Below are 56,503 nucleotides of genomic sequence, written 5' to 3'. Positions count from 1 at the left end.
GGTCAAATTGTATAATTAGCTCATTTGCCCTTGTTTTCGCTTGCGAAGCGGATAGCCCATACAACCTGCCAATCATGATCAAGTTTTCTTCACACGTCAATACTTCGTCTACTGCGGCGAATTGGCCGGTAAGGCTGATGGCGCTTTTTACTGCATTACGTTCAGTCATAACGTTGCGGCCTGCCACAAGCGCAGTTCCGCTGTCTGGAACGACCAGTGTAGAAAGAATATTGATTAATGTCGTTTTTCCGGCCCCATTAGGACCGAGCAGAGCGAAGACGCCGCCTTTCGGCACAGTGAGATCGATTCCGCGAAGAACAGCTTGCCGGCCGAAGCTTTTGTGCAGGCCGGTAATTTGGATAGCTGGAGAGGTCATAGCATAACACCCTTTCTGCTGCATAAAGTAAACTGAAGATTTAATGAACAGTATATAACATAAACCGTATATTACATAAACAGTATATATCATAAACTATTATGAGTGCAATCCTTATTTTTTATTTCCGTTGAGAATAAAGCGGGAGTATGGCACAATGGAGGCTGCAACGCTACAATCTGGGGAAAAGAGGAATCAATACAATGAGTCAATTGCCTAGTTGCCCTTCCTGCAATTCGGCCTATACTTACGAGGATCGCCAAATGTTTGTTTGCCCGGAGTGCGGGCATGAGTGGACGGCAGGGTCCGGCTCAGATGCCGCTGGCAGCGAGGAGCGGATCATTAAAGACGCGAATGGGCAGCCTTTGAGCGATGGCGATACGGTGACGGTCATTAAAGATTTGAAAGTAAAGGGCAGTTCGTTAGTTGTGAAACAGGGGACAAAGGTGAAAAACATTCGTCTCATTGAGGGAGATCATGATATCGATTGTAAAATTGATGGGTTAGGCGCGATGAAGCTGAAGTCGGAGTTTGTGAAGAAAGTATAACGCGCCTGCAGAGGTTGTCCGCGGAATTTCTCTAATAAAAAAGCTGGAGCAAGATCAAGTCCTGCTCCAGCTTTGCTGTAGTAATTACTTCGTATAATTATCAAAATAGCCTTGAATGAACACGATTGGTGTCCCTTTGTCGCCGCTTCCGGAAGTGAGGTCGGACAGCGAGCCGATCAGGTCGGTAAGCTGCCGCGGCGTCGTTCCTTGCGCTTCCATGGCGCCAACCAGGTCAGCCTCTTTATTGTTAATATAATTGGAGATCGCTTGCTTCAGCTCTTCTCCGCGCAGGTTGGAAAAATTGTTATCCGCCAAATATTTGAGTTTGACTTCATTAGGCGTGCCGTCGAGGCCGGATGTATAAGCAGGCGAGACAACAGGGTCGGCCAGCTCCCAAATTTTTCCTACCGGATCTTTGAAGGCGCCGTCGCCGTAAATCATGACTTCAACTTGCTTGCCTGTTTTTTCTTGCAGCAGGCTTTGAATTTTGTCAACAACCGGCTGGCAATTGCGCGGGAACAGCTTTACGCTTTCCTCAGTCGATTTATTCGAGCCGAGCAGGCCATATGCTTCATTGTAGCCGCTGCCATTGACCTGGGAAGAAAGTACCTCGTCCAGGCTGTACACTTTTTCCCCGCCGTGTGCTTTCAAAATACGTTTCGTGCGGAAACGGGTATGCACATCGCAAGTGAGTACATTTTTTGTGTAATCCAGAATCGTTTTCGGATGGTTGGAGAAAATAACCTCGCACTCCACGCCATATTCCTCAACGAGCGACTTGTAGTAAGTAATATAATCGACACCAGTGAAGGTATGTTTATTGTAGCCGAATGCATTACGGAATTGCTCTTCTGTCAGCACATCAGTCCAAGGATTAATTCCTTTTTCATCGAGAATATCGATATCGACTAATTGATTGCCCACTTCATCGGACGGATAGCTGAGCATCAAAATAATTTTTTTGGCACGCTTTGCAATGCCGCGCAAGCAGATGGCAAACCGGTTGCGGCTCAAAATCGGAAAAATGACGCCAATGGTACCGTCGCCAAATTTATTGTGAATGTCTTCTGCAATATGATCAATGGTCGCATAGTTGCCTTGTGCGCGAGCGACTACAGATTCGGTTACTGTCACGATATCTTTATCTTGAATGGTGAAGCCTTCCACTTCTGCGGCTTTCAATACACTGTCAACTACGATTTCCTCGATGCAGTCCCCTTTATTGATGATCGGGCAGCGAAGACCTCTTACAACAGTTCCAACCACTCTTTCCACAATGATCGCTCCTTACAACTAATGAATAATGAACACCCTTAGTACTATACCTTAAAGACAGCTCATAAGTAAAATGAATATATTGAATAGAGGGTATTAGTTTAATTTATATGTATAAGTTGTGAAAAAATAATAAACTCATTTTTTAGCTGGATGATGTATAATACATCTTATGTATTGAAAACGACAACTGGGGTTATGACAATGAACGAGAAACAAGAACGATTTTCTTCTGCAGGATTTATTTTAGCGGCAATCGGCAGCTCTGTCGGGCTCGGTAATATGTGGAAGTTTCCTTATATTACGGGAGAGAACGGCGGCGCTGCATTCTTTTTGCTTTTCATAGCTTGCCTGCTTATTATCGGCTTGCCGCTATTGCTTGCGGAGCTGGCGATCGGCAGAAATGGCCGCGGCAGTGCGGCAACCGCTATAGTCCGTTCAGGAGGAGGCAAAGGCTGGAAGAGCATCGGGCTGCTGCAGGTTATTACGCCATTTTTAATTTTGACCTTCTATATTATTGTAGCTGGCTGGACATTGCATTATGCGGTTCAGGCTTTTACTGGGAATCTGTTACAGAATCATGATTTTGCCGGACAATTTTCAACTTTTGTAACTGGCGGCTTGCCGATTGTATGGCAGTTTGCCGCTTTGTTCATTACTGGCGCTATCGTTATTTTGGGCGTGGCCAACGGTATTGAGAAGTTTAATAAAATCGTTATTCCCAGTTTGATCGTATTATTAATCATTTTGATGGTGCGAGCGCTTACCCTGCCGGATGCGGAGCAGGGCGTAAGCTTTTTTCTGCGGCCGGACTTTTCGCAAATAACGGCCGAATCTGCACTCGCCGCATTGGGACATGCCTTCTTCTCCCTTTCATTAGGAATGGGCATACTGCTTACTTACGGCTCCTATGTGCATAAGGAGCAATCGCTTGGCATGGCTACTTTGGCTATCGGGGCTGGTGATCTAATTTATGCTTTCATTGCCGGTCTTATTATTTTTCCGACGACCTTTTCCTTCGGAATCGCACCGGATGAAGGGCCGTCTCTTGTCTTTATCGCATTGCCGGCCGCCTTCTCCGCCATGCCGTACGGCGCATTGTTCGCCGGGTTGTTTTTTGTGCTGCTTGCCTTCGCTGCGCTGACCTCTGCGGTATCTGTGCTGGAAGTACCGATCTCCTATGTGATGGAACGGTTTCGTATGAAGCGCAAGACAGCGGTGTATGTCATTTGCCTGATTATTTTCTTGCTAGGCCTACCTTCGGCTCTTTCATTTGGCGATTATCCCGCACTTACTTTTGGCGGCAAATCTTTTTTTGATTGGGTTGATTTTATTACGGCCAATATTATGCTGCCTGTCGCCGGAATAGGGGTTACGATCTTTGCCGGCTACTATTGGAAAGGGGCGGCGGAAGCTGTCGGCTTGCGGGCAGGCTGGTTTCGGATTTGGCTGTTTATGATTCGCTACATTGCGCCGATTCTTATTTTTCTTGTCTTTCTGTACACAACCGGAATACTCAAGTTCAATTAGCGGACGCCGTCAGGCGTCTTTTTTTGCAGACTGCCGCTCTTGCAGGTACGAAAGGCTGCACCCTATGATATACTGTTTCATAGAATGCTTAGAAACCTTTTCTATCCATAAAAAGAAGATGGAGGGCTAGTGATGACGATTTTGAAACCGATTACGCCAGCGGCGGTTCAAGCGCCGGGATCAACATTAGGCGAAGGCCCATGCTGGGATTCACGCACCAATCATATGTATTGGGTTGATATTGAAGGGGCTCGCATTCATCGCTATAGTCCGGCAACAGGGGAAACCGATACATATGAAGCGCCGGAAAAAATCAGCGCCTTGATCCCATGTGCGCAAGGGGGCTGGGTGGCGACTGCTTATCATGCCCTTTACCACTGGAACACCGGAGACGAGACGTTCGAAGAAATATTGCGCTTCAAGCTGCCGGACAATGTACGATTCAATGATGGCAAGGCAGGCCCGGACGGAGCTTTGTGGATTGGAACGATGGATATGTCAAGCGGCCAGCCGATCGGCAGTCTGTACCGGGTGGATGAGCAGCTGCAGGTCGAAGAAAAGGTAACTGGCATCTATTGCTCGAACGGGTTAGACTGGAGCCCGGACAATTCGGAGATGTATTATATCGATTCCGGTGTGAAAGAGGTACGTGCCTACGCCTTCGATCTTGCTACCGGTTCCCTTGGAGAAAGAAGAACTGCTGTCCAGCTCCCAGAGGAAGGCAGCGGTGTACCGGACGGCATGAGTCTCGATGAAGAGGGAATGATTTGGGTTGCCGAGTGGGGCGGCCATCGCGTCGCGCGCTGGAATCCGCACAATGGAGAACTGCTTGCTGCCGTTCAGCTGCCTGTGCCACAGCCATCGAGCTGCGCTTTTGGCGGCGAGCATTATAATATGCTGTTCATGACAAGCGCGGCGGCCGGATTGCCGGCAGAGCAGCGCAGCCGCTATCCGCTGTCCGGGGCTTTGTTTCAGGCAGTGGACGGGCTAAAGGTACACGGGCGTCCTCCATTCCAATACGCTTGGCGGAAGTAAATGCCCCTCCCCCCTGGAGATTTGAGGAGGTATTCCTCCTTAAGAGGGGGGATTTTTTGTCTCATAATGAATGGAGAGTACCATTTCCGAAATACTAATGGTATAGTAACCTAGGGCGCTGCCGCGGACTGCGACGGGCGCAGCGTGAAACAAAATGAAGGGTTCCCGGATGAGTTCCGGGCGCGGTTCGAAAACTCCCGCGTAACCAAAACTAGGAGGAAGAAAATGTTTAATTTTGGATGGGGCATTCTATTTGTCCTTGTGCACTTCATGCTTTTTTTGTTGTGCTACCGCAAGTTCGGCAAACACGGCTTATATGCCTGGATCGGTATTGCGACCGTTCTGGCCAATATTCAAGTGACGAAAACGATCGAAATGTTCGGTTTTGTCATGACGCTCGGCAATACGATGTATGGCACGATTTATTTGACGACTGACCTGCTCAACGAAAAATACGGCGAGAAGGAAGCGCGTAAAGCGGTCTGGTTTGGCTTTTTTACACTCATCATGTCGACGGTTATTATGCAGATGGCTCTTATTTTCCAGCCGCAGGCAGAAGATATTGCACAGGAGCATCTAGAAATCATTTTCGGATTAATGCCACGGCTGGTAGCGGCAAGCTTGCTCGCATATTTCACGAGCCAGTTTCTTGATGTCCGTTTGTTCGCGCTGCTGCGCAAGTGGTTCCCGAAGCCGAATCAGCTGTGGATTCGCAACAATGGAAGCACATGCGTCAGTCAGTTGATCGACACGTTAGTCTTTTGCACCGTCGCATTTGCCGGTGTGTACAGCTTTGATGTATGGTGGCAAATATTGCTGACGACATATTTAATTAAATTTGTTATTTCGGTCGCTTCTACGCCAGTCATCTACATTGCGAGAAGGTTTCAGTTTCCCGAAGATGACCGCAGAGCAAATGAAGCGGGTTAAATAAAAAAAGCCGCTGGAGCGCAGATCTCCAGCGGTTTTTTCATCAATAGAAGGCTTCCAGCTCGCGGACGACAGCGGCTAAAGAGCCGTCGATCCGGGTTTGGCGCTGTTCCTTCTCGAACAGGGCGGATATTTGGGGAGGGAACTCCTGCTTAATACCGACCAATTCAATCGCTTCATTAAACTTAGCCGGATGAGCGGTAGCCAAGGATACTGTAATGCTGCTTCCGTCGGCATATTTGTCTGCTGCCGCTACGCCGCAGGCCGAGTGCGGATCAAGCAAATATCCGGTTGCTTCTTTATAGTGCTTGATCGTATCGAGACATTGCTGACCTTGTACGCCATGTGCGCCAAAATCGGTCTGTACCTGAGCAAGCATGTCGCCGGACACTGTAATTTGTCCTTCAGCTTTGAATTGCTCCATCAGCTGCTGAACCTGATTTGCATCTTCGCCAAGCACATAGTATAAGTAACGCTCGAAGTTGCTCGCTACTTGAATGTCCATCGACGGGCTGTAGGTGATGCGGAAGTCGCCTGGCTTGTATATGCCTTCAAGCACAAAGCGCTCCAAAATGTTGTTTTCATTCGTTGCCAGAATGAGCTTGCCGATCGGAAGTCCCATTCGTTTGGCCAGATAGCCGGCAAAAATATCGCCAAAATTGCCTGTAGGAACGCTGAAGTTGACGACTGCCGCTCCAGTCTGCTTCACAATCTGGAAGTATGCATAGAAGTAATAAACCGTCTGCGCCATAATCCGTACAAAATTAATGGAATTGATCGCGGCCAGATGATGGCGGGATTTGAAATCAAGATCGGCGAACAATTCTTTGATCATGCGCTGGCAGTCGTCAAAGTTGCCGTCGACCGACAAATTCAGCACATTGTCTTCCTGAATGGTCGTCATTTGCAGCTCTTGCACTTTGCTTACTTTACCATGCGGGTGCAAAATGCAAATTTTGATGCCGTCTTTTCCTTTGACGCCTTCAATTGCCGATGCGCCCGTATCGCCAGAAGTGGCGCCGAGAATATGAATTTTTTTGTTGTATTTGGTGGCGACATAAGTATATAGTTGACCCATAAATTGCAGGGCGATATCTTTGAAGGCAAACGTTGGGCCGTGGAACAGCTCCAGCAAATACAAATCGTCCTTCAGCTTGCGGACGGGAGTGACTTCTGGATCGCGGAAGGTGCTGTAGCTTGCGGCAATAAGCTCGAGCAGCTCATTGTCTGGAATTTCGCCGTTCGTGTACAGGCTGAAAATTTCGAACACTAGCTCCTGATAGCCAAGCTGCTGCCATTCTTGCAGCTTCTCGGCCGACACCGCCGGTATTTGATGCGGCACAAGCAGGCCCCCGTCATTGGCCAGGCCCATCATGAATGCATCGATAAAACCAATTTTGCCTACATTTCCTCTTGTACTGATAAATTCCATCATTTCTCCTCCTGCAAAGCCCCAGTTATCGTCAAAGCGCACGATCCCGTCGACATCTTGATTGCCAAGTCCGCGATTAGCAGTCAGCCTTTGCCGCTGAATGCGATCAGATAGGCGGTTCGTACATCATTCGACGATGAGACGGGCGGTACAACGTATTATAACATGATTGTGTACGATTAAAAACAGCCGCTGAGACGCTGTCTGTTCGTTTCACAGCTAGTATCAGGCGGCCGCTTTCTCATTGGCGAGCGATTAATTGCGCAGCTGCCCCAGCTCGGAGACGAGCGCTTCAACCTCGCTAATGCTGAAGTTTTCCTTGCTGCTTACAATTTCGTAAATCTCTTTAATATCTTCGTACCGCGCAGTACTAAAATGCGAAGCTTGCATGGCTGCGGCGGTTGCCATACGAAGCTTGGATTTTATAGCTTCAATCATAAACTCGATATTTTCTGCTGTTGGCTCATTCAAATTAGTCACAGGATCAGTCCACCTTCCGTTTGGTGTAAGCTGTTCGTATTGTAACATGCCCAAGGCCGAGAAGCCACTGAATCCAAGGATTAGATTGAAGCTATGATGCAATTTCGGGTACAATTCAAAAGTAAGAGGGGAGATAGGCGGAAGGAAGCGGTAAATGTGTCAAGAAACCGGGCGAAGGCCCGCATGAAAATAGAAGAGCAGCCGGTGAGGCAGCGGGTGGATGGCGCCGGACTGCGGCATTATTTGCAGCGGCTCGCCAAGCTTTACCCGGAACGCTCACAGTTGACCATTGTCTGTGTCGGAACGGACTGCTCTACTGGGGACTCTTTGGGTCCCTGGCTCGGGACGATGCTCCGCTATCAAGGCTGGGAAAATGTTGTAGGAACGTTGTCGGAGCCATGTGACGCAGAGCGTTACCCGTCAGTTATTGAAACGCTGGATAAAGCATCGATCGTAATTGCAGTGGATGCCTGCTTGGGCAAACAGGACTCTGTCGGCGACTTTCTTGTAGCTGCCGAACCGCTCTACCCGGCACGGGTTACGGGTAAAAATTTGCAGCCTGTGGGACATTATAGTATTGCAGGCGTCGTTGGCCTGCATACGATCAAGCCGTATTGGAGCTTGCAGCGCGCCCCGCTGTCCATGGTCATCGCTATGGCCCGGCAAGCAGCCGATGCTTTTGAAGCGGCATGGCCGGGGCGGAAGAGAGGGCATGCCCAGACATCGCTTATACAGTATTTACTTGGAAAGGATGACCGTAAATGACGATAAAATCGCCTACATTGGCCACAAATAAAGCAGAGCTCGGCAACGGTACGGAAATCGCTTATTATGACTCTGCAAATGGCAGATCTGTACCCGGGGAGGCGGCAATCGTTCTGCTGCATGGATATTGCGGCAGCTCCGCCTATTGGGAAGCCGTCGTGCCGATGCTGCAGCAGGCAGGGCGTGTGATCGTGCCGGATTTGCGCGGTCACGGGGCGAGCTCCGCGCCGGCAGGCTCCGTTTACTCGATGGAGCAATTTGCCGAGGATGCGGCGCTGCTGCTGGATAAGCTGCAGCTAGAGCGGGTCTGGCTGTTCGGGCATTCGCTGGGCGGTTATGTGACGCTTGCATTCGCCGAGCGGTATGCCGAGCGGCTGCATGGCTATGGCCTTATTCATTCCACGGCATGGCCGGATGATGAGCAGGCAAAGCAGAACCGAGACAAGGCTGCAGAGACGATTCAAACAGCCGGCATTCAATCATTTGTGGACGGGCTGGTGCCAAAGCTGTTTGCTCCGGAGCATTTAAGGTCGATGCCGGAACGCGTGCAGCACATTGTGCAAGTCGGCTATGGAACGTCGGCTCAAGGGGCCGCTGCGACAGCGCGCGGTATGAAAGAAAGGGTGGACCGGAGACAAGTGCTGAATACAGCCGGCCTGCCGGTCTTGCTGGTAGCTGGCGGACAGGATGGCGTCATCGCCCCGCACAAAACGTTCGCTGCGGAAGGCGATCATATTACGCAAGCGCTGGTTGAGCATTGCGGCCATTTGAGCATGGTGGAAGCGCCGGAGGAATGCAGCAGGCACATAGCCGCTTTTCTTGATCGTTAGTTGTTACAATGCAGCCGGCAGCAAGGGAGAGGAGAAAGGACGAATGTTTCATCGGGATTATTTTATGCGGATGATTGAGCAGATGACGCAGGTTGTTGGCCAAGTGACAGGCTTGCGGCGCGAGCGCAAGCATGAAGAAGCTTTATATGCCATTGATGAACTGCTGGATCGGCAATTCCGCCTGAACGGCAAATTGATACGGTCCCTCTCGGACGAAGATTTAATACAGATGATGACGACGAACGGAGTTGTCGAATCGCCTAATATTTATGCAATTGCTGCATTATTAAAAGAAGAAGGCGATGTGTATGAGGAGATGGGAGAGGGAGACAAAAGCTACCAATCGCATCTCAAGGCGCTTCATCTTTTTATAAGATTGGCTATGCTGGACAATGCGCCTGTCATTAATAAGCCTTCGGAGGAGGCGCAAAAGCTGCTGAACAAGTTATCGGTCTACGAGCTGCCTTCGGCAACGAAGCTGCTGCAGCTGGATTGGCACGAGGCGGATGGGCAGTATGCGCTGGCGGAAAATGTGCTCTATGAGTTAATGGAGGACGGCGTATTAGGGCAAGAGGCGGCGGCGGAGTTTTACCGGCGTTTGCTGCAGGTGCCGGATGAGCAGCTGCTGGCAGGCGGACTGCCGCGCGAGGAAATTGAGGAAAGCCAGTCGCAGATGGCGAAGCTGCATTAACCTATAGGAGCGATTAATTAGAATGACAGAACAATGGCAGGACGAACTTAAACAATGGGTTGCCGAGGGCAAGCTGCTGCAGGCGACCTTCAGCCAGCTGCGGCGAAAGGATGGGGAGGAGCCCGGCAAGACGGCAATCAGACCCGTCGATCTGCGCGGTCAGCTTTTTTATCAATTCGAGTATCATTATCCTACTAAAGTAACGCATCATAATGTCTCGCAGACGGAAGCGGCCGGGCAGATGGCGCAATGGCTGGAAGCCCATTACCGCCAGGCGCTGTTCAAGACGGCGGAAGCCGATGTTCAGGTGCTGTTCAACAAAAAGGGCAAGGCAGCCGTGCTGCGCAAGCCGCCAACTGCCAAACAGGCGCAATTGGAAGGCGGTGTGCGCGCACATAATCGCCAAAAGCAGCGTATTTTGGAAGCGGGCGAGGTTGCGCCATTCTTAGTTGAGCTGGGCATTGTTACAAAAGAAGGGCATGTGGCCGCCAAAAAGCAGGATAAATACAAGCAGATTAATCGTTTTTTGGAAATGGTAACGGATATTTTGCCGAATTTGCCGGCAGACCGGGAAATCAAAATTGTTGATTTTGGCTGCGGCAAGTCTTACTTGACCTTCGCGCTGTATCATTTGCTTGCCGTTCAGCTTCAGCGGCCTGTATCGATTGTCGGGCTCGATTTAAAGGAAGAGGTCATTAACTTTTGTTCGGAGCTGGCTCGCAAGCTCGGGTACGAAAAGCTCGTTTTTCAAGTGGGCGACATCGCGCAATATGAGGAACAATCGGCTGTTGATATGGTAGTTACGCTGCATGCCTGCGATACGGCTACCGATGCGGCGCTCGCCAAGGCAGTCGAGTGGGGGGCAGGCGTCATCCTGTCTGTTCCATGCTGTCAGCACGAATTGTTCCGCCAGGTGGAAAATCAAGTGCTTGAGCCGTTGTTGTCGCATGGATTGCTGAAGGAGCGGTTTTCGGCTTTGGCAACGGATGCGGTGCGCGCACAATTGCTTGAGGTGTTGGGGTATAAGGTGCAAATGCTGGAGTTTATCGACCCGGAGCATACTCCGAAAAATATATTAATCCGCGCAACGAAAGGGGCAGGACATAAACGGGAAGATAAGTGGCAGGCATATGTCAGCTTTTGTGAGAGTTTGCATCTAAAGCCCTATTTGGAGCGGGCACTAGCCTCCAGGCTTCCCGCCAGGTAGCGCCATAGGTGCTGCGAAGCCCCCTGATGGTTGTGTCTTAAGGCTGGTTGGCGAGCTACTTCCGATGTGATAAAATAATAGAAAGTGATAAAAGTCCTGCATATTGGGACTAATTTCACATTGAGTAGAGAATTGTGTCGAATCGCTTGTAACGCATAAGTGATATTGTGAGCGCAACCATCAGCATACCGTTAAAGGCGGAGTAATGAATGAGAAAAGCGAATATAGCTTCTGTGAAACCCGGGGACAAGCTGGCTCGTCCGGTTTTTGGGGAAAACGGGAACGTGCTGCTCGGTGCTGGAGTGGAGTTGAATGAACGGTTTATCGCTAGGCTTAGGGCGCTTGGAATTGATATGCTCTATCTTGACGACCCGGCAACGGAAAATATTGAGCCGACTTCACCAGTACGGGATGAGACGAGACAGAAGGCGACTGAAGCGGTCTATCAGACGATGACCAAGCTGATGGATCAGCCCAGCACGAGAGGCAGAACGATTATCCCGGAGATGGGGCGTACATTTCGTTCAATCTTCGGCGAATTGATCCAGGATTTGATAACACGCGAGAATGTGCTCGTAAATTTAACAAGCATTCAAGTTATGGATGCATATTTGTTCCAGCATTCCGTTAATGTGGCGATTTTAGCCGGCATTATGGGGCTGGCAAAGGGCTATAACAAGCAGCAGCTCGAGGAACTGGGCATAGGCGCTTTGTTGTTCGATATTGGCATGACGCGTCTGCCCAAGGGATTGCTCGACAAGGCAGGGCCGCTAACAGCTGATGAGCGGATCATTATGGAGAAGCATACCGAGGAAGGGTTTAATATTTTGCGCGCGCAGCATGATATCTCGCTATTGTCGGCCCATTGCGCTTTTCAGCATCATGAGCGCTACGACGGGTCCGGCTACCCGAGAAAAATCAAGGCCGACGCTATGCATGAGTATGCCCAGATTGTCGCCCTGGCCGATGTTTATGACGCTTTAACATCGCCGCGCCCGCATCGGAGGCGTTACACCCCGACGGAGGCGATTGAATACTTGTTTGCTGCAGGCAATACATATTTTGATCTTGATTTAATTAAAACTTTCTGCCGGCATATTTCGATTTATCCGGTCTCAACGACGGTTCAATTAAGCTCCGGGCAGATTGGCGTTGTAGCTTCTAACGATCCGCTCGCGCTTCATCGCCCTGTCATTAGAATTTTAAGGGAGGCGGACGGCTCGAAGCCCGCTCAGCCTTATGAGATCGATTTAAAGGATTCGAACATTTTGCTCATCGTCAAGGAGTTGTAATATACAAGATGGCAAACTTGCCGAAAGGCAAGGACGCAAAGCTACAGGGTCTAATCACTCGCAGGAACGCAGGACGCCGATGCGGATGAATGACAGCCTAGCTGCCAAAACGTTGACACCCGGGGTCCGGGGCGGTGCAGGCGGCTTCTTCAATAAATAGGGAGCGGCTTATTTTTGCAGTTGTATTTAAAAGGGGCGAAGTTCAGGCTGCAGCAAGCCTGAACTTCGCCCCTTTGTGCAAATATAAGAAAGTATAAGTTTCACCCTATACACAGCTTATATTTCTAAGGGAAGAAACTTGCTTCGCGCCAAGGATGGCGTCAGCCGTTTCTTCTTGGCTCAGATGTCGCGCCGCAATGCGCTTAGCACATCGATGCGGGTCGCCCTCCGCGCCGGGCGCATGCCGGACAGGACAGCGACGCCCAGCGAGATCGCTACACTGACGAGCGTCAGCGACAGCGGAATGTAGGTGAAGGTAAAGCCTTTCGGTGTACGGCCCTCGAGGACCGAGCTAATAATAGGCGGCACGGCAGCGTTAATGACAATGCTTAAGCCGTAGGAGACTGCGATGCCGATAATGGCGCCGCACAGTCCGATACCGAAGCTTTCCATCATAAAAACGCTGCGGATCGTCTTGGGCGTTGCGCCGATCGCTTTCATTATGCCTATATCCTGCGCGCGCTCCGTAACCGCCATCGTCATCGTATTGTAAATCCCGATTGAAGCGATTAATACGGCGATTGTGCCGACAAAGATCAGGCCGATTTTCATGACAAGAAAGACGAGGTCCATTTCTTTGACTGAATCCGCTACAGAATAGATGCTGAAATTGCTGCTGCGCAGCGCTTTGGAGATCATCGTCACATTGCTGGCTTTGTCTGCGTAGACCTTGATGTTGGGCACAAGATCGGAGCCGTTAAAAAAGACCGCTTTCTCCCATGAATCATCAAGATATAGCGTTGAATCCTCCACCCATTCGCGAGCGGGCTTGTCAAGGATACCGACGATTGTAAGCTTGATCGGCGCAAGCATCTCTTTCTTTTTCGTCTCATGATTGAAGCCTTTAGCTTGAAAGGTTATGGTCTGGCCCAGCAACGGCTGGTCATAGCCATTCGTCGCGCCTTCCTTTCGGAGCTGCTCGGCAAAATGATAGCCGACAACCGTTTCTGTGTTTTTGGCCGGCAATTGCCCTTCGGAAAGCTTAAGGCCGGCCTTAACTTCCTGTTCAATATTGGTCACAATAGTATGGACGGTATTTTTATAGTCTTGCAGAGCGACATTTCCCTGCAGATTGAGCTGGGCGGTTACGGCTTTGACATGCTCCATCGCTTTGAAGCTTTCTGCATCGGTAAGTGTTGCGGGTACATAATTGTTGTCGGCTTCCTTCTTGCCATGAACCTGAATTTGCGTAACCGTCTGCCCCTGCAGCAAATTGTCCACCATGCTGCGCTGCAGCCCAAAGGCGACTGAAGCGATCATCATCAGAAAGGAGCAGCCCATCGCAGTGGCCAAAATCGTCATAAAGACACGGGATTTATTTTTGGCCATATTTTGCCGTACGAAGCGGATTTTATCGGATAATTTCACGTTGTGATTACCTCCAGTGCCCTGCCGGTAGTTTGCCCGGAGTGCGCCTCCAGCCGGCCGTCGGCAATGCGCATGATGCGATTGCCGATCGAAGCCACTTTGTCATCGTGGGTAATGATGAACATTGTAATGCCCTGCTCGCGGTTTAAAGACTGAAGCAGCTGCAAAAATTGCAGTTCATTTTCACTGTCAAGACTTCCTGTCGGTTCGTCGGCGAGCAGCACCGGCGGATCGAGAATAAGCGATCTCGCAATGGAAACGCGCTGCTGCTGGCCGCCTGACAGCTCGCTCGGATAATGCTCGGCATAGCCGGCGATGTCCAGCCGCTCCAGCAGCTCCATTGTGCGCTTGCGGCGGACGTCCAGCGGCGTGCCCTGCAGCACAAGCGGCAGCTCGGCATTTTCGAAGGCAGTCATGCTCGGGATCAGTTGAAAATTTTGAAAGACAAAGCCAATATATCGCCGGCGAAAGTCGGCCCATTGCGCCTCGTTATAATGCGTTACCTCTTGCCCGGCGATGCTGACGCTGCCTTTTGTCGGATGAATAAAGCCGGAGGCGACATGCAGCAAAGTGGATTTGCCGGAGCCGCTTCGGCCGATAAGGGTGACAATTTCCCCCTGGTTGATCGTCAGATCGATACCGCGCAGTACAGGAACATGACGTTCACTGCCTTTACGGCCCAGAGTGAAGGAATGCTCGATTTGGCACATTTCTATCATTTTAAGCTGAAATCTCCTTTCGGAAATTGGTTATATAGATCAATGTCTGCGTCCGGATCGCAGTAGCTTGCAATTCATGTTTATAACGACGGCTATTTAAAAAAAGTTTTGCAGCGTCGTCTAAATTTCGTCCCGGCTGCTCTGCTGTGATACAATCATCAGCGAGTCGATTATGAAGGAGGTGCCTGCATGCGGAGGGCGGTTTCAATCATGGCGGTGTGCGGGTGTACCTTTATGCTCGCATTTACGGCATACCGCTATGGGATGTTTTTTGATACCTCTTTTTATTTCTGGATCTGTCTGCTTGCTTTGGGCGGTGCTGCGTCATCTCTAGGCATGCTTGTTGCAGGGCGGAGGGCGAGCTTCGGCGGCTTCACCGCGGAGGATGATCCCGCTGTAAAGCTGCTCGCGGCCGGTGCGCTGGTCATTGCGCTGCTCTATATGCTTGCGTTATGCTTTGATCCTGCTTCCGTAAACGGAACGGTCGGGCAGGCGCTTCGCTGGATCGGATATTGCGGATGGCTGCTTCTGCTATGCAGTTTGCTGCAAATAACGGGTAGCCGCTCCTTTCTGATCGCTGCCCTGCATTTGTCGGGCATATTCGTTACATGGGGGGCGCTGCTAGGCTGGATCGGGTGGAGCGATTTCGCTGAAATCGTCATGGTTACAACAGATGAGCAATTGTCGGCTACAGGAGCGCGGCTCGCCGGCTTCTTCCAATATCCGAACATGCTGGGAGTGGTAACGGCGGCCTATTTGGGCTGGCAATGGACCCAGCTTGTCCATTCTTCTTCGCGGCTTGTCTTTTTGGCAGCGGCTGTACAGAGCGCTCCGCTGGCGGCTGTATTGCTGCTGACGGAATCGCGGGGGGCATGGCTTGCCTGCTGTGCCGGCTGGGCAATCGGCTGGTGGGCGGCCGGAACAGGAAAGCGGGCATTGTGGTTGTTATACAGCTGCTGGACGCTGTTTGCGGCCGTCTGGATCTATCGCCTCGCTATGCCTGCCGGCATGCGAAGCATGGAGGAGTCCGGCTGGAGCCTTGAGGCGGCTGGGGGTCTGCTGTTAGCCATATTGGCGGCCGCCCTCGGATTTTATATGCTGAATGCGGCGCGGCAGGGCAGATGGAAGGAGCGCAGGCTGCTGCACTGGCTGCTGCCGTCCATCGCGGCGGCAGCGGCGTTAGCAGCTGTGCTCTATTGTTTACCAGCAACGCTCTCCGGCCGGGTGAATGCCAATTATGCAACAGCTTCTTCCCGGACATTATTTTATCAAGATGCATTATCGATGTTTGCCGAAGCGCCGCTGCTTGGGCGAGGAGGAGATACCTGGCGCTCCTTGTTTACGCATTTTCAGTCAGAGCCTTATGTGGGGAGTGAAGTACACAGCGGCTATATCAGCCTGCTGCTCGATATCGGCCTAATTGGCTTCGCTTGCGTAGTGACAATGATTGGGGCGATACTGCTGTTCGTTGCCAGAAGAAATCGGGAAGGGCTCGTTCCATTAACGGTGCTGCTCATGCACGCTGCCGCGGATTTCGATATGACTTACGGCTTCTACTGGCTGCTGCTGTTTGCCTGGGCCGCACTTTATATAAAGCGGGATGAGGCAGCGGAAATTCGCTTGCATCCTCGCTCCCGTAAAAGGAGAGGGCTGCAGAGGGTGTTATGGTCTTGTGCCATTTTGCTCTTTATTGCCGCAATCGGTGCCGGTTGGCGACTGGACAGCGCCGCCCGTTATCGCGCAGCGGCTGTTCATGAGAGCGGCGGCGAGCAGGCGAGGCTGCTGCGGGCCGCGCTTGCCATGAACCCGTCATGGACCCAGGTTCGCCTGGAATTGGCCAAGCTTGTCCAGCCGGAGGAGCAGATGGGGCTGCTGACGGCCGGACTAAAGTATGAACGGCAATCGCCGCAATTGCTGTGGGCGCTCGGGGCGGGAGCGGCCGACCGCAACGATGTGCCGCAAGCTGTGCAGTTGCTGGAAGCTGCTGTAGAGTATGACCGCTTTGATCGCGACAAGCAGAGTGAGGCTGTGCTGCGATTGGCTCAGCTGGCCCAGCTTAATGAGGCTGCCAATCAACTGGGGGAGGCCCGTCTGGCGGCCCAGACGGGTGTAAGGATCTATGAAGAGTTTGAGCGTTTAAGCCGGCAGTCATATCGGAGAAACGACCGCCAATTTGCCGGAAGTGACGAGGCCGCTGCGGCGGCCGATGAATGCAAGAGGATTTTGCTGCGCCTGCCAAAACAATGATGACCGCTCAAGATTAGCGGGGGGTTAACCGCCGAATGCGGAACGAAAAGCAGCCCGCAGCTTATCCCGATCAACCTCCCATAATTGTGCGATTTCATCGCTTATATGTTCATCCCACCAGTCGGCCAGCAGCCGCCGATTGCTTTGGTGTTCCACGATCCAAGGCAAATTGAGAATGACTTTGTCAAAATAAGCTTTTTCCGCCAGCGCCATTTTTTCTTTTGGCACCCACAGGTGCAATCGTTTGGCTGTGCGATATAATTCATTATTGCAGGCGCGTTTAATTTTGCGGGCAGTGGGCAAGCTTTGCTGATGCTTTTGACCGGGAGCGGACTTCAAGCTGATCGCCTCCTTTCTCCCTTTATATGCGGCCGGCTTCATGGCGGTCACAGGAAAATGACAGTTTTTGCGCCTCAGCCTCGAAATAAGCAAATGGGCTATGGTGGGCATGTCTGTACTTGTGCTAGAATATGGTGGAATTAGAGAGACTTATACTTAGAAGGATAGGAGACGACACATGGACTGGATTCATTCGATTCTGGATGCATTGCTGCGTTGGGTAGAGAGCTTAGGGTATTTTGGTATTGTCATTGGTTTGGCGATTGAAGTCATTCCGAGTGAAATTGTGCTTTCATACGGCGGTTATTTGGTTTCAGACGCAGGCGGCAATCAAATTTCATTTGTTGGCGCTGTTATATTCGGAACGATCGGCGCTGTGATCCAGCAGTGGATCTTGTATGCAATAGGCCGTTTTGGCGGACGTCCTATTTTTGAAAAGTACGGAAAATATATTAAAATTAAACCGAAGCATCTTGATATTTCAGAACGCTGGTTCAAACAGTACGGTGCGGGAATTGTGTTCACAGCACGCTTCGTTCCGGTCATGAGACAGGCGATTTCCATTCCGGCGGGAATAGCCAAGATGAATTTCTGGCTGTTTACGCTGCTGACGCTACTGGCCTCCGTTCCGTGGTCGCTGCTGTTTGTGTACATAGGCTGGAAGCTGGGAGATCAATGGGAAAAATTCAACGAGCAGGCCGCTCCTTATGTTCAGCCGGCGATTTTGATTGCCATCGGTTTGCTGATCGTCTATGTTTTGTACAAAATGCTGCGCAAAAAAGGGAAATCGGTCTAATTTGTCGCAATGCTCCTATGTTTGATACAATAGAACAGATTAAAGGCTGGGGAGGGCAACGATTGTGAGCAAAAATGTCGCAAGCAAGCTAAATGGCGGGATTAGTCCGCAGCAATTTATCGACTCGCTTGAAAAAAATAAAGAAGCTTTTCTGGACTGGTACAACCGGTTCGAATGGAAGGAAGAGGACAAAGCGTTTTTTGAAGCGCTGAACAAGCGCAGCGATTTGCACTGTCTCATTCTGGCGGCAGAATGGTGCGGGGACGTGGTCCGCAGTGTACCGGTTATTTTTCATGTTCTTGCCGCCACCGGCATTCCGACTGAAGTGCTCATCATGGAAGAGCATCTCGAGACGATGGATCAATTTTTGACGATGGGCGGCCGTTCGATTCCGATTGTCATTTTTGCTGACAAGGCGGGTCAAGTGCTTGGTCAGTGGGGGCCTCGCACCCAATATATTCAAGAGCCGATGGTAGCCTTCAAGCAGGCTAACCTGGATCGTGAAGCGGCGGATTATCAAGAAAAGCTGGCGTCAACGCGTCAAGAAATTTTGCGCCGCTATGGCGAAGGCACCGGTTATCAGCACGAGGTCGTCTCCGAGCTTCGCCAGCTGCTGGCATCGGTGTAGCTATGATTAAAATCGAAACCTTCACCTTGGGACCGCTGCAGACGAATGCTTATTTACTGACGGAGGAGACAGGAAAGCGCGGCATCATCATCGATCCGGGAATGGGACCGAGGCGTCTGCTTGAGCGGATTAAAGAGATTCAGATCGAGGCGATTGTACTGACGCATGCGCATTTCGATCATATGGGCGGCGTCGAGGAAGTGCGCAAGGCGGCGGGTTGTCCTGTATATTTGCACGATCTCGAGGCGGACTGGCTTGCCGATGCCGGCAAAAACGGTTCCGCGCGCTGGCCGGATGTGACGAAGCCGCTCACGGCATCGCCGGCGGAATATGCATTGGACGAAGGCCAGCAATTGCAATTGATTGGTCATACGTTTCATGTTATGCATACGCCTGGGCATTCGCCGGGCAGCATTAGTCTGCTGTGCGGGGAGCATCTCATTAGCGGCGATGTTTTGTTCCGCATGTCGGTAGGACGGACGGATCTGCCCGGCGGCAAAGAGCGGGACTTGTACGACTCCATTCGCGGCAAACTATACAAATTGGATCCGAAGGTCCGCGTCTATCCGGGACATGGTCCGCAGACAACCATTGGCTTCGAAATGGCGAATAACCCTTATGTACCGGCTTGACCGGCCGCATAAGGGTTATCCTTACTTATTAGCGAAAAATGGAGGAATGACGGTTGACAGAAGTGAATGAATTGACAGTTGGAATAGAGCAGACCGCGGAAGAAAAGGCGGCTGAAGCTGAGCGTATAATGAAGCGGATTGCCGCGGAATTGAACCTGCCGTATAAAAAGGTGAGCAGCGCTGTCGGCCTGCTGGATGAAGGCAACACGATTCCTTTTATTGCCCGCTACCGGAAAGAAATGACGGGCGAACTGGATGAGAACGAGCTGCGCTTCATTGAGGAAAAGCTGCAATATATGCGCAATCTGGAGACGCGCAAGCGCGAGGTCATCAGGCTCATTGACGAACAAGGCAAGCTGACGGACGAGCTGCGTCAGGCGATTATTGCCGCTGTGAAATTACAGGAGGTCGAGGATCTCTATCGCCCATATCGCCAAAAGCGCAAGACGCGCGCCAGCGTAGCCAAGGAGAAGGGGCTGGAGCCGCTTGCGGAATGGCTGCTCTCGCAGCCGCGGCAAGGTATGCCGCTGCAGGAGGCGGCGCGCTATATCGATGCGGACAAAGGTGTGGAGAGCGCCGAAGAAGCGCTGCAGGGCGCGATGGATATTATCGCTGAGCAGATTGCCGACGATGCGAAGATTCGGGCATGGGTGCGCCAGTATACGTTTAATAACGGGATTTTGCGGACAGAGGCTAAAGATCAGGCGCAGGAATCGGTCTATGAGATGTATTATGCTTATCAGGAGCCGGTTAAGAAGCTGCCGCCGCATCGCACACTGGCTATCAATCGCGGTGAACGGGAAGAAGTGCTGCGCGTCGGGCTGGATGTAGAGGCGGCACGAGTGCATGATTATATCGACCGCCAGCTTATTCGCGGCGGAACGACGCAAGCGATCCGCGAAGTGCTGGTGCGGGCGCTTGAAGATGCTTACAAGCGGCTGATTGCCCCGTCGATCGAGCGTGAGGTGCGCGGCGAATTGACCGAGAAGGCCGAAGAGCATGCAATCCAAATTTTCTCGGCCAATTTGCGCAATTTGCTGCTGCAGCCTCCGGTGCGCGGCCATGTCGTGCTGGGTGTCGATCCGGCTTACCGGACAGGGTGCAAGCTGGCCGTCGTAGATGAAACGTCCAAAATGCTGGAGGTGGCGGTTTGCTACCCTACGCCGCCGAACAACAAGATCGCCGAAGCGGAGCAGCTTATTAATCGCTTAATCGACAAATATCAAGTCGAGCTGATTGTGATTGGCAATGGAACGGCTTCGCGCGAGACGGAACAGTTTATTGCCGGATTGATCAGCAAGCGGAAGGCAGCCGGGCAGGGAAAAGGGAGCGGGCTGAAATATATTATCGTCAATGAGGCCGGTGCGAGCGTCTATTCGGCGTCCAAGCTGGCAGCGGGTGAGTTTCCTTCTTTGGACGTTGCTGAACGGAGCGCAGTCTCTATTGCGAGAAGGCTGCAGGACCCGCTTGCCGAGCTGGTCAAAATCGAACCGAAGGCGATCGGAGTCGGTCAATATCAGCATGATGTCAGCCAGAAGCGGCTTGAGGAAAGTTTGGCGGGTGTCGTAGAGTCGGCGGTTAACCATGTCGGTGTCGACGTGAATACATCGTCACCTTCGCTGCTTGCTTATGTTGCGGGCATCAATGCGACAACCGCGAAAAATATTGTAAAATATCGCGACGAGAACGGGATCTTCCAGAATCGCAGCATGCTGAAAAAGGTGCCGCGGCTCGGCGCGAAGACGTATGAGCAATGCATCGGCTTTATCCGGGTGCTGGAAAGCGCCAATCCGCTGGATCGAACGCCGATCCATCCGGAGTCGTACGATGTCGTAGACAAGCTGTGCAAAGAAATCGGATTGTCGCTTACCGCGCTGGGCTCTGAATCGTTCAATGCTTCTCTGGCGGCTGTAGACGCCGAACAGACGGCTTCTCAGCTTGGGGTGGGCGTCCCGACCCTGCGGGACATCATCAGCAGTCTGCTGCGCCCTGGACGCGATCCGCGCGAGGAACTGCCGCCGCCGATCTTCCATACGGACGTGCTTGATATTGAAGATCTGCAGCCCGGCATGGAATTGCAGGGAACGGTGCGCAATGTCATCGATTTCGGCGCCTTTATCGATATTGGCATAAAAAATGACGGCTTGGTTCACATTTCGCAGCTTAGCGACAAATTTGTCAAGCATCCGATGGATGTCGTCTCGGTAGGTGATAATGTCACGGTCTGGGTGCTGAATGTAGATGTGAAAAAAGGCCGCGTCGGCTTAACGATGAGAAAGCCGGGTTAATGCCAAAGAAGACCTCCGGGCACATGGACAATAGCCATGAAAGCTCAGAGGTCTTCTTGTTGTTGCACGGAAAGTCGAGCTATAGAAGCGGACCATGCTGGAACGCGGCGCTCTTGTCATCCGGTTGCTGCTTGGTCCGATAAAAGTACCAGCAATCATTCAACAACCGGATTTGCCGCCGGTCTCTCTTCAAAAATGCCCGCATCAATTGGTTGCACAACCATTGCGGCATACGCATACCTCCTTATTCGACCATTTGTCTGTAATAACTAGGATATGGAGATAGGCGTCCATCCGTGCAGGTCCATTTCAAATTGAGCGGCATATTTGTTTAAACGTCCATTTCCTCCTCGTACCATTGTTCTAATTGAGCCTGCAGGGCACGAATTTCGGTCAGCAGTGAAATAAGCGGATATGATTTTTCTTGAATTGCTGAAAAATCCTGCTCCAATTGATTCATATAATCAATTCCGGAATGAATCGCGATCGATCTGTCATGGAGCTCCAAATTGTCGCATTCGGCGATCGCATTCGGCAGCTGCGGCACGTTGGCCGCCGTCAGCTTGTCCAGCTCTTTATGCAGGCGCAAATTGAGCGCGCTAAGCTGGTAAGCGTGCGAAGCAGGCATTTCAACGGCTTCGATGCCGCGCTCATCCTTTAAAATGACATAACGCATCTGTGGCATTATTCGGTTCTCTCCCCTCGGGCGGTGCTATACTACTTGACAGTGTAGCTTATTCATCATTTAAAATTCAAGTAGTGATTGCAACAAAGCGATAAGGAGAATTATAGCTATGATGTCAGATGAAAGATTGCAAGAATGGGTCGAGCGGATTTCGCTGCAGTTTTTTAATCTTCCCTTTCGTCATCGCGCTACTTTTAACCGTAGATTGACTTCGACAGGGGGACGGTATTTTACAAAAACGCATCATATTGAAATCAGCCCGCATCAGCTTGAAGCTTTTGGCGAAGCCGAAACGGAAAAAATAATTAAGCATGAGCTTTGTCATTATCATTTGCATTTATTAAAAAAAGGATACAGACATCGGGACGCGGATTTCAAACAGCTGCTTGCAAAAGTAGGGGGAGCGCGGTATTGCCAGGCGCTGCCGAGCCGCAAAAACCGCAGTAGAATGCCGTATAAATACAAGCTGACATGCCAAAAATGCGGACAGGAATACCTGCGAAAAAGATGGGTGGATCCTGCAAAATACGGGTGCGGAAAATGCCGAGGAAAATTATTGATAAAAATGCTTGACTTAGTTTCTGGGCCATGATATATTATTTCTTGTCACCGAAACACACAATGTTAAAACAACATAAATAAATAACATTCCCTGATAGCTCAGTTGGTAGAGCACTCGACTGTTAATCGAGTTGTCACAGGTTCGAGTCCTGTTCGGGGAGCCAATTATGGAGAGATACCCAAGTGGCTCAAGGGGACCCTCTGCTAAGGGGTTAGACTGCGTAAGTGGTGCGAGGGTTCGAATCCCTCTCTCTCCGCCATAATTGTTAAAGTGACGCAGGGCCGTTCAGGCGGCCCTTTTAGTTTGCCTTAAATAGATGAATTGATAGATTTATGGTGAACTTTTGCTTGAGTGTGACAATGAGATTTATTGAAAAAAGCTTGCACTTATGAAGTGAAAATGATACAATACTTCTTGTCGCTTGAAGAGAGCGGACACTGAGCGCATCATTGCGGCCCGTTGGTCAAGGGGTTAAGACACCTCCCTTTCACGGAGGTAACAGGGGTTCGAATCCCCTACGGGTCACCATCTTTCGAGAGCCATTAGCTCAGTTGGTAGAGCACCTGACTTTTAATCAGGGTGTCGTAGGTTCGAGTCCTACATGGCTCACCAGTTTTTACAATGTAAGATATGTTACGGCATATCCCATTTGCGGTCGTGGTGGAATGGCAGACACACCATCTTGAGGGGGTGGCGGGGAGACCCGTGCGAGTTCGACTCTCGCCGACCGCACCATACTTAACAATGACAGAAGCCTTGAAAGTTGAGGCTTCTTTTTTGATTTTAGAGAATTTATAAGTTTCACTCGATAAATTCTATAAAATTTTAGGGGAAGAAACTTGCCTCGCTCCAAGGATGGCGTCAGCCGTTTCTTCTCATTTATATAGTTTTGTGGCCAATGTGGGGCGGAATTGTTGTGTTCTATGCAACATTTTGCAGGGATTGTATCTTCATAATGTGTTATATTATAAGAATGTATTATGAAAATGAGAGTAAGCATCGTCGCTGAATCGATAACAGGCTGGGGTGACGGTGCTGGGAGTGTGAACGTGATGAAAATAACGGTGCTTGGCCCTTGGGGGGCCTATCCCAAAGCCGGAGAAGCGACTGCGGGATATTTGCTCGAATATAATAATCGCAATTTATTGATCGATTGCGGAAGCGGCGTATTAGCGCAATTGCAAAAAATAATACCTTTACATAAGCTCGACGGTGTGCTCATTTCACATCGCCATCATGATCATGTAGCCGATTTGGGCTGTCTGCAATATGCTTGCCTGATCGATACAGACCTCGGCAGACGGAAAGTGGAGCTTCCGCTTTATTTGGCTGAGGAGCGCGGACGCGAATTGCTGTACAAAACGCTGAAGGGGACGCGTGTCCGCCGGATAACGGCAGAGGATCGTTTGGCAGAAGGGGACCTTAAAGTGAGGTTTTTCCGCACTTATCATGAGGCGTATTGTGTTGGTATGATTTTTGATCATCAGGGAAAACGAGTGGTCTACACTGCAGATACATCGTATGATGATACGCTAATCAAAGCATGTCGTGACGCGGATGTACTCATTGCCGAAACCTCATTCTATGCGCAGATGAGCGATGCGAACAAATATGGGCATATGAATGCGCTTGAGGTGGGTAAGCTGGCCGCGGCAGCGGGTGTACGCAAAGTTGTGCTGACGCATTTGCCGCATTTTGGCGATATAGATCAGCTAGCGGAAGAAGTTCGAACCGTTTTCGACGGCGATATTGTTACTGCATATTGTGGCATGGTGGTTGAGGTGTAATCGCCAGCACAGCGGCTTGAGGCTTGTTCAAAAATGCCCAAAACTCGTCCGGGTAAAAACCTGCTGACGGTCTAACAGGATTTTATACAGTTAAATTCGAGCGAATTGCCGAATGGACTAACTAACTGTAATAATTCATTTGAAATGGATGATTTTCGGTGATAGCTCCCTTTTTGCACAAACACATTGCAGTTTCCCCCTTAGTTATTCCTTTTCCTCCCGATAGAAGCAAATTAGCTGCATGAAATCCATTTACCTTGAAGGCTGGACGCCCTTCAAGGTTTTTTTGTTGCCACATCAGGCTGTGCAGAAAAACAAATTCTTACGGAGCGGGTTTGCTGGGCAAACCTTTAGGTCGCTCATCCCCCGAAGGCCTTCGATAGAATTGGCGGATGAACGAAAGCTAACGGAAGTCACGGCCGCTATTTTCGAAAATTTGACCGATTTGAAATTGTAACGGAACTGTGCGCCGCTATTTGATGTTCAGGAGCACGATTCCGCAAGAAAACGTCCATTTAAGGTCGCCCACATCCGTTAGATTTCAAAAAGGGGTGATATTGGCGAAATAACGCCCGCAGCTTCCGTTAGATGAAACCACTGTGCAGGTTACCCTCCTTAAGAGCTTTAGCCCGCTGATCTCCGCGTATTAGAAGAAAAACTTGGCGATAGTACTAAGGACTCCGTCAGGCGTTATTATCATAAGTTTGCAAAATGTGCGGAAAAAAATTGCTGCATCACCTTGAAAACTTTACAACGATACGTTTCTATGATAAAGTACCAATTAACCAAACATCCTACGTTTAAATGAGCAGGATGTTGATTCATGAACGTGAGGAGTGTAACTATGCTGCAAAAGACAACAAGATTAACGCTGGTTGAACAAGCGGCCATGCAAATGGAGAGCTTGATCGAGACAGGACATTGGGCGGTCGGGACGCGTATTCCGGCAGAACCGGAATTGATGGCTGAATTGAATGTTAGCCGCAACACGTTAAGGGAAGCGATTAAAGCATTGACGCATGCCGGCTTGCTGAAGACAAGGCAAGGGGACGGCACATATGTATGCTCAGCGAGCGTGCTTGGCGTTGCGCTGCAGCGGCGAATCCAGCAGTCAAGCACGCTGAGAACGTTGGAGGTGCGGCATGCGCTCGAGCGGGAAGCCGCTTGTTTGGCGGCGACCCGCCGTACAGATGATGAGGCTGCGCTGCTGCAGACGCTGCTTGAGACGTGTGCGAGTGCGATGGTGAAAGATGACCTGCAGGCTTATATTGCTGCGGACATAGCGCTTCACCAAGCAATTGTCGAAGCTTCGCATAATGATATTTTGATTGAGCTGTATGGACATATTATGGAAGTAATGCAGGCATCGATCGAATTGCTCGCTGACCGCGAGAAATATAGCTGCCACATGGAGCTGCACCGCAATTTGGTTGAAGCGATCGTAGCGCAGCATACGGAAAAAGCGGTCATCGCTGTCCACAGTTATATTGAAGCTGCAAAAGAGTCTTTCAATGAGGATTGGGGAGAGAGCAATGAATAAGCAACTAAAACAGCAGCCGGCTGCTGCTGTTTCGATAAAGGTGCCTCGCCCTCGTCCGACCGGGGTAGCAACCGCTCAAACGATATTGCTTGTGCTGGGAATTGTTTTAATTGCGCTAAATTTAAGGGCGCCATTAACAGCGGTAGGGCCGTTGATCGGCTCCATCCGCGAAGCGATCGGCCTTTCCAATGCGGTTGCCGGCACATTGACGACGGTACCGCTGCTTGCTTTTGCCTTGTTGTCGCCATTTGCCCCGGCGTTGGCTCGCAAGCTTGGAGTGGAACGTCTTATTATGTACGCGCTATGCTTATTGACACTTGGCATCGTTGTCCGCTCCATGACCGGAGCTGCTCCGTTATTTGGCGGCACTGTACTGCTCGGATTGGGAATTGCGGTCTGCAACGTAATGCTTCCGAGCATTGTTAAGCGTGACTTTCCGCAGCATGTTGGAATTATGACCGGGGTCTATGCTGTAGCGATGAACTTGTGCGGCGCTGCGGCTTCCGGACTAAGTGTTCCCATCGCGCGGGATTGGGGGCTGGAATGGAATGGCGCGTTAGGCTTTTGGTGCGTGCCTGCTGTTATTGCCGTTATTTGCTGGCTGCCGCAGCTGCGCAGAACCGGCCTGGCCGGCCAAGCAGCACAAGCCGCGCAGCAAGCCGGGGAGCAAGCCCGGCAGCAAACCGCAAGCATGCATATTTCGGGGCAGGCGGCAGGCCAGAAGCCGCGCAAGCTGTGGCGTTCTCCGCTAGCCTGGCAGGTTACGCTTGCGATGGGCTTGCAATCTTTTATTTTTTATATCGTAATCGCCTGGTTTCCGCAAATTTTGATCGATCGGGGAATGGATACCGAGGCGGCCGGCTGGACGATTTCCATTATGCAATTCGCCTTGCTGCCGATTACGTTTATCGTGCCGATCGTAGCGGCAAAGATGAAAAATCAGCATTTGCTTGTTGTGCTGACCGGGCTGTTTTATATTGCCGGCATTGGCGGCTTTTTTATGGAAAGCAACGATTGGGTACTGCTCTGGGCCATATTGCTCGGTATCGCGGGGGGCTGCTCTTTCAGTTTATCGATGATGTTTTTCAGCTTGCGGACGCGTACAGCCGGCGAAGCCGCGCGGTTGTCAGGAATGGCGCAGGCGGTGGGTTATCTGCTGGCGGCAGGCGGCCCGATGCTGTTCGGGGTGCTGCATGATTCGTCGGGAGGCTGGCGCACGCCATTGATTGTGCTGCTTGCGGCAAGCATTGCCTTTATGCTGAGCGGCTTTGCTGCGGGACGGAATCGCACGATTTAAGCAGCAGAAGGATCAAGCGCATGCGGATGACGCAAGCACTTGATCCTTTTTGCTTATTTGAAAAATAAAAAATGAGTTGGCAGCGACCGCAATTTGCCGTCAGACGGCGTGTTAATGACTTGGCCGCCGAAGACGAGCGACGAGGAGCCGCCGCCATCCAAATTGTAGCCGTCAACGGCTTGATAGCGTGAAAGTAAAATTTGCATTTCGCGCAGAGTAGCGCCGGAACTGCCCTTCTCGTCATAGCCATTCGTCACCAGAAACAGCAGCTGGTTGTCGCGATAATTGGCGACCACTGTGCGCGGAGCGCGTTTGGGGCTGGTTTGCCATTTCTGGGGTATCGGCAGCGCAACTTTATTTTTCATCAGAATCGGCACGAAAGAGGCGCCGAATTGTGGTTTTAAAGCGTCGAGCTGCTGCTTGCTGCTGAAATTGCCGCCGATTAGCTTCATATCCTCATCCATTCCCACAAAAAACAAATCCTTCATAGTAGGCTGAAAACCGGCGACATAGTCACCGTTAAGCATCGTTGTGCTCAGCGGATAACGTTTCTTTCCCTTATCGGCAAAACCGCCGGCATTGACGCCGGCAATCGCTTTATAGCGTTTGACAGCGGATAAGGTCGTTTCGGCGCCGCCCCATTCATCTTTCCCCAGAACCATCTTCATAGCGTCCGGCGATTTCAGCTTGATTTTCAAGGCGTAGCCTGTAAAATAGGCAGCTTTGATCGGGAAGAGACTTGCCGTTATTTTACTGGATTGGATCGTCTGGATCGGCATACCCAGCTTACTTGTAATCCGCTTGTCATAAATCATCGCCGGTCTGGTTGCTTGAGCGATGGCGGTTTTGGCAATCTGATTCATTTCAGCATTTGTTTTATTGTATAAGGACACCGTTTTTTTGATGGAGGCGGCGGTAATGTTGGCCGTTTCCTTGGCTTGCCCGAGCGCGGCTTGCAGCTTGTCCATCTCTTGCGCGGCTGCGGGCGGTCTTTCAGATGCTATGTAAGGGAATGACTCTTCAGGCAAGTCTATCGTAAAATGCGATAAAACCATCCATAAAAGAATACCGAGGAATGGGGCGCAGACAAGCAGGCTAAAGCGGTTGAGCTGTTTGACTGTTAGCGTCATTTTAACACATCCAGGCTTTTCTTTAGTTCATTGAGTTGTGCCTTTACTTCCCTCAACTGGGTAAATAATTTGTTGCTGTTGTCCGTCTTATCGTTAATATTTTCTTTGGAAAATTCGAGCAGCTCATTGAGCGCGTCGACCTTGCCCTGCAGCGTATCGACATTGTTTTTCATTTGTGTCTCGAGCTGTGTGAGCTGCTGCTCATAGCTGATTTGCATTTTGGCAATTTGCTGAGCAGTCTGCTGGGCGACCTCATCGGTAATCATCTGTTTCATTTTGCCGCTATACCAAATCGCTCCGAGAATGCCGGAGCCGATCAGCACGATCCAGACAAACAAAAAAACGAGTAACGACGGGCCGGATTTTTTGCGAGTCTTTCGTTGCTGCATGGTGTGGGCAGTCGTTTGATATTCTGTATTCACCTTTCTCTCTCTCCTCCTATACTTATATATAGACGCCATGAAACGAAACTTGTTGCGCTTAAAATGAAGAAAGCTGCAGATATTCCGATTAAGTACAACCGGCGACTAGGATTTATTCCATCATATATGATATCATCAAACTAATTATATTTTGCAGTCAGGATATGATAATCATATGGAGCAAACGATCCGAAGAGCCGCGCTATTGGCAGGCGGGAACGGTGTTCACACTTTATTTTCCCTTGGCGAGCAGGAGCTGCCGCTATGCGTTGAAAGCATAGGCTATAATACAAATCAGGAGACATTGCGCCGCCCGGAGGGGTATCCCTACTTCCATTGGCTCCAGACATTGGAAGGTGAAGGGGAGTTTGAATTAAGCGGAAGAAGGTTTACATTGCCTGCTGGAACCGGTTCATTATTGTTTCCCGGCGTACCGCATACGTATGGACCAATAGGGGGAGTGCGCTGGTCGACACTTTATGTCACCTTTAGCGGCTCGCTTGCCGAAGTATTGCTGGCCTCCCTTGGCATCCGCCATACCGATTGGTTTGACTGGGGCGCAGATGCGCCGATAACCGATCATTTGCTCATGATGACTGAACATGCCCACCAGCAGAATGACCGCTCCGGCTTGCAGGCATCGGTGCAATTATATCATTTTATCACATTATTGAAGACGTATGGACAGACCGGAGGACGATCTTCATTGTTTCAACAGCTGAAGCAGCTGAATCCGCTTCTCCAATGGCTGGATGAGCATTATGGCGATCCGGAGATCGGGCTTAACGATATGGCGGAATTGCTCAGTATGACACCCCGCTATTTAAATTCGCTATTTCGCCAGGCTTTTGGCATGACAGCATATGCTTATTTGATTCAATTGCGGATTCGCAAGGCGAAGGAGCTAATGAGCCGCGGCGAACGGAAATCGGTCAAGGAGATTGCGATTTTGTCCGGTTATCGGGATACCAGCCATTTCATTGCGGCCTTTGGCAAGACGGAAGGCATGACGCCCGAGCAGTTTAGACGGCTGCACGAAATAACTCCACCATAATACGAGTATAAGGATGCACTGCTGAGCCGATTTCTTTTCATTGGCTCTTGCCAGCAATGATCGGAGCGAATGCATGTGACAAAAGACGAGAAACAATGTGCGGCTTGCGGCGAAATAAAATCTGTCTCGTCCTTTACGAAACGGTCCGGACGCAATAGCCGCCGCGGCACCTGCCGGCAATGTTTGCGCCGCAGGCAGCGCAGGGAGCTTCGTACAGCAAAAGGGGCGGAGGTTGCCGCAGCTGAGCTGGCAGCGACCGCTGCCGGCCCCATCGAATCGGCGCCGCGTAAGCGCAGAAGGCGCAGAAGGAGAAAGCAGAAAGGGCGAGAAGTAAAGATTGGCAAAGCCAATGCAAGCCTCAATAATAACATTAGCCTGACAGTGGAGAAGGCTGAGCTGCCGCCGCAAAAGCCGCCATTTAAAAAACTGAAACCTATGACGGGCCCTTTTACGTTTAATACCAAAATATTGAATGACCGGGGAACCGGGCTGATCCGTCTGCGAGGCAGGCGGGAAACCGGAAAACGCTGGTCGACAGAGATACCTTATGAGATGGCCGTGCAAATGGTGGATGAAGGGGCGGCCGGGATATTGCATGCAAGGCTGATCCACAAGCTGTATACGAAGGCGGATTTTCGTATATTTATTTTGCAGCGGGACAACTACCAATGCCGGTATTGCGGGTGCTTTGGCGATACGATCGATCATGTCATTCCCAAATCAAAAGGCGGGTTAACCTCGCCTGTGAACTGTGTTTGCGCTTGTGCAGAATGCAACTTGAAAAAAGCGGATCATCTCGATTTTGTTTTTGACGATTTTTAATAGAAAATAAAGCAGGAGTCGTACCGGTCTTTAAGACGGCTAGCGGCTTCTGCTTTATTTTGTAAAGATTAAACTTTTTTAACACTTGTCCGGCCGCCGGGAGAGCGTGTAAGTACATGCCCAGTATTTATGCGGGAGGAGAGCGTTCATTTTATTTTAATGAAGGAACTGATGAAGGGAGTTTGGCAGATTTTGCGTCATGCATGATGAAAGTTCGCTGTGTTAACATGGGTTGCGTCGGGGGACTGACCAATACACGTGAACTGAAAGGAGTTTTATCCATTATGAAAAAAGTTTTGCGTATCGGTGTAACAGCAGCAATTGCAGCGGGAATGATCATGACAGGTTCTGGCGCGTTCGGTTCTAAAGCTGAGGCAGCAGCTGGCAATCCGATCTCCGTTCTTTATAAAGCTGATGCAGGCACAAAGGGTGATCTGGCTAATAAACTGGGCTCGCAACTTGGCATTGACCTTTCGCAGCTTGATCTTTCGCAGCTGCTTGGCGGAAAACTGTCTGGCGGACAATGGTGCAACCAAATGCCGCAAATGCCGCAAAAGCCATCAGTGCCATCGGTGCCGACAACACCGTCGAAACCGGCGCCGGCTCCAACAACACCGTCGAAACCAGCGCCAGAGACAGGTAATGGTAATAACAATGGCGGTGAAGTAGCTCAGAGCGAATTTGCTGCTCAAGTCGTCAAGCTGGTTAATGCAGAGCGGGCGAAAGCCGGCCTGTCAGCATTGACTACGGATGCGCTGCTTACAAAAGTCGCTTACGACAAAGCAAAAGATATGTATGACAACAATTATTTTGACCATAACTCGCCAACCTACGGTTCTCCTTTTGATATGATGAACGCTTATGGCGTGCAATATAACGCTGCCGGCGAGAATATTGCCAAAGGCCAACGTTCTCCGGAAGAGGTAATGAATGCCTGGATGAACAGTGACGGCCACCGCAAAAACATTATGAACTCTATGTTCAACAAAATTGGCGTTGCTTATTACAACGGCGAATGGGTTCAAGAATTTACTTCTTAATTTAGAAACCGGCAAATAAACGAAAAATTTGGAAGCTCCTTCGCTTTTAACGGGTGAAAGGAGCTTCTTTCATTATAATGGTGATCATCTGCAAAAATGGTGATTTACCGCATCTAGAGTCCATCCCTATAATGATTTATAATTGAGAGCGCTGCCACAAGCTAGTGGAGCGCTTTATTAATGTTCAGCAACAAAGGGAGGGTCAGCCAGCATGTTACAAATAAAAAAGGGCAGCGTATTTTATCGGCGACTGGTCATCGCATTTCTGTTCATCGTACTCATCTATACATTGGGTGTCATTGGCGTGTTCTTTTATAAAAATCATGAAATTACGACTTTGGAGCAGCATAGCCAACAGGTCAAGTTCGTTGAACAAGCAAGAGATCAGATCGATACGAGACTGAAGGTCGGGATCAACTTGCTCAATCAATTGAAAATGAATGAATATATCGTTCAGCATGCCCTTGCAGCTAAGGACGATTATTACACGATTACGAAAGTGCTGTTCGAGCTGCGCAAATATATTAATGGCTTCACGGATTTTGGTTACCGGATTGATATTGTGAATCCGGATAGCGAGCTGGTCATTACACCGTTCGCGACATTAGATCCAGCGCGTTACTTTGCCGAGCTTGGTATTTCACAGAAGCGTATTGAAGCGATTGACAGCCGGTTCGGCGGGACGGAATTTTTGACGACATTTTCCATCAAAAACAATGAGTTCATTACAATGGTTCGCAAGGTGAACTATCAGAACGGTAAGAAGCTATACTTCATTTTGTCGCTGGTGGAAGAAAATCTGTTCCCCGCATTCAGTCCGGATAAAGAAGAAGGGATCGTCATCATCGATGATCAGGGCGTCATTACGAGCCGAACCTCGCTGCCTGCAGAAAAGCTGGAGCAATTATTTGATCCAAATGCCGTGCGCCGCTTTTTTGATTCAAATGAAAGCTACATCCAATACACGGCACAAAACCAAAATCGCAATTTGCACGTCATTGCCTCAAGGCAAAAAGCGGATTGGAAGGTTGTCTATATTGCGCCGCGCAGCGAACTGCCTGCCCAAATGCGCACCATGCTGCTGCAGACCGTTCCATTATATGGCCTGCTTATGATCGCGGGACTGCTGCTTGTCATTATTATGGCGAATCGCACATACCGGCCCATTCATAAAGTGGTTGCCGCCTTTCGCGGCTATAACCAGGATACGGATCAGATGATCAGCGACCGGGACGAGCTTACATATATTCAGGAAACGACCGTGAAAATCCGTACAGACAATGAGAAGCTTGCCCGCAAGTTGAAAGATTTTGAAGTGCCGTTAAAGGTCAAGCTGCTGCGCGAGCTGCTTTCCGGCTTGACGTTAGCGAAGCCGCTTGCTGAGATTCCCGATTATGAACGGGCTAATCTGCCGCAATTGTATTGTGTTGTCATTATGGAATACGGCAATTATACGGCGCTGGAGGAAGCATTGTCGCAGGAGCTGCTGCATGAGCTGAAACGCAATGTATTTGTGACGGTCAATGATGATTCTGCAAGCCAGTCAAGCGGTCGAAGTGCTAGAAATGTCATATAAACGGCTGGTAGCCATCATTCAACCGGGCGAAGTACCGGAGCTGAAGGAAAGATTGCATGGAACGATCAATGAAATTCATGTGCGATTCAAGGTGAATATGATGGTGGCCATTGGCAAGCCTGTCGGCTCCATGCGCGAAATCGGGGAATCCTACCGGGATGCCGGCCGGTTGCTGGAAGAAAGACTGGGGCTGGATCGCCGGGCAATTGTGTCTTATGACGATCCGGAAGCGGGCTATCCGCGGCAATTTTATTATCCGCTCGACCTGGAGCGGGACTTGATGAACCGGCTTATGATGGGCAAAGAAGAGGAGGCCAAGGCGCTGCTGGAGACGATTCTGGAAGCCAATTTACAGGGGCAGCTTCCAGATCGCGATGCGGTCGGCCAATTTTTAGTTGCTATCGTCTCGACGATTAACCGTTTGCTGCAAGCGTTAAAAATGACCGCTGCCGAGGTGTTCGGAGAAGGAACTTCATTATATAACGATTTGAAGGGATGCGAGAGCGAGGAGCAATTGACCGCGCAAATTAGCGCCTATTTTTCCCGCTTGCTCGCCTGCGTCCGGCAAAAAAACAGTGAGCAGGATCATTCGATTGCCGATCAAATGATTGCCTATATCCATACTCATTACGACAAAGATTTGTCGCTGACGGATATGTCCAGCAGGTTCAATTTGTCCTCAGGCTATGTCAGTCAATTGTTTAAAAGCTATATCGGGGAAAATTTCAAAGATTATTTGAACATCTATCGCGTACGTAAGGCGAAAGAGATGATGCAGGTGCAAACGGATCTCCGCATTCAAGATGTCGCACTGCGCGTCGGGTGCAATCATCCTAACACCTTTATTCGTATATTTAAAAAATATGAAGGCGTCTCTCCCGGCCAATATATGAAGGAAAAGGCGCTGCAATCCGCTATTCGCCGCGATATTGGCGATTTTGATGATCAGTGACAGAAATGGTGAAGCCACAGTTTGTGGTTTTGGTATGCGATCTGCATTTTTAGCGATATACAAGCCGGAGAGGCCGAGGCTATGATGCCGATATGAGCGCTTTCAAGCAGAGATGATGCGCAAGGCTTGCATGGGCTCGACAATGACGATAATGGGGAGGAAACAACATGAAACAGACAAAAAAGCTGCTCATTCCTTTATTGCTGGCTTCGCTTGCTATGGGCGCCGCAGGCTGCGCCGGCGGCACCAGCGGAAAAGCGAATGGCGGAAGCGACAACACTCCAAAAGGCAATGACATTAGCGGAGGGAAAAACGGAGAAGCAGCGGCAGAGGCGTCGTTTGATTTGACGATTCATATGCATTACTGGGATTATGTTGCGTTCGATGACAATTGGCCGGTATTTAAAGAAGCGGCCAAAAAAACGAATATTAATTTGAAAGGAACAGCTTCGAAGACGGCTACGGACAGCTATGAGATTTTCAATCTGATGCTGACATCCGGCAAGCTAGCCGACATTGTTGTTGGAACGAAACCGCAATTCCATCAATTTGGAGTAGAAGGGGCATTTATTCCGCTGGGGGAGCTGATCGAGAAACATGCCCCCAATCTAAACCGCTATTTGCAGGAACATCCGGAAGTGGCGAAATCAATTAAGGCGCCGGACGGGCAAATTTACTATATTCCGTTTTTGCCTGACGGCAAGGCAGCCCAAGGCTGGTTTATTCGCAAGGATTGGCTGGAAGCATTGAAGCTGGATGTGCCGAATTCGGTAGAGGATCTCTACAATGTGCTGACTGCCTTTAAAACGATGAATCCGAACGGCGATGCGGCCAAGCAGGAAGTTCCTTATTTTACCCGAAACGGCACTGTTGCCGATATGGTTGTACTGTGGGGGGCAAGACCTAGCTGGATGGTCGAAAACAACAAGGTCGTATGGGGACCGACCCAACCGGCATTCAAGACCGCGGTCGTTAATTTAGCCAAATGGTACAAAGAAGGCTTAATTGATAAAGAAGTGTTTACAAGAGGCGGCAAAGCGCGGGAAATTTTGCTTGGCGATAACTTAGGCGGCGTGACGCATGACTGGTTTGCCAGCACCGCGCTATATAACGAGTCGGTCAAGGAGCAGGTGCCAGGCATTCAATTTGTGCCGATGGCTCCGCCAGCGGATAGTAACGGAGAACGGATCGAGCTTTCCAGCCGGGATGAAGTTGCATTAAGCGGCTGGGCCATTTCCTCCGATAATAAACATCCGATTGAAACCATTCGCTATTTTGACTACTGGTTTACTGAGGAAGGCCGGAGATTGGCTAACTTTGGCGTTGAAGGCATTACTTACGATCTGGTAGACGGCCAACCGGTGTTCAAGGACGAAATTCTCCATTCCGGCGGGTCGGTCGTCTCGAAATTAAATGAGTACGGCGCGCAATTGGAATTTGGGTTCAAACAGGATTTTGAATATGAAAAGCAGTGGATGAATGAGCTGGCCTTGCAGGGTGCAGAGATGTATATGGACAACAATTATTTTGCCGAGAAGTTTCCGGCATTGACGTTTACGCTGGAAGAACAGAAGCAGTTGGACCAAATCCAGGCGGCGGTTGACAGTTATTTTGCGGAAAGCTTGCAAAAATGGGTTCTTGGCGTGGAAGATGTCGAGCAGACCTTTGAGCGTTATTTGACCACATTAGATTCGATGGGCATGGGTAAGTTGACGAAAATATATCAGGATGCTTTTGACCGTTACAATCAATAACCGGCATAAAGAGCAAGAACGACGGAAGTGGTGAGCAATGTTGAATTATCGGTCTACGGTCATTACACGCTTGTTAAAAGATAAGACGCTGTACTTCATGCTGATCCCCTTTGTGCTGTGGTACTTGGTCTTCCTCTATAAGCCAATGTACGGGCTGCTGATCGCCTTTCAGGATTACAGCCCCTATAAAGGGATGAGCGGCAGTAGTTGGGTCGGCTTCGACAACTTTATGACTTTCTTTCAAAGTGAATATTTTGGCAGAACGATTCGCAATACGATTTTGATCAGCCTGTATAACCTTTTATTTGCTTTCCCGGCACCGATTGTTTTGGCGTTATTGCTCAATGAAGTGCGCCATTTGTTTTTCAAAAAAACGATTCAAACCTTAACGTATTTGCCGCATTTTATTTCGGTCGTTGTCGTTGCGGGGATTGTTACTAATTTTTTGGCTCCTTCAAGCGGGATCGTCAATTTGCTGATCGAAAAGCTGGGCGGGGAAAAAATTTATTTCCTGGTTAATCCAGACTATTTCCGGACGATCTTGATTGCCACTATGGACATCTGGAAGGAGATCGGCTTTGGCGCCATTATTTATATTGCCGCATTGGCAGGGGTCAATCCCCATCTGTATGAAGCGGCTGTAATGGATGGAGCGGGAAAATGGCGGCAGCTGTGGAGCATTACGCTGCCGAGCATTTTGCCGACAATTGTTATTATGCTTATTTTGCGAATTGGTAATTTTATGGAAGTTGGCTATGAAGCGATTATTTTGTTATACCAGCCTGCCACTTATGAGACGGCGGATGTGATCAGCACTTATGTATACCGGGCAGGCTTGCAGCAAGGGCGATATGACATCGCTACAGCCGTCGGTTTGTTCAATTCGCTTATTGGCCTGTTCCTCGTCGTAAGCGCCAACAAGCTAAGCAAAAAATTAACCGAGAACGGGTTATGGTAGGCAGGTGAGCAGGATGAAACGAACAGCGGGCGAAACGCTCTTTATGTGGATCAACTATATCATTTTGGCGCTGCTGGGCCTTCTGACGCTATACCCTTTTTTATATGTGCTGTCTGCCTCACTCAGTTCCCCGCAAGCAGTTGTGTCAGGAAAAGTGTTGCTCTGGCCGCAGGATGTTACCTGGCATGCTTACGAGCGGGTACTGACTGAGCCAGGCATCTGGCTGGCTTATGCCAATACGGTTTACTATGCGGTGGCAGGGACGGCTGTCAGCCTGCTGCTGACCGTGCTCGGTGCATATCCGCTATCGAAAAAGCGGGTGATGGGCAGAACGGTTATCAGCTTTATGATTGCGTTTACAATGTGGTTTAATGCCGGGATGATTCCGTTTTATTTGAATATGCGCGATTTGCAGCTGCTGGACTCGCGTACCGGCATCATTATCGGCTTTGCGATTACGACATTTTTAGTGTTCATCATGCGCACCTTTTTTCAGTCCATCCCCGAGGAATTGGAAGAATCGGCAAAGGTGGACGGCGCATCGGACTGGACGACGTTATGGCGAATCTACATGCCGCTCTCCAAGCCGGCGCTCGCTACAGTCGGCCTGTTCTATCTTGTTTCCCGCTGGAACGGATATTTCTGGGCGATGATTTTGCTTCGCGACAGCGATAAAATTCCGCTGCAGGTTTTATTGAAAAAGCTTATTGTCGAAATGAATTTAAGCGAAACGATGATTAGTTCGGCAGATATTTCCGGCTCCTTCACACAGGAAACGATTATTTATGCCACCATTGTCGTTGCGATTGTGCCGATGGTGCTCGTCTATCCTTTCATTCAGCGTTTCTTTACGAAAGGGGCATTGATCGGTTCGGTAAAAGGATAGTTTGTCTGTCTGGCTTGTCTGATGCCCCTTGCGAAAAGGGGCTAAGGACAATGAAAATATGATAGCGTTCTCAATAGTGGAAGGGGACATCGAAGACAATGCGTATTGGACGACAATTTGCACAACTGGCAGTTCTTGCGGCCTTGCTGCTTGCGTTGCTTCCGCAAGGTACGATCTTTGCGGAGCGGGGGGCGGATCCACCTGTAAATCTGATCGCGAACGGCAGCTTTGAGCAGAGCGAAAATGGCAAACCGGCCGGCTGGAATTTATGGAGCGCAGCCGGAACGACGGCAGCGGTAGCGGCAGTGGAGGAACAATATGCGGTAGATCAGTCGCGTTCGCTAAGATTGACCGGAGCGGAAAGTAATACCCGCTCTGCGATGGGGCAGGTCGTCGAAGGAATTCGCGGGGATACGTTATATGAAATCCGCGCGTGGGTAAAGACGGAGAACGTTGTGCCGCTAACAGCCGGAAGCCCGGCCGGCACATTGCGCCTGCAATCGATTATTAACCGTGATGGCCAATATGAATATACCGGCACGATTATGGTTGGCAAGCAGTCCGGAACGACGGACTGGACCTTGCTCAAGCAGCAATTTACGACGCCGCCCGAGGCATCTGCGCTGCAGGTTCAGCTGTTTCTGTGGGAAGCAAGCGGGGCGGTCTGGTTTGATCAGGTGGAGCTTGTAAGAGTGAAGGAACAGGAACAGCCAGGCGGCGACGGTCTTCCTGCAGGAGCTGATATCGTTGAGAGATTGAAGCTGAACCACCCGAATAAAAGCCATCCGCGGCTCCTGGCAAGTGAAGACGACTTTGTCAAAATGCGCAGTCATGTATTATCAGATCCTTACATGAAGCATTGGCATCAAGTGCTGCAAAATGAAGTGCATAATTCCTTCAGCCAGCCGCTGCCTGCATATGTGCTGCCTGACGGTTATCGTCTGTTGGAAACGAGCAGAAGGGTACTTAATGATATACAGCGGCTGGCGATTTTGTACAAAATTGATGAAGATAAGCGCTGCTTGGAGCGGATGTGGGCGATTTTGGAGGCGGCGGGAAGCTTTCCCGATTGGAATCCGCAGCATTTTCTAGATGTGGCGGAAATGACGAATGCCTTTGCTCTCGCCTACGATTGGTTCTATGACGACTGGACGGAGGAGCAAAGAAATTTTTTGCGCGAAGCGATTGTGACCAAAGGCTTGCAGCCGGCAGCAGCTGTATACCGGGGCGAGATTCAAGGTGATTTTGGCCGCAGCGGCTGGCTTACAGCGGAGAATAACTGGAATACTGTCGTCAATTCGGGAATGGCTATGGGCGCATTAGCGGTAGCGGATGAAAGCGAACAGCTGGAAAAGCTGACCGCTGAGGTGCTTGAGGGAGGGCTTCGCTCAATCCAGCTTGTCTTGCCGCTGTTTCAGCCGGATGGCGCCGGTGAGGAAGGAATTGCTTATTGGGAATACAATGCCCGCTACCTTGTATACTATATGGCTTCCCTGCAATCGGCGCTCGGTACAGATTACGGAATGTCAGAGTCGCCGGGGATTGAGCAAACCGCTTATTTTCCGATTTATTTAGGCGGTCCGGGCGGTTCCTTCAATTACGGCAACAATAATGCAGATTTGATCCGTTCGCCGATTCTGTTCTGGTTTGCCAAGCGGTACAACGACCCGGATTTGGCCTGGTACCAGCGGACATTGGCGGAAAAGAGCGGCGGGGCTTTCAATATGCTGTGGTATGATCCGGAGCATGTAAGCGAAGCTGCGGATGTCCATATGGGCCTGGATCGCTTGTTCCGCAAAGTGGAAGCAGGCAGCATGCGCAGCTCATGGGACGACCCGAAAGCGTTTTATGTCGGTTTCAAGGGCGGCAACAATACATTCAATCATAATCATCTAGACGTGGGCTCATTCGTACTTGACGCGCTTGGCGTACGCTGGGCGGGCGAGTTGGGGCCGGACGATTACAATTTGCCTGATTATTTTGGACTCGGCGGCCATGATTACTATCGGATTCGAACGGAAGGCCAGAATACGCTTGTCTTAAATCCGGGCAGGCATCCGGGACAGGAGCCGTCGGCGGCCGCGGCGATTGTGGATCACCGCTTTTCAGCGGAACAGGCCTATATGATTGCCGATCTGACTGCCGCTTATCAGAAAGATGCCAATGAGGTTCGCCGCGGCATTGCATTGCTTGAAGAACGGCGCATGATTTTGCTGCAGGATGAAGTAAAGATGAAGCAGCCGGATGGCGAATTGTTGTGGTTTATGCATACGAAGGCTGATGTAGAAATAATGCCGGACGGACAATCCGCAATGTTAAGCCGAAATGGCGAGCGGCTGTGGGCGCATATTATCGACGCTTCGCAACCTGTATCGTTTCAAGTTCGCGATGCCAAACCACTGCCAACTTCACCAGCCCCCGGCAGGCAAGCGGTCAATGAAGGGGTGAAACTGGCCATTCAAGCCAAAGGCATAGAAGAGCTGCAATTAGCTGTGCTGTTCGTTCCGCTGCACCCTTGGGAGAACATTCCGGCCGAGCTTCCGCCAGTGACAGCGTTGGCAGAGTGGGGAAGCAGTCAAACCGCCACGCCTGCGCGCGTTCGGCAGATTCAGATAAACGGGGCAGAGTTGACTGGCTTTAAGCCGGATCAATATACGTATCATGTGCAAATTGACACGCTTGAGACAGCAAGCGCTGTTCCGCAAGTGGAAGCGGTTGCCGCGGACAGCATTGAGACAGAAGTAATCCCGGCGGACGTTCTTCCGGGGACGACAGTTATTCGCGCATTTACCGCCGACGGTTCACTGGCGGAGACGAAGTATTATATACATTGGGAAGGCGGAAGCGAGCTGATTGTAACAGCCAGCGATCATGACGGGAACGAACCGATCAATACGCTGGACGGTGATTGGGGAACACGCTGGTCGGCGCAAGGCGAAGGACAGTGGATCCAATACAAGCTCGATCAAGAAAGAATGATCGATCATGTCAAGATCGCTTTTTTCAGCGGCGCTGTCCGTTCGACCTTGTTTGACATTTTGCTGTCACAGGATGGCGTGAACTGGAAGCAGGTTTATTCCGGGCAAAGCAGCGGGCAAACGACAGCGTTTGAACGGTTTTCTTTTCCGGCAGAGAAGGCGCGATATGTACGAATTGTCGGGAAGGGGAATACAGTCAACAATTGGAACAGCATCACTGAAGCCGAGATCGAAGGGGTTCCGCGGGCGGTTAAGGCGGACCGTCTAGGCGAGATTACGCTTCAGGCAAGTAATCAGGTGCTTAAGATTGGCGATTCTGCCGTCTTGCAAGTGAAGGCTTCGCTGAGCAGTGGCACCCCGTTGGATATTAATCAAGTGAAATTGGACTTTGTCAGCAGCAATCCGGCAGTTGCTGCAGTTGGTGATGACGGCGTCATCCGAGCAGTAGAGGCCGGGACAGCAACCATCATAGCCCAAGCCCTGCACGAGCATTATTGGAAGTGGGCAGCCGTTGATGTAAGTGTCGATGACGGCGGTATACGCATCGCAGCTTCAGCAGATACGTATGTGCAGGGCGGCAAAGCGGCGGCAACCAACTTTGGTTCCAGCGCTGAACTGATCGTCAAGGGAGATCTTAATCCTGACTATCGGCGCGAAGCACTGATCCGTTTTCCGCTCGGGCAAATAGAGGGGACGATTGAGCAAGCAAAGTTGTATATTTATGCGCTTGTACAAGATACAGCAGGAGATGAAACGGACTTATATTTGTTTGGAGCAGATTCAAACTGGGAAGAAAAGGACGTAACATGGGATACCAAGCCGGAAGTTCGGGAGCAACTGGGCTCGGTGCCAGTCGATCGGCATTATGAATGGCGGGAAGCCGATGTGACCGAGTATGTCAAACAGTGCCAGCAAGCTGGAGCCGATGTTAATATTGCGCTTCTTCAAGGAGTGAATGGGGAAGGAGCGCGCAATGTTACTTTGCGCAGCAAGGAAAGCGCAGGCTATGGCCCTTACCTTAAGGTGTATACGGCATGCCTCCAATAGTGAAAGCGCGCTCAAACCCAGTAACGACGCGGATCATTAAAAATTTTTCATGCAGATTAGGAAAATATCTATTTATTTTTCGTGAAGAGATATGATATTCTCATACCCGAGCCGAAACGAAAAGTGCGGGGGAATGAATAACAGTGTCAAATAGACATTGTTATCCCGATAAGCCTCTCTCGGTCATGGCAGCAGACCAGGGCGGGCAATCGGAATCTGCGTTAATGTGACACACACACATTGCGCTTTGGGGTGAATCACAAATTTCATGCAGCAGTCGCCGGCTAAGTGAATTTGTGTAGGGTTGACTCCTCGACCCGAATCCGACAGCTAACCTCGTAGGCCACATGTTGAAAGGATCAAAAGCAGTTCGCAGTCCGATCCATTCACGATGACGGCACTTGCCAGCTTCCCTGCGCGAGTGACCGTAAACGAAGGAGGAAGACCAGTTTGTTCAAGACAGCATGGAAGAAAAGCATGGCAGCCGTAGTGATTGGTGTTGCGATAATGACACAAGCGGGGATTGCAAGCGCGGCTACGGTTCATAAAGCAAGTGATGACGATACTTTCTGGAAGCTATCGAGCGAGTATGGGGTATCTGTCGATGCATTAGTTCAAGCAAATTCGGAAATCGATCCATTGAACATTTATGAAGGGCTGGATATTGTTATTCCGGATGAGAATAACGAGCCCGATACAGAAGCGAACGCAGCTGCAGCGCTCAAGACCGTAGCTACATTGAATGCGGCAAAAGCAGAAAGTGCCAAAACCGCCAAAACCGCTGCCAGCAATGCAGTAGCGGCAGCAGCAAGCAAGAAGTCATCGACACTTAATCTGGGTGGACGAAGCTTTAACTATTCGAACGTACTGCAGATGAAGGCCAGCGCCTACACAGCAGATCCCTCGGAAAATGGGGGATGGGGAGCTGTAGACTACTTAGGCAACCCCTTGAAACTTGGAACGATCGCTGTTGATCCTAACGTGATCCCGCTAGGCAGCAAGGTATATGTGACCGGCTACAGCCATGATGGATTGCCGCAAGGCGGAATGATTATGACGGCATCGGATAAGGGTGGAGCCATTAAAGGGAATAAGATCGATATCTTTCTTCCACAATCCCAACAAAAAGCGAGAACATTCGGAATTCAATATGTAAAAGTATATATTTTGGAATAGAGGAAGGACGGCGCACTTTGAGAAAAGTGTGCCGCTTTTTTGATTTTATAGAATTTATATGTTTTAGCTGATAAATTCTATAAAATTTCAGGGGAAGAAACTTGCCTCGCGCCAAGGACGGCATCAGCCGTTTCTTCTCACATCCAAAAGCTGCTTGTCATCGGACTTTGCGGTCGACTGAGCGATTAAGCAGCTCAGGCAGCGGCACGATCTCGTAGCCGTTATCTTGCAGCATTTCAATAAGCTTGGGAAGTGCTTTAATTGTACCGGACAAGTCCTCGCTGCCGCCTGCATGCTGTAAAATGATTGAACCTGGCTGCAAAGTCCTCTGTATATTGCGCAGCACCCTATTACTGCCGATCCCCTTCCAATCCTCTGAATCTACATCCCAGTTGACAATAATGTAGCCGTTTTTTTTCGCCCATTCCACTTGCTCTGCGGTAATTTCACCGTATGGAGGACGAATAAACCGTGGACTGTAACCGATTAGCGGGCGCAGTATTTCATCTGTCCGCGATATTTGCTGTTGAAATTGCCGCTTACTAATGCGCGGGAATGACGGATGGTTATAGGAATGATTTCCGACCATATGCCCTTCCTGGCGGATGCGCGACACGACAGAAGGGTATCTAGCAGCCCTCGTGCCCATAACAAAAAAGGTAGCCGGCACCCTATGCTTAGATAAAATATCCAAAACTTGCGGCGTATATTTAAGATCAGGCACGTCGTCGAATGTAAGAGCTACTTTTTTTGAATTACGCGATCCGCCGTAGAAAAAGACACCCGGATACATCTTGTGCAGCTCCGTCCATGTCAAAGTTTTTCTTTTGCGCTTACGTTGGTTGGCCGATGCTTTTATAGCTGCGTCGTCTGTCGGAGGCTTATTAATAAGCTGCGAATCGGCAAACGGCTTTGATTGTTTGAGGTGAGCACCATAAAGCTGGGGAAGGGTTCCGAATAGAGAAGCTGGAATAGCGATAGCAACAAGCAGGATGGTGATCCGGCGGCAGATAAGGTATGTTTTATGCATGATTTCAGCAAGCCTCCTTTTCGAATGCCGATCGGCCTTTAGATCAATTGAACGTCAATACAGTTTCCCACAGAACAGCCAGGTTATACATACGGATAAATATTCTCTTTACAGATTTTCCGAACGGGAAAGCCGACTCCTTTAGGTGTGGGATGAAAGTGAGGTCGGATACGAAGTACCACTAAAACCAGAAGGTTTTTGGTACTTCAAGTATCCGAAAATTTCACTCTTTTTTATTGTAAATCCGTTGCAGTTTATTAATAAAATTGATACTATGAATATATGAACGAATACAGACGAACAAACACAACGGTCTCCTTGATTAACTATCATTTCGTTTTTTGCCCTCGATATCGAAGAAAAATATTCCTTCGCACGGATGTAGAGGAACGATTTAAGCAGTTGGTACAAGAAATAGGTGAGGAATTAAGCATTGTTATTGTTGCTTTAGAATGCGACAAAGACCATACCCATATGTTTTTGAATACGGTACCAACACTTAGCCCAGCTGATATTATGGCAAAAATCAAAGGAGTGACGTCTAAAAAGTTGAGAGAAGAATTTCCTCATCTTCAGCACTTGCCAAGCCTATGGACACGTTCTTATTTTGTATCTACCGCAGGAAATGTATCGAGTGAAACGATTAAACGATATGTCGAACAACAAAAAACAAGGGGGTGAAACGGATGTCGCAAACCATAACCATTAAAATCAAACTGCTTCCAACAAGAGAACAGGCCTCTATTTTGCGTGAGATGAGTCAAACGTACATCTCCACCATCAATACGCTTGTTTCTGAAATGGTTGCTGAAAAGAAAAGTACAAAGAAATCCAGTAAGGATATTTCGGCCTCTTTGCCAAGTGCGGTCAAAAATCAAGCCATCAAGGATGCAAAAAGTGTATTCAAGAAAGCAAAGAAAAGCAAATTCACTGTCGTTCCCGTACTTAAGAAACCAGTCTGCATCTGGAATAATCAAAACTATTCTTTTGATCTCGCTCATCTTTCAATGCCGATTATGGTGAATGGAAAAGCGGCTAAAACACCTATTCGTGCTTTATTAATCGATAAAGACAATCGAAATTTTGATTTGCTGAAACACAAATTAGGTACACTTCGCATCACGCAAAAATCGAATAAATGGATTGCGCAAATTTCCATCACCGTCCCAACAAGCGAAAAAACAGGCACAAAGATTATGGGTGTAGATTTAGGTTTGAAAGTTCCCGCCGTCGCTGTAACAGACGATGGTCAAACCTGTTTTTTTGGTAATGGAAGACAAAATAAATATGTCAGACGTAGATTTCAATCCAAACGAAAGAAGCTGGGTCAACGAAAGAAATTGAACGCGATTCGCAAGCTCGATGATAAAGAACAGCGATATATGAAAGACCAAGACCACAAGATTAGTCGTGCTATCGTGCAATTTGCGGTAGAACATGAGATTTCTGTCATTCGCTTAGAGCAATTAGCGAACATAAGACAGACGGCAAGAACGAGCCGTAAAAACGAAAAGAATTTGCATACTTGGTCATTCTATCGCCTATCTCAATTTGTGGAATACAAAGCGAATTTAGCGGGTATAAAAGTGGAGTATGTGAATCCTGCTCACACGAGTCAAACGTGTCCAAAGTGTTCGGAAAAGAACAAAGCACAAGATCGAAAATATAAATGTCCATGTGGGTTTGAAACCCATCGAGATCGAGTTGGTGCGATGAATATTCGATATGCACCTGTGATTGATGGTAACAGTCAATTAGCCTAAGATGCTAGATGCACTGTCTTAGGAGGGGCAATGAGATGCCCTCATCTTGAAGACTGTTCAAAACAGAAATGGACTGAGAACGTTTAGTCATTCAAGAATCCCACTGATATTAGTCAGCTTGCGGCTTTAGCCGTGGGAGTCTCAAATCAACAAAAAGAAGCATTAACATGATGGAGAATACTTGAAATAAAGGAGAATTACGATGCCATTATTAGATATGCCACTGGATCAATTGCAAACGTATACAGGGATTAATCCTCGACCGGCCGATTTCGATGAATATTGGGAGCGGGCATTAGCCGAAATGCGTGCGGTTGATCCGCAAATTGAAATGGTGCCAAGTGATTTTCAGACACCGACTGCGGAATGCTTCGATTTATATTTTACCGGCGTGCGCGGAGCGCGCATCCATGTAAAGTATGCCCGCCCTCGCAATAGCAGCGGACCGCACCCGGCTGTCGTACAGTTTCATGGCTATACCGGTCACGCTGGCGACTGGTATGAGCGTCTTGCATTCGTATCGTTAGGCTTTTCCGTGTTTGCAATGGATTGCCGCGGGCAGGGCGGCTCCTCGGAGGATGCAGGCGGTGTGAAGGGCAACACGCATCATGGACATATTATCCGCGGCCTCGATGCAGGGGCGGATCACTTGCTGTTCCGGCATATTTTCCTGGATACGGCTCAGCTTGCCGGCATTGCAATAGATATGCCGGAAGTGGACGGCGAGCGTGTCTACGCCTATGGCGGCTCACAAGGCGGGGCATTGACGCTGGCATGTGCAGCGCTTGAACCGCGGATTCGCAAGGCTGCGGCCCTGTATCCGTTTCTGAGCGATTACAGACGGGTATGGGAGATGGATCTGGCCAAAGATGCATATACGGAATTGCGTACATATTTCCGCTTTTTTGATCCGCAGCATCAGCGGGAGGATGAAATATTTACAACGTTGGGCTACATCGATATCCAGCATCTCGCTAACCGGATTCGCGGGGAGGTTGTGATGGCAGTAGGCTTGATGGACACTGTTTGTCCGCCATCGACTCAGTTTGCTGCCTATAATAAAATTCAATCGGCAAAACGTTTGGAAATTTATCCGGATTTCGGCCATGAAGGCTTACCGGCCTTCAGCGACAAGGTTGTCCAATTTTTCCTGCAGGATTAATAAAATAGAGGACGTCTCGGAGCAGATGAGCGGATTAGCCGCTGCCGCCGAGGCGTCCTTTTGACTTTCTGATAACAAGTTACAGCTTCACGACAGCCCGGCCTTTATGGGTACCGGCCAGCAGCTCGCGGCTAACCTCAGGCACTTGCTCCAGCGAAATTTCATAGCAGCCTTGCGACAGCTGGGCCGGCTTCCATACGGCAGCCAGGCGCTCCCATAAAAGCTCGCGCAGCGGCGCCGGGCAATAGACAGAATCAATGCCTAGCACGTTCGCGCCGCGCAGGATAAACGGGAAGACGGTGGAGGAGAAGGAAGCTCCGCCAGTAAGTCCGCTTACTGCAACAGATGCACCGTATTGCAAGCTGCTGACGATAGCGGCTAGAGCCGGGCCGCCAACAGGGTCGATAGCGCCGGCCCAGCGCTGCTTGCCTAGCGCTGGAGGAGAGGCTGAGCTTGAGCCAAGCAGCTCAGCGCGGTCAATGACTTGCCGGGCGCCAAGACGGGCCAGCCGGTCATGGGCGTCCGCCTTGCCGGTGACAGCCGTTACTGTATATCCGGCACGTGCAAGGATGCCGATGGCAAGCGTGCCTACCCCGCCGCTTGCTCCCGTTACGAGAACCTGCCCTCCCTGAACTGCGGTAAGGCCATTGAGCTCAAGCTGGTAGAGCGACAGCGCTGCAGTAAGGCCTGCCGTCCCCAGCATCATCGCTTCTTGTAACGTCAAAGCGGCTGGCAAGCGCGTGACCCAGTCTGCCGGCACTCTGGCCAGCTCGCTGAATCCGCCGGAATGGCTCGTCCCAAGACCGTAGCCCGTAACAATAACCTTATCGCCGTTGGTAAAACGCGGATCTTCTGAAGCGAGCACAATGCCGGCCAGATCGATGCCGGGAACAAGCGGATATTGTTTCACGACGGCATTATTGGGCGATATGGCCAGTGCATCCTTGTAATTCACACTGGAATAATGTACCCGAATCGTAACTTCACCAGGAGATAACTCAGCTAGCGACAGCTGCTGGAGTGCGGTCTGAATCTCTCCCGTTTCGGGTGAAGAAGCGACAAGCGCTTGAAAGGAAAGCTGGGGATTGATTGTCACAATATAACCTCCTGATCGTGAAGAGATAAAAAAGCTCCAGTAATCTGGCTGCCGCACAGACGAAAGGAGCTAAAGGGTTATGTAACAATTAGTATAGCAGAGCAAGCTGCCGTAATGCTACACCTTAAAAATAGAGATGGTGCGCTGCAGCTGCATGACAACCTGCTGCATGCGTTCAGTCTCGCTGCCGACAGCTTGTACTGAGGAAATCTGTTCGTTCATTGAAGCGGATACTTGCTCAGTGCCGGCCGCGGATTGCTGGGTTATAGCGGATATATTTTGGATAGCTCCGGAGATTTTGCGGGCGCTGTCCAGCATAGCGTCGCTTTCATTGGAAAATTGATAGATCTGGTCTGTAATAAATTGCACGCTGGCGACGATCTCCGCAAAAATCTGCTCGGATTGCTGCAGCATCGCAGCTTGATGCTTAACGACCTCTTCGTTTACTTGAATATGCTCGATAGCCTGTTTAACCCCTTGATCTATACTGCGAACGAGATTGAAAACCTCCTTGGTCGAGGCGGTCGCCTCTTCGGCCAGCTTGCGGACCTCCTGGGCAACTACAGCGAAGCCTCTCCCATGGTCACCTGCACGCGCAGCCTCAATCGAGGCATTGAGCGACAGCAGATTCGTCTGCTCGGCAATTTCAGAAATGGTGCGCGTAATAGCGGAAATTCCTTCTGCTTGGCGTGCCAGATCCTCGATTGCGTCCGACACTTGCTGCGTCGCTTCCACATTTCGCTGCATTCCTACAGATTGGCTGTCTACTGCTTGGCGGCCCTTATCGACCAGTGAAAGCGTCTGTTCGGAGCGCTCGTTCATTTCCTTGGTGGAAAGGGCGTAAGCCCCCACTTTATCCTCGATATCGCGAATGGAATCGGCCATATCGCTTACATCTTCCGAAATTGTATTGGCGCCTGTAGCAAGTTCCCCGGCTGATAAGGCTACCTGCTCCATTACTTTGCGCAATTCATTGTTTTTATCGAAGATGCTGTAGCTGGTGTCATTGACAATTCGGGATATGTTGGAGGTTTCTTTCAAAATATCGCGCAGCTTGTCAATCATGCTATTGAAGGAATGACCCAGTTCGCCAAGCGATGCCGAGGAAGAAACGTCAACCCTCTGCGTAAAGTCGCCCTTCGAAATGCTGAATGCAATGGATGTCATTTCTTCTATCGAAGATGAAAGCGCTCTCTCTACAATCCCTACAATAGGGAAAGCAGCGATCGCGGAAATGGCAACGATAATAAGTCCTACAACCAAAGACTCTCCCGCGATTGCTAAGCCGGCAAGAAGCAACACCGAGAAGAGAGTGACAATGGCGTAGCATCCTACTAATAGCTTATTACGAATTGATAATGAATGGTACCATTGCATGAGACAACTCTCCTTATATTGGAATAATCTTATTATATCATCAGTAGGACATTTGTCCAGAATTGTCTAGTTCACCGGATTTAAGTCGAAAAAAGAGGGAAAACCCGCAATAATAGGCAGAAATACCGCTGTAGAAGTCGAACTTGTAAGGATTTTGTAAATAACTATTGATAGAATGGTTCATATGTCCTATAATGAGTCTTAAGACTTATTTATGGAAAGATAAAGTAAATTAGGAACTGATGGGGTGAATATTATGAATCTGGATAACATGCCATTGGCAAGACAAATTGATTTTGTTTTCCGCCAGCTGGAGGAAGAACTGCTTCATTCGGTAGCAGGTACAGTCATCGTACATATTCGCAACAACAAAGTAGGGAAATATGGCGTGAGACATAATCCGATTGAGAGCCGGGACGGCCGACTGGGAGATAAAAAGACAGAAGCGGGAATGACGAGGGAGCAGGTGCAAGCATTTAGAACGATGGCTGTCGATTCGCTGCAGCTTAAGCGCAGCTGGACGCATGGGGAAATCTCCTTTGATTTCTCAGTCCGTTCAGGCACCGGCAATTGGTCGGCAAGCATTTCTTTCGAATCCAATTACAATTTGGCGAATGGAATGTTCCGTTATCAGCCGAAATATGCCCAGCAGGCATGGCGGGAGACTTTGTAGCAGCACGAAAGAGACGTAATCCGGTTGTTGTCCGGAAAGCGTCTCTTTGTGCTGCTATTTAGAAATTTGGTTTTAGCGGGAAAATTGGTTGCCAGAAAGCTGTTGTTCAGCCATTTGAACCAGTCTGCGGGTAATGTTGCCCCCGAGGGTACCCGTGTCGCGAGTTGCCATGAAACCGTAGTATCCGTCTTGTGGAATTTGGATGCCCAGCTCTTGAGCCACTTCAAATTTCATTTGTTGCAGAGCCGCATTAGCTTGAGGCACAAGCAGCTGATTGCTGCTGCCGGATCTTGATTGTGATTGGGTTTGTGCTTGCATGTTCATCATGTGTTGTTCACCCCCTTATGTAATTTTAGTATGGTTCGTTTACCACCTTTTATGCAGTCCGATTTCTAAAAAAATGGTATGTAATTATTTCCAGAAGAAGCTTGACATTTTTGTATGAAATGAGTAATAATCATCATAAATGCGGTGAAGGGAATAAGTAAGCGTGGATGCAAGCAGCAGAGAGCCGGTGGATGGGTGCGAACCGGTGCGCGCATGCAAGGCTGAATGGGTCCCGGAGCAGAATTGGGGAAAGCGGGCAAAGCTGTCTGCAAGTATATAATTTCGTTTACTTCGCGTTAAGGGGTACAGAGGCTTGGGAGATTGATCCGCGTCTAAGGCGCGTCAGTTGTTTCTTCTCATCCAAGCAAATTAGGGTGGCACCGCGGTTCTTCGTCCCTTGCTATGAGGGAGAAGGGCTTTTTTGTGTTTCTAGAGGAAGTAATTTTTAAAAAGTAATGACGAGAGGATTTGGATGAAAATGACGATGAAGCGCGTACTATCCGGCATTCAGCCGAGCGGGCAATTAACATTGGGCAATTACATCGGAGCGTTGCAAAATTTTGTAAAGCTGCAGCATACGCATGAATGCTACTTTATGGTGGTTGACTTGCATGCGATTACCGTTCCGCAAGATCCGGCAGCTTTGCGCGAGCAGACGGAATCCGTAGCGGCACTTTTTATTGCGGCTGGCATTGATCCGGCAAAAGCCAATATTTTTATACAATCTCATGTATCTGCGCACTCAGAACTGGGCTGGCTGCTCACTACATTGTCGTATATGGGCGAGCTGGAGCGCATGACGCAATTTAAAGATAAATCAGCCGGCAAAGATTCGATTGGCACCGGATTGTTCGTTTATCCGACTTTGATGGCGGCAGATATTTTGGTATACAATGCGGACTTGGTGCCGGTTGGCGATGACCAGAAGCAGCATTTGGAGCTGACGCGCGACTTGGCGCAGCGTTTCAATGCCCGATACGGCGAATATTTTACTATACCTGATCCGTATATTCCGGAAGTGGGCGCAAGAATTATGTCGCTTGACGATGCATCGAAAAAAATGAGCAAGAGCAATCCGAATCCGGGCAGCTTTATTGCCCTGCTGGATCCGCCGGATGTGATCCGCAAAAAAATTAGCCGCGCTACGACGGATTCCGGCAAAGAGGTGCGCTTTAATCCGGTCGAAAAGCCGGAGGTGAGCAACCTGATGAGTATATATGCGCTGTGCGCCGATATGACCCTGCAGCAGGTTGAACAAAAGTTTGAGGGACAGATGTACGGCGCCTTCAAAAAAGACTTGGCCGAGCAGGTTGTTGCCAAATTGGAGCCGCTGCAAACGCGTTATCATGAAATTCGCCAATCCGGAGAAATTCATGCTATTTTAAAACAGGGCGCAGAGCGAGTTGCAGAGGTTGCGGACAAGACGGTGCGGGATGTGAAGGAAAGAATGGGCTTCGTTCTTCCGCGCTGAGTATTATTATAGAAGAAACAAAAATGAAGTACGCCGCAGCCTTGGATTTTATCCCTGGTTGCGGCGTTTCATTTTGGCGCCGACGATAAAGCCAATCGTAATATTGACCATCGTAAGCACAAAGAACAAAGCTGCAAGCCAGCCATTATGCGCAATAGCGATCGCGGTTGCGACCATCAAAATGACAGAAAAAACGGCAAAAAACAAGGATAATGACTTTGGCATAATTAGGAAGCTCCTTTTTATAAAAATGATGTAAAGTGGAAGCATATTATTTATAGACGCGATCCATAATAAAATTGCAAGCTTGCAACACACTATATGCGAAGAGGTTGAAAGGAGAAATTCCACATGGCAGCAGGACAATCCCGCAGCAGCAATCAGCTGGTCGTACCACAAGCAAACGCAGCTCTGCAACAAATGAAATTTGAGGCTGCACAAGAATTAGGCATCCAAATTCCTGCAGACGGTTACTACGGCTACATCGCTAGCCGCGATGCAGGATCACTTGGTGGTTACATCACTCGTAAACTGGTTCAAATCGCTGAGCAACAAATTTCCGGACAATCGAACTTCCGCTAATACAACAAACTTGCTAATGTAAGCGACACAGCTCAAGGGAAACCTTGAGCTTTTTTATTGTGAAAAAAAGAAAGACCTCTACTATTGTGCAAGAAGAGGTCGATCTCGTCAATACGTGTTCATGCGCATACGTTTTTGCAGGCGGTCATCGCTTAGCCAGCCGACATAGGAGCCGAGTGTGTTGTAATCACGGTCGACGAGCAGGACGCCGACGAATGGATACTGCTTCCGGTGACGGTAACGAACATCGGACCAGCGGATTTCCAAGCCCCAGGAATGCTCCTTCACTTCGGCGCATGCAAAGCTTGTAAAGTAAAGAAAGGCGCGGATGGACGGATCGTTTTTGGAAATCTCCACCGCCGGGTGCGAGGAGCAGCGGGCCTGGTCGATCCAGCGGATATTACCTTGGCGCAAGTCGCCCACTACAAAGGTGCCATCCGGTTGCGTCTTTACGACATTCCAATCATTCAGCATAATGGTCGGAATTAGTAAATACTGTTCCCCTTCGCTATAATAGGGGTCGAGCATCTGCAAGCGGCGGGCAAGTGAACGATGTACAACGGTTCGCCATACATAATAAACAATCAGCAAAATGTACAGAATGGGGAAAATGTACCTGGGATTGGCCAAATCAAATGCCCACAGCAAAATGGCAACGACATGAGAAACAAAAATGACCGGATCGAAAATGTGGATAATGTTCCACGAGATCCATTTCTCTGAGAAGGGCCGCATAGCTTGTGTGCCATAGGTATTAAACAGGTCGCTAAATACATGCACGACGACAGCAAGCAATACCCAGCCGATCAAATGAAGCCACGGAATCGAAAAACCAAAGCCGATTTGAATCAGCACGACAATCAGCGCTGTCCATATGGCGATCGCCGGTAAAGAGTGCGATTTGCCGCGATGATTGCGGATATAAGCTGCATTGCTTTTTAAGCGCAGCAGTCCGTCCAGATCGGGCGCCTGCGAGCCGGCGACTGTCCCGATAAGGATAGCCGCATGTATCGTTTGATCGGCTGCAACAACCGGATCAACTGAGGCCAAGCCGGCCAGACCGAGCCCCATTACTAAATGAGTACCGCTATCCATTTCCTTTTGCCTCCCCGTTTGAAAATGGTATACTTCTACAGGGTCAGTATTTTCCAAAAAGCGATTTCTTATAACGGCAAAGAGGTGATTTTTGATGGCAAAAGCAATTTGCTTTGTTGAATACAGGATCAGGGCGGCTGATGAAGCGGCCTATCGAAGTTGGATTGCTGCACAAAAGGAGGAACAGCAATTTCAATTATTTGAAGGAACAGATCAGCTGCTTTTATTTGTCGAAGTATGGGAAGCCGATTCTGTTGCGGAAGGCGAGCATATAAAAGAAGAACGTCTCAATGAACGTTCTTCCTGGAGCTTTATGGAAAAATGGGTGGATGGTGGCTTAAGCAAAATTCATGCGTGGACGTTCAAGCCTTTTTAGCGATAGTTAGGAAGGTCTGGCCGGCATCGGTGTTTGATTTGTAATTGTGCCGCCATGGAACGGATATGCATAGTTAATCGGACCTTCAAAGGTAACATAATCGAGATTGAGCATCAGGAGCAAATAGCGCATGCCTGTTGTAGGATCGCTGATAATGATATGATCCCGGCCTGCTGCCTCAATGACGCCGCGGAAAATTTTTGCATTCCACTCTTTGTTGTTTTCATAGGTCATATAGAAGGTGGCCGGCTTGCCGCGGTTCAACCGTAAAATATTTTCTACATAGGATTCTTCCGTAACCGGAGCAGCGCCGCCTGACGGCGTAACGAACGCACCGCTCGGAACAGCAGGAGGCATAGCGGAGGAAGGCATCATCGACGACTTAGTGGAAGCCGGCAACATGGATGATTTCTTGGAAGCCGGCAGTACCGCTTGCATGTTGGAAGACGGCATCACTGCTTGCATGTTGGAAGTAGGCGTCATCGAAGCCGGCATTACCGACTGCATGTTGGAAGACGGCATCATCGAAGCCGGCATTACCGACTGCATGTTGGAAGACGGCATCATCGAAGCCGGCATTACCGACTCCATGTTGGAAGACGGCATCATCGAAGCCGGCATTACCGACTGCATATTGGAAGACGGCATCATCGAAGCCGGCATTACCGGCTCCATATTGGAAGACGGCATCATCGATTGCAAATGGGAAGTTGGCATCATGGAAGGCTGGCTGCTCATTCCTGGCATCATATTTGACATGCTGCGGATCGGGCCGCCATATCCGTAACTTGCTGACATATTAATGACCTCGCTCTCTTAAGTAAGTTAATCCACAAGCTGACAATCTTCAGGCGTAGGGGCAAAGAAACAATGAGCTTTAAAACCCCGGTATTGCTCTCTAATCCCGCCAAGTGGCGGGAAAATAAATTCACATCCTTCCCTTTCGCCGAATGGGCGTTAATCCATAGTGCTATCATATTGATGAAAAAGAAAAAGGGTTCCGCTTTGGGTGAAAAATCCTGTTAATCTTGTCTATATTGTTTCAACCCGCGGTGTCAAATTAATGAACAAAAGGTGCGAACATTGTCAAAAGGCCGCGGTTTAGGGTATGATTAGAAACGATTTAGTAAATAAACATGGATGCTTAATTAGTGTCCTTATCGGGATCGGAACAGGGAGGCTCGCTGTGATTAAAGAATATGTGGCCCTGGCCAAGCCGGGCATTATACGGCTTAATGCTTTTGCTGCATTCGGCGGATTTTGGGTCGCGTCCAAATGGGAGATCGATTGGTTGTTGCTGCTTTATATGCTGGTCGGCGTCTCGCTCGTCATGGCATCGGCATGTGTAGTAAACAACTATTGGGATCGTGAGCTAGACAAAAAGATGGAACGAACCAAGGGACGCGCACTGCCAATGAATCGGATCAAACCGGCGCATGTGCTTATTTACGCGGTTGTGCTGGGAATCGCCGGACATGCTATACTGTTTTTCCTTGTTAATCCGTTAGCCGGCCTGCTCGGGTTTGTCGGATTTGCAGTATACGTATTCGTCTATACGATGTGGCTGAAAAGAACCTCGACCTGGAATACTTCGATCGGAGGTATTTCCGGAGCTATGCCTCCAGTGGTAGGCTATTGTGCTGTAACGAATGAGGTCGATGCAGGCGCATGGCTGCTTTTTGCGCTGATGTTTTTTTGGCAGCCTCCGCATTTTTGGTCGTTGGCTATTCGACGGGTGGAAGAATATCGCGCGGCTGGATTTCCAATGCTGCCGGTGGTAAAAGGGGTTCCTAGAACTAAGCTGCAGATGATTCCGTACACGCTGCTGCTTGTTCCAACGAGTATTCTGCTTTATACCTATGATTATGTTGGAATTGTCTTCATGGTCGTTTCAGTACTAATCGCAGTCCTATGGCTTGTCCACACACTTATGGGCTTGAACAAGAGCGGGGAAGAGACAACGAAGTGGGCAAAAACGAACTTTATGTACTCCATCTACTATTTGATGGTTGTGTTCTTGATTATGATTGCAGACACGAACGGAATTGCAGCTTAGTGGGAATGATTCGGGAGGAGTAACGGACAATGGCCTTTTTACGCAAGCATGCGTTCAAGATTGCTGTGCTCGCTTTATGTGCGGCAATGGGAATTTATTTATATTGGTCCAACCTGGAAAAAACGACTGTTGATTTATCAATGAAGCAGGCTGTTGCTGACTTTGAGCTGACGGATCTGGATAATAATCCGGTCAAATTCTC

General features: G+C 49.6%; 56 protein-coding genes, 5 tRNA genes, 2 riboswitches and 1 other annotated feature (2 of these 64 only partly in view). Of the genes, 43 read left to right on the top strand and 18 right to left on the bottom strand.

The features are described 5' to 3' along the window. Positions 1 to 376, bottom strand: the 5' end (the start) of a protein-coding gene (locus ACFQ0N_RS25595; RefSeq protein ID WP_379331658.1) for an ATP-binding cassette domain-containing protein. 512 nt of this gene lie to the left of the window's left edge; the window shows 376 of its 888 coding nt (coding positions 1–376); the start codon lies at positions 374 to 376; the stop codon falls past the left edge of the window. Between the two features lie 203 nt (positions 377 to 579). Between ACFQ0N_RS25595 and ACFQ0N_RS25590 the strand changes: the two genes are divergently transcribed. Continuing rightward, positions 580 to 924, top strand: a complete 345-nt coding sequence (locus tag ACFQ0N_RS25590; RefSeq protein ID WP_379331656.1) for a zinc ribbon domain-containing protein YjdM — start codon at positions 580 to 582, stop codon at positions 922 to 924. 84 nt (positions 925 to 1,008) lie between these two features. On the opposite strand, the gene ACFQ0N_RS25585 is transcribed toward ACFQ0N_RS25590, so the two are convergent. Further along, complete coding sequence (locus tag ACFQ0N_RS25585) at positions 1,009 to 2,199, bottom strand: coenzyme F420-0:L-glutamate ligase (protein ID WP_379331654.1); 1,191 nt, start codon at positions 2,197 to 2,199, stop codon at positions 1,009 to 1,011. Positions 2,200 to 2,403: 204 nt separating this feature from the next. Between ACFQ0N_RS25585 and ACFQ0N_RS25580 the strand changes: the two genes are divergently transcribed. The 3 genes from ACFQ0N_RS25580 to ACFQ0N_RS25570 all read left to right on the top strand — a co-directional run bounded on the left by ACFQ0N_RS25580 (position 2,404) and on the right by ACFQ0N_RS25570 (position 5,694). Then, on the top strand, positions 2,404 to 3,729 hold the full coding sequence (locus ACFQ0N_RS25580; RefSeq protein ID WP_379331652.1) for a sodium-dependent transporter: 1,326 nt from the start codon (positions 2,404 to 2,406) through the stop codon (positions 3,727 to 3,729). 132 nt (positions 3,730 to 3,861) lie between these two features. Further along, positions 3,862 to 4,764 (top strand): SMP-30/gluconolactonase/LRE family protein, encoded by a 903-nt coding sequence (locus ACFQ0N_RS25575; RefSeq protein WP_379331650.1) that lies wholly within the window; start codon positions 3,862 to 3,864, stop codon positions 4,762 to 4,764. A 225-nt stretch (positions 4,765 to 4,989) separates the two neighbouring features. Beyond that, entirely contained in the window at positions 4,990 to 5,694 is a 705-nt protein-coding gene (locus ACFQ0N_RS25570; RefSeq protein ID WP_379331648.1) for a queuosine precursor transporter, read from the top strand. 43 nt (positions 5,695 to 5,737) lie between these two features. Here ACFQ0N_RS25570 and thrC read toward each other — a convergent pair whose 3' ends face one another. Continuing rightward, on the bottom strand, positions 5,738 to 7,126 hold the full coding sequence (thrC, locus tag ACFQ0N_RS25565; RefSeq protein WP_379331646.1) for a threonine synthase: 1,389 nt from the start codon (positions 7,124 to 7,126) through the stop codon (positions 5,738 to 5,740). A gap of 255 nt (positions 7,127 to 7,381) precedes the next feature. Further along, positions 7,382 to 7,606: a DUF1128 domain-containing protein gene (locus tag ACFQ0N_RS25560; RefSeq protein WP_379331644.1), complete on the bottom strand. Its 225-nt coding sequence runs from the start codon at positions 7,604 to 7,606 to the stop codon at positions 7,382 to 7,384. A gap of 156 nt (positions 7,607 to 7,762) precedes the next feature. On the opposite strand from ACFQ0N_RS25560, the gene yyaC reads away from it, so the two are divergent. From yyaC to ACFQ0N_RS25535, 5 genes are all read left to right on the top strand, one after another. Further along, positions 7,763 to 8,371 (top strand): spore protease YyaC, encoded by a 609-nt coding sequence (gene yyaC / locus ACFQ0N_RS25555; protein ID WP_379331642.1) that lies wholly within the window; start codon positions 7,763 to 7,765, stop codon positions 8,369 to 8,371. Further along, complete coding sequence (locus ACFQ0N_RS25550) at positions 8,368 to 9,201, top strand: alpha/beta fold hydrolase (protein ID WP_379331640.1); 834 nt, start codon at positions 8,368 to 8,370, stop codon at positions 9,199 to 9,201. The genes yyaC and ACFQ0N_RS25550 overlap by 4 nt, the downstream gene beginning before the upstream one ends. 43 nt (positions 9,202 to 9,244) lie before the next feature. After that, positions 9,245 to 9,892 (top strand): DUF6483 family protein, encoded by a 648-nt coding sequence (locus tag ACFQ0N_RS25545; protein ID WP_379331637.1) that lies wholly within the window; start codon positions 9,245 to 9,247, stop codon positions 9,890 to 9,892. Between the two features lie 22 nt (positions 9,893 to 9,914). After that, positions 9,915 to 11,099: a class I SAM-dependent methyltransferase gene (locus ACFQ0N_RS25540; RefSeq protein ID WP_379331635.1), complete on the top strand. Its 1,185-nt coding sequence runs from the start codon at positions 9,915 to 9,917 to the stop codon at positions 11,097 to 11,099. A gap of 209 nt (positions 11,100 to 11,308) precedes the next feature. Next, positions 11,309 to 12,391 (top strand): HD-GYP domain-containing protein, encoded by a 1,083-nt coding sequence (locus tag ACFQ0N_RS25535; RefSeq protein ID WP_379331633.1) that lies wholly within the window; start codon positions 11,309 to 11,311, stop codon positions 12,389 to 12,391. Further along, a riboswitch (cyclic di-GMP riboswitch) is annotated at positions 12,392 to 12,500 on the top strand. It begins immediately after the preceding gene. Positions 12,501 to 12,730: 230 nt separating this feature from the next. Here the strand turns inward: ACFQ0N_RS25535 and ACFQ0N_RS25530 are convergent. After that, positions 12,731 to 13,978, bottom strand: a complete 1,248-nt coding sequence (locus ACFQ0N_RS25530) for an ABC transporter permease (RefSeq protein ID WP_379331631.1) — start codon at positions 13,976 to 13,978, stop codon at positions 12,731 to 12,733. Continuing rightward, complete coding sequence (locus tag ACFQ0N_RS25525; RefSeq protein WP_379331629.1) at positions 13,975 to 14,697, bottom strand: ABC transporter ATP-binding protein; 723 nt, start codon at positions 14,695 to 14,697, stop codon at positions 13,975 to 13,977. The genes ACFQ0N_RS25530 and ACFQ0N_RS25525 overlap by 4 nt, the downstream gene beginning before the upstream one ends. A 189-nt stretch (positions 14,698 to 14,886) precedes the next feature. On the opposite strand from ACFQ0N_RS25525, the gene ACFQ0N_RS25520 reads away from it, so the two are divergent. Beyond that, positions 14,887 to 16,944: an O-antigen ligase family protein gene (locus ACFQ0N_RS25520; protein WP_379331627.1), complete on the top strand. Its 2,058-nt coding sequence runs from the start codon at positions 14,887 to 14,889 to the stop codon at positions 16,942 to 16,944. A gap of 24 nt (positions 16,945 to 16,968) precedes the next feature. Here ACFQ0N_RS25520 and ACFQ0N_RS25515 read toward each other — a convergent pair whose 3' ends face one another. Next, a complete protein-coding gene (locus ACFQ0N_RS25515; protein WP_379331625.1) occupies positions 16,969 to 17,283 on the bottom strand; it encodes a dehydrogenase in 315 nt (104 codons plus the stop codon). A 178-nt stretch (positions 17,284 to 17,461) separates the two neighbouring features. Between ACFQ0N_RS25515 and uptA the strand changes: the two genes are divergently transcribed. The 4 genes from uptA (at position 17,462) to ACFQ0N_RS25495 (ending at position 21,627) form a co-directional block, all read left to right on the top strand. Continuing rightward, positions 17,462 to 18,079 carry an undecaprenyl phosphate transporter UptA gene (uptA, locus tag ACFQ0N_RS25510; protein ID WP_379331623.1) on the top strand — a complete coding sequence of 206 codons (618 nt, stop codon included), beginning with the start codon at positions 17,462 to 17,464 and terminating at the stop codon, positions 18,077 to 18,079. 64 nt (positions 18,080 to 18,143) lie between these two features. Further along, entirely contained in the window at positions 18,144 to 18,707 is a 564-nt protein-coding gene (locus ACFQ0N_RS25505) for a thioredoxin family protein (RefSeq protein ID WP_379331621.1), read from the top strand. A 2-nt stretch (positions 18,708 to 18,709) separates the two neighbouring features. Then, entirely contained in the window at positions 18,710 to 19,339 is a 630-nt protein-coding gene (locus tag ACFQ0N_RS25500; RefSeq protein ID WP_379331619.1) for an MBL fold metallo-hydrolase, read from the top strand. Between the two features lie 53 nt (positions 19,340 to 19,392). Then, entirely contained in the window at positions 19,393 to 21,627 is a 2,235-nt protein-coding gene (locus tag ACFQ0N_RS25495; RefSeq protein WP_379331617.1) for a Tex family protein, read from the top strand. A gap of 79 nt (positions 21,628 to 21,706) precedes the next feature. Here the strand turns inward: ACFQ0N_RS25495 and cmpA are convergent, their stop codons facing one another. Together cmpA and ACFQ0N_RS25485 are read right to left on the bottom strand one after the other, a co-directional pair. Further along, entirely contained in the window at positions 21,707 to 21,859 is a 153-nt protein-coding gene (cmpA, locus tag ACFQ0N_RS25490) for a cortex morphogenetic protein CmpA (RefSeq protein WP_379331615.1), read from the bottom strand. A 99-nt stretch (positions 21,860 to 21,958) separates the two neighbouring features. Then, entirely contained in the window at positions 21,959 to 22,312 is a 354-nt protein-coding gene (locus ACFQ0N_RS25485; protein WP_379331613.1) for a hydrolase/acyltransferase, read from the bottom strand. A gap of 112 nt (positions 22,313 to 22,424) precedes the next feature. Here ACFQ0N_RS25485 and ACFQ0N_RS25480 point away from each other — a divergent pair, with 112 nt between their 5' ends. From ACFQ0N_RS25480 to ACFQ0N_RS25440, 9 genes are all read left to right on the top strand, one after another. Continuing rightward, positions 22,425 to 22,904: a SprT family protein gene (locus ACFQ0N_RS25480; RefSeq protein ID WP_379331837.1), complete on the top strand. Its 480-nt coding sequence runs from the start codon at positions 22,425 to 22,427 to the stop codon at positions 22,902 to 22,904. Positions 22,905 to 22,961: 57 nt separating this feature from the next. Then, a tRNA-Asn gene (locus ACFQ0N_RS25475) sits at positions 22,962 to 23,037 on the top strand. A 5-nt stretch (positions 23,038 to 23,042) separates the two neighbouring features. Next, a tRNA-Ser gene (locus ACFQ0N_RS25470) sits at positions 23,043 to 23,133 on the top strand. A 194-nt stretch (positions 23,134 to 23,327) separates the two neighbouring features. Continuing rightward, positions 23,328 to 23,402, top strand: a tRNA-Glu gene (locus ACFQ0N_RS25465). 8 nt (positions 23,403 to 23,410) lie between these two features. Then, a tRNA-Lys gene (locus tag ACFQ0N_RS25460) sits at positions 23,411 to 23,486 on the top strand. A 39-nt stretch (positions 23,487 to 23,525) separates the two neighbouring features. Further along, positions 23,526 to 23,609 (top strand) — tRNA-Leu (locus ACFQ0N_RS25455). Between the two features lie 245 nt (positions 23,610 to 23,854). Continuing rightward, positions 23,855 to 24,661, top strand: coding sequence for an MBL fold metallo-hydrolase (locus ACFQ0N_RS25450; protein ID WP_379331611.1), 807 nt, complete (start codon positions 23,855 to 23,857; stop codon positions 24,659 to 24,661). Between the two features lie 844 nt (positions 24,662 to 25,505). Beyond that, on the top strand, positions 25,506 to 26,201 hold the full coding sequence (locus ACFQ0N_RS25445) for a FadR/GntR family transcriptional regulator (RefSeq protein WP_379331835.1): 696 nt from the start codon (positions 25,506 to 25,508) through the stop codon (positions 26,199 to 26,201). After that, the gene (locus ACFQ0N_RS25440) at positions 26,194 to 27,498 is read left to right on the top strand and encodes a CynX/NimT family MFS transporter (RefSeq protein ID WP_379331609.1); all 1,305 of its coding nucleotides are present in this window, start codon (positions 26,194 to 26,196) and stop codon (positions 27,496 to 27,498) included. The genes ACFQ0N_RS25445 and ACFQ0N_RS25440 overlap by 8 nt, the downstream gene beginning before the upstream one ends. 53 nt (positions 27,499 to 27,551) lie before the next feature. Here ACFQ0N_RS25440 and ACFQ0N_RS25435 read toward each other — a convergent pair whose 3' ends face one another. Beyond that, positions 27,552 to 28,628, bottom strand: a complete 1,077-nt coding sequence (locus tag ACFQ0N_RS25435) for a phosphodiester glycosidase family protein (protein ID WP_379331607.1) — start codon at positions 28,626 to 28,628, stop codon at positions 27,552 to 27,554. Next, entirely contained in the window at positions 28,625 to 29,050 is a 426-nt protein-coding gene (locus ACFQ0N_RS25430; protein WP_379331605.1) for a hypothetical protein, read from the bottom strand. Before ACFQ0N_RS25430 ends, ACFQ0N_RS25435 begins: the two co-directional genes overlap by 4 nt. 175 nt (positions 29,051 to 29,225) lie before the next feature. On the opposite strand from ACFQ0N_RS25430, the gene ACFQ0N_RS25425 reads away from it, so the two are divergent. The 10 genes from ACFQ0N_RS25425 to ACFQ0N_RS25380 all read left to right on the top strand — a co-directional run bounded on the left by ACFQ0N_RS25425 (position 29,226) and on the right by ACFQ0N_RS25380 (position 43,293). Further along, a complete protein-coding gene (locus tag ACFQ0N_RS25425) occupies positions 29,226 to 30,104 on the top strand; it encodes a helix-turn-helix transcriptional regulator (protein ID WP_379331603.1) in 879 nt (292 codons plus the stop codon). A 75-nt stretch (positions 30,105 to 30,179) separates the two neighbouring features. After that, positions 30,180 to 30,926, top strand: a complete 747-nt coding sequence (locus tag ACFQ0N_RS25420) for an HNH endonuclease (RefSeq protein WP_379331601.1) — start codon at positions 30,180 to 30,182, stop codon at positions 30,924 to 30,926. A gap of 284 nt (positions 30,927 to 31,210) precedes the next feature. Then, positions 31,211 to 31,966, top strand: coding sequence for a CAP domain-containing protein (locus ACFQ0N_RS25415; RefSeq protein ID WP_379331599.1), 756 nt, complete (start codon positions 31,211 to 31,213; stop codon positions 31,964 to 31,966). Positions 31,967 to 32,177: 211 nt separating this feature from the next. After that, entirely contained in the window at positions 32,178 to 33,542 is a 1,365-nt protein-coding gene (locus tag ACFQ0N_RS25410; RefSeq protein ID WP_379331597.1) for a hypothetical protein, read from the top strand. After that, positions 33,532 to 34,494, top strand: coding sequence for a helix-turn-helix domain-containing protein (locus ACFQ0N_RS25405; protein ID WP_379331595.1), 963 nt, complete (start codon positions 33,532 to 33,534; stop codon positions 34,492 to 34,494). The genes ACFQ0N_RS25410 and ACFQ0N_RS25405 overlap by 11 nt, the downstream gene beginning before the upstream one ends. Positions 34,495 to 34,661: 167 nt before the next feature. Then, positions 34,662 to 36,248, top strand: a complete 1,587-nt coding sequence (locus ACFQ0N_RS25400; RefSeq protein WP_379331593.1) for a type 2 periplasmic-binding domain-containing protein — start codon at positions 34,662 to 34,664, stop codon at positions 36,246 to 36,248. A 37-nt stretch (positions 36,249 to 36,285) separates the two neighbouring features. Further along, positions 36,286 to 37,206 carry an ABC transporter permease gene (locus ACFQ0N_RS25395; protein WP_379331591.1) on the top strand — a complete coding sequence of 307 codons (921 nt, stop codon included), beginning with the start codon at positions 36,286 to 36,288 and terminating at the stop codon, positions 37,204 to 37,206. Positions 37,207 to 37,219: 13 nt separating this feature from the next. Further along, positions 37,220 to 38,092: a carbohydrate ABC transporter permease gene (locus ACFQ0N_RS25390; RefSeq protein ID WP_379331589.1), complete on the top strand. Its 873-nt coding sequence runs from the start codon at positions 37,220 to 37,222 to the stop codon at positions 38,090 to 38,092. A 98-nt stretch (positions 38,093 to 38,190) separates the two neighbouring features. Then, a complete protein-coding gene (locus ACFQ0N_RS25385) occupies positions 38,191 to 42,117 on the top strand; it encodes a CBM96 family carbohydrate-binding protein (protein WP_379331587.1) in 3,927 nt (1,308 codons plus the stop codon). Positions 42,118 to 42,216: 99 nt separating this feature from the next. Next, a riboswitch (cyclic di-AMP (ydaO/yuaA leader) is annotated at positions 42,217 to 42,479 on the top strand. An 88-nt stretch (positions 42,480 to 42,567) separates the two neighbouring features. Then, positions 42,568 to 43,293: a 3D domain-containing protein gene (locus tag ACFQ0N_RS25380; protein ID WP_379331585.1), complete on the top strand. Its 726-nt coding sequence runs from the start codon at positions 42,568 to 42,570 to the stop codon at positions 43,291 to 43,293. A 157-nt stretch (positions 43,294 to 43,450) separates the two neighbouring features. On the opposite strand, the gene ACFQ0N_RS25375 is transcribed toward ACFQ0N_RS25380, so the two are convergent. Next, entirely contained in the window at positions 43,451 to 44,323 is an 873-nt protein-coding gene (locus tag ACFQ0N_RS25375) for a polysaccharide deacetylase family protein (protein WP_379331583.1), read from the bottom strand. 282 nt (positions 44,324 to 44,605) lie between these two features. Between ACFQ0N_RS25375 and tnpA the strand changes: the two genes are divergently transcribed. The 3 genes from tnpA to ACFQ0N_RS25360 all read left to right on the top strand — a co-directional run bounded on the left by tnpA (position 44,606) and on the right by ACFQ0N_RS25360 (position 47,248). Continuing rightward, complete coding sequence (gene tnpA, locus ACFQ0N_RS25370; protein WP_379331581.1) at positions 44,606 to 45,004, top strand: IS200/IS605 family transposase; 399 nt, start codon at positions 44,606 to 44,608, stop codon at positions 45,002 to 45,004. Positions 45,005 to 45,009: 5 nt separating this feature from the next. After that, entirely contained in the window at positions 45,010 to 46,086 is a 1,077-nt protein-coding gene (locus ACFQ0N_RS25365) for an RNA-guided endonuclease TnpB family protein (protein WP_379331579.1), read from the top strand. Between the two features lie 202 nt (positions 46,087 to 46,288). Further along, positions 46,289 to 47,248: an alpha/beta fold hydrolase gene (locus ACFQ0N_RS25360; RefSeq protein WP_379331577.1), complete on the top strand. Its 960-nt coding sequence runs from the start codon at positions 46,289 to 46,291 to the stop codon at positions 47,246 to 47,248. 79 nt (positions 47,249 to 47,327) lie between these two features. Here ACFQ0N_RS25360 and ACFQ0N_RS25355 read toward each other — a convergent pair whose 3' ends face one another. Both ACFQ0N_RS25355 and ACFQ0N_RS25350 read right to left on the bottom strand, forming a co-directional pair. Further along, a complete protein-coding gene (locus ACFQ0N_RS25355; protein WP_379331575.1) occupies positions 47,328 to 48,344 on the bottom strand; it encodes an oxidoreductase in 1,017 nt (338 codons plus the stop codon). A gap of 117 nt (positions 48,345 to 48,461) precedes the next feature. After that, entirely contained in the window at positions 48,462 to 49,721 is a 1,260-nt protein-coding gene (locus ACFQ0N_RS25350) for a methyl-accepting chemotaxis protein (RefSeq protein WP_379331573.1), read from the bottom strand. Between the two features lie 256 nt (positions 49,722 to 49,977). On the opposite strand from ACFQ0N_RS25350, the gene ACFQ0N_RS25345 reads away from it, so the two are divergent. Next, positions 49,978 to 50,394 (top strand): O-methyltransferase, encoded by a 417-nt coding sequence (locus ACFQ0N_RS25345; RefSeq protein ID WP_379331571.1) that lies wholly within the window; start codon positions 49,978 to 49,980, stop codon positions 50,392 to 50,394. A 72-nt stretch (positions 50,395 to 50,466) separates the two neighbouring features. Here ACFQ0N_RS25345 and ACFQ0N_RS25340 read toward each other — a convergent pair whose 3' ends face one another. After that, complete coding sequence (locus tag ACFQ0N_RS25340; protein WP_379331569.1) at positions 50,467 to 50,721, bottom strand: alpha/beta-type small acid-soluble spore protein; 255 nt, start codon at positions 50,719 to 50,721, stop codon at positions 50,467 to 50,469. Positions 50,722 to 50,856: 135 nt separating this feature from the next. Further along, positions 50,857 to 51,122, top strand: a binding site (T-box leader). 83 nt (positions 51,123 to 51,205) lie between these two features. Here ACFQ0N_RS25340 and trpS point away from each other — a divergent pair. Next, a complete protein-coding gene (gene trpS, locus ACFQ0N_RS25335; protein ID WP_379331833.1) occupies positions 51,206 to 52,192 on the top strand; it encodes a tryptophan--tRNA ligase in 987 nt (328 codons plus the stop codon). 48 nt (positions 52,193 to 52,240) lie between these two features. On the opposite strand, the gene ACFQ0N_RS25330 is transcribed toward trpS, so the two are convergent. Then, positions 52,241 to 52,417 (bottom strand): hypothetical protein, encoded by a 177-nt coding sequence (locus tag ACFQ0N_RS25330; RefSeq protein ID WP_379331567.1) that lies wholly within the window; start codon positions 52,415 to 52,417, stop codon positions 52,241 to 52,243. Between the two features lie 126 nt (positions 52,418 to 52,543). Here ACFQ0N_RS25330 and ACFQ0N_RS25325 point away from each other — a divergent pair, with 126 nt between their 5' ends. Then, positions 52,544 to 52,774 (top strand): alpha/beta-type small acid-soluble spore protein, encoded by a 231-nt coding sequence (locus ACFQ0N_RS25325; RefSeq protein ID WP_379331565.1) that lies wholly within the window; start codon positions 52,544 to 52,546, stop codon positions 52,772 to 52,774. 108 nt (positions 52,775 to 52,882) lie between these two features. On the opposite strand, the gene ACFQ0N_RS25320 is transcribed toward ACFQ0N_RS25325, so the two are convergent. Continuing rightward, positions 52,883 to 53,869: a metal-dependent hydrolase gene (locus ACFQ0N_RS25320; protein WP_379331563.1), complete on the bottom strand. Its 987-nt coding sequence runs from the start codon at positions 53,867 to 53,869 to the stop codon at positions 52,883 to 52,885. 94 nt (positions 53,870 to 53,963) lie between these two features. Here ACFQ0N_RS25320 and ACFQ0N_RS25315 point away from each other — a divergent pair, with 94 nt between their 5' ends. Then, positions 53,964 to 54,245: a hypothetical protein gene (locus tag ACFQ0N_RS25315; RefSeq protein ID WP_379331561.1), complete on the top strand. Its 282-nt coding sequence runs from the start codon at positions 53,964 to 53,966 to the stop codon at positions 54,243 to 54,245. A 6-nt stretch (positions 54,246 to 54,251) separates the two neighbouring features. Here ACFQ0N_RS25315 and gerQ read toward each other — a convergent pair whose 3' ends face one another. Beyond that, a complete protein-coding gene (gene gerQ / locus ACFQ0N_RS25310; protein ID WP_379331559.1) occupies positions 54,252 to 54,752 on the bottom strand; it encodes a spore coat protein GerQ in 501 nt (166 codons plus the stop codon). Between gerQ and ACFQ0N_RS25305 the strand changes: the two genes are divergently transcribed. The 3 genes from ACFQ0N_RS25305 to ACFQ0N_RS25295 all read left to right on the top strand — a co-directional run. Then, positions 54,646 to 55,032 (top strand): hypothetical protein, encoded by a 387-nt coding sequence (locus tag ACFQ0N_RS25305; RefSeq protein ID WP_379331847.1) that lies wholly within the window; start codon positions 54,646 to 54,648, stop codon positions 55,030 to 55,032. The two genes, gerQ and ACFQ0N_RS25305, sit on opposite strands and share 107 nt — an antisense overlap. A 399-nt stretch (positions 55,033 to 55,431) precedes the next feature. Then, entirely contained in the window at positions 55,432 to 56,301 is an 870-nt protein-coding gene (cyoE, locus tag ACFQ0N_RS25300; protein ID WP_379331557.1) for a heme o synthase, read from the top strand. A 29-nt stretch (positions 56,302 to 56,330) separates the two neighbouring features. Further along, positions 56,331 to 56,503, top strand: partial view of an SCO family protein gene (locus tag ACFQ0N_RS25295; RefSeq protein ID WP_379331555.1) — the 5' portion only. It continues 451 nt past the right edge of the window; the window shows 173 of its 624 coding nt (coding positions 1–173); its start codon is at positions 56,331 to 56,333; the stop codon falls past the right edge of the window.

This window comes from Paenibacillus sp. GCM10027626 (assembly GCF_042676285.1).
In the GTDB taxonomy this organism is placed as follows: Bacteria; Bacillota; Bacilli; order Paenibacillales; family Paenibacillaceae; genus Paenibacillus_Z.
Note: the sequence above shows the minus strand (reverse complement) of the source record. Positions and strands in the feature narration are given on the sequence as shown.

What these genes read in the sequence shown, in the direction of transcription:
- ACFQ0N_RS25590 (WP_379331656.1), top strand. Translation starts at nt 580, where the DNA reads ATGAGTCAATTGCCTAGTTGCCCTTCCTGCAATTCGGCCTATACTTAC.
- ACFQ0N_RS25580 (WP_379331652.1), top strand. Translation starts at nt 2,404, where the DNA reads ATGAACGAGAAACAAGAACGATTTTCTTCTGCAGGATTTATTTTAGCG.
- ACFQ0N_RS25575 (WP_379331650.1), top strand. Translation starts at nt 3,862, where the DNA reads ATGACGATTTTGAAACCGATTACGCCAGCGGCGGTTCAAGCGCCGGGA.
- ACFQ0N_RS25570 (WP_379331648.1), top strand. Translation starts at nt 4,990, where the DNA reads ATGTTTAATTTTGGATGGGGCATTCTATTTGTCCTTGTGCACTTCATG.
- thrC (WP_379331646.1), bottom strand. Translation starts at nt 7,126, where the DNA reads ATGGAATTTATCAGTACAAGAGGAAATGTAGGCAAAATTGGTTTTATC.
- ACFQ0N_RS25550 (WP_379331640.1), top strand. Translation starts at nt 8,368, where the DNA reads ATGACGATAAAATCGCCTACATTGGCCACAAATAAAGCAGAGCTCGGC.
- ACFQ0N_RS25545 (WP_379331637.1), top strand. Translation starts at nt 9,245, where the DNA reads ATGTTTCATCGGGATTATTTTATGCGGATGATTGAGCAGATGACGCAG.
- ACFQ0N_RS25540 (WP_379331635.1), top strand. Translation starts at nt 9,915, where the DNA reads ATGACAGAACAATGGCAGGACGAACTTAAACAATGGGTTGCCGAGGGC.
- ACFQ0N_RS25535 (WP_379331633.1), top strand. Translation starts at nt 11,309, where the DNA reads ATGAGAAAAGCGAATATAGCTTCTGTGAAACCCGGGGACAAGCTGGCT.
- ACFQ0N_RS25525 (WP_379331629.1), bottom strand. Translation starts at nt 14,697, where the DNA reads ATGATAGAAATGTGCCAAATCGAGCATTCCTTCACTCTGGGCCGTAAA.
- ACFQ0N_RS25520 (WP_379331627.1), top strand. Translation starts at nt 14,887, where the DNA reads ATGCGGAGGGCGGTTTCAATCATGGCGGTGTGCGGGTGTACCTTTATG.
- uptA (WP_379331623.1), top strand. Translation starts at nt 17,462, where the DNA reads ATGGACTGGATTCATTCGATTCTGGATGCATTGCTGCGTTGGGTAGAG.
- ACFQ0N_RS25500 (WP_379331619.1), top strand. Translation starts at nt 18,710, where the DNA reads ATGATTAAAATCGAAACCTTCACCTTGGGACCGCTGCAGACGAATGCT.
- cmpA (WP_379331615.1), bottom strand. Translation starts at nt 21,859, where the DNA reads ATGCCGCAATGGTTGTGCAACCAATTGATGCGGGCATTTTTGAAGAGA.
- ACFQ0N_RS25485 (WP_379331613.1), bottom strand. Translation starts at nt 22,312, where the DNA reads ATGCCACAGATGCGTTATGTCATTTTAAAGGATGAGCGCGGCATCGAA.
- ACFQ0N_RS25480 (WP_379331837.1), top strand. Translation starts at nt 22,425, where the DNA reads ATGTCAGATGAAAGATTGCAAGAATGGGTCGAGCGGATTTCGCTGCAG.
- ACFQ0N_RS25450 (WP_379331611.1), top strand. Translation starts at nt 23,855, where the DNA reads ATGAAAATGAGAGTAAGCATCGTCGCTGAATCGATAACAGGCTGGGGT.
- ACFQ0N_RS25445 (WP_379331835.1), top strand. Translation starts at nt 25,506, where the DNA reads ATGCTGCAAAAGACAACAAGATTAACGCTGGTTGAACAAGCGGCCATG.
- ACFQ0N_RS25440 (WP_379331609.1), top strand. Translation starts at nt 26,194, where the DNA reads ATGAATAAGCAACTAAAACAGCAGCCGGCTGCTGCTGTTTCGATAAAG.
- ACFQ0N_RS25435 (WP_379331607.1), bottom strand. Translation starts at nt 28,628, where the DNA reads ATGACGCTAACAGTCAAACAGCTCAACCGCTTTAGCCTGCTTGTCTGC.
- ACFQ0N_RS25425 (WP_379331603.1), top strand. Translation starts at nt 29,226, where the DNA reads ATGGAGCAAACGATCCGAAGAGCCGCGCTATTGGCAGGCGGGAACGGT.
- ACFQ0N_RS25415 (WP_379331599.1), top strand. Translation starts at nt 31,211, where the DNA reads ATGAAAAAAGTTTTGCGTATCGGTGTAACAGCAGCAATTGCAGCGGGA.
- ACFQ0N_RS25410 (WP_379331597.1), top strand. Translation starts at nt 32,178, where the DNA reads ATGTTACAAATAAAAAAGGGCAGCGTATTTTATCGGCGACTGGTCATC.
- ACFQ0N_RS25405 (WP_379331595.1), top strand. Translation starts at nt 33,532, where the DNA reads ATGTCATATAAACGGCTGGTAGCCATCATTCAACCGGGCGAAGTACCG.
- ACFQ0N_RS25400 (WP_379331593.1), top strand. Translation starts at nt 34,662, where the DNA reads ATGAAACAGACAAAAAAGCTGCTCATTCCTTTATTGCTGGCTTCGCTT.
- ACFQ0N_RS25395 (WP_379331591.1), top strand. Translation starts at nt 36,286, where the DNA reads ATGTTGAATTATCGGTCTACGGTCATTACACGCTTGTTAAAAGATAAG.
- ACFQ0N_RS25390 (WP_379331589.1), top strand. Translation starts at nt 37,220, where the DNA reads ATGAAACGAACAGCGGGCGAAACGCTCTTTATGTGGATCAACTATATC.
- ACFQ0N_RS25385 (WP_379331587.1), top strand. Translation starts at nt 38,191, where the DNA reads ATGCGTATTGGACGACAATTTGCACAACTGGCAGTTCTTGCGGCCTTG.
- ACFQ0N_RS25375 (WP_379331583.1), bottom strand. Translation starts at nt 44,323, where the DNA reads ATGCATAAAACATACCTTATCTGCCGCCGGATCACCATCCTGCTTGTT.
- tnpA (WP_379331581.1), top strand. Translation starts at nt 44,606, where the DNA reads ATGAACGAATACAGACGAACAAACACAACGGTCTCCTTGATTAACTAT.
- ACFQ0N_RS25365 (WP_379331579.1), top strand. Translation starts at nt 45,010, where the DNA reads ATGTCGCAAACCATAACCATTAAAATCAAACTGCTTCCAACAAGAGAA.
- ACFQ0N_RS25360 (WP_379331577.1), top strand. Translation starts at nt 46,289, where the DNA reads ATGCCATTATTAGATATGCCACTGGATCAATTGCAAACGTATACAGGG.
- ACFQ0N_RS25350 (WP_379331573.1), bottom strand. Translation starts at nt 49,721, where the DNA reads ATGCAATGGTACCATTCATTATCAATTCGTAATAAGCTATTAGTAGGA.
- ACFQ0N_RS25345 (WP_379331571.1), top strand. Translation starts at nt 49,978, where the DNA reads ATGAATCTGGATAACATGCCATTGGCAAGACAAATTGATTTTGTTTTC.
- ACFQ0N_RS25340 (WP_379331569.1), bottom strand. Translation starts at nt 50,721, where the DNA reads ATGATGAACATGCAAGCACAAACCCAATCACAATCAAGATCCGGCAGC.
- trpS (WP_379331833.1), top strand. Translation starts at nt 51,206, where the DNA reads ATGAAGCGCGTACTATCCGGCATTCAGCCGAGCGGGCAATTAACATTG.
- ACFQ0N_RS25330 (WP_379331567.1), bottom strand. Translation starts at nt 52,417, where the DNA reads ATGCCAAAGTCATTATCCTTGTTTTTTGCCGTTTTTTCTGTCATTTTG.
- ACFQ0N_RS25325 (WP_379331565.1), top strand. Translation starts at nt 52,544, where the DNA reads ATGGCAGCAGGACAATCCCGCAGCAGCAATCAGCTGGTCGTACCACAA.
- ACFQ0N_RS25320 (WP_379331563.1), bottom strand. Translation starts at nt 53,869, where the DNA reads ATGGATAGCGGTACTCATTTAGTAATGGGGCTCGGTCTGGCCGGCTTG.
- ACFQ0N_RS25315 (WP_379331561.1), top strand. Translation starts at nt 53,964, where the DNA reads ATGGCAAAAGCAATTTGCTTTGTTGAATACAGGATCAGGGCGGCTGAT.
- ACFQ0N_RS25305 (WP_379331847.1), top strand. Translation starts at nt 54,646, where the DNA reads ATGGATGATTTCTTGGAAGCCGGCAGTACCGCTTGCATGTTGGAAGAC.
- gerQ (WP_379331559.1), bottom strand. Translation starts at nt 54,752, where the DNA reads ATGCAGTCGGTAATGCCGGCTTCGATGACGCCTACTTCCAACATGCAA.